General features: G+C 55.9%; 55 protein-coding genes (2 of these 55 cut by a window edge). 34 read left to right on the top strand and 21 right to left on the bottom strand.

The window, feature by feature from the left end; genetic code table 11:
* The 5 genes from urtA to urtE all read left to right on the top strand — a co-directional run.
* A protein-coding gene (gene urtA, locus BWI76_RS15340) for an urea ABC transporter substrate-binding protein (RefSeq protein WP_004136305.1) crosses the window boundary here: on the top strand, positions 1-666 show its 3' portion. 606 nt of this gene lie to the left of the window's left edge; 666 of the gene's 1,272 nt are visible here — the last part of the coding sequence; the start codon falls outside the window, past its left edge; its stop codon occupies positions 664-666.
* Between the two features lie 84 nt (positions 667-750).
* A complete protein-coding gene (gene urtB, locus BWI76_RS15335; protein WP_004136307.1) occupies positions 751-2,325 on the top strand; it encodes an urea ABC transporter permease subunit UrtB in 1,575 nt (524 codons plus the stop codon).
* Positions 2,325-3,398 carry an urea ABC transporter permease subunit UrtC gene (urtC, locus tag BWI76_RS15330; protein ID WP_024358055.1) on the top strand — a complete coding sequence of 358 codons (1,074 nt, stop codon included), beginning with the start codon at positions 2,325-2,327 and terminating at the stop codon, positions 3,396-3,398. Before urtB ends, urtC begins: the two co-directional genes overlap by 1 nt.
* Positions 3,398-4,195, top strand: coding sequence for an urea ABC transporter ATP-binding protein UrtD (gene urtD, locus BWI76_RS15325; RefSeq protein ID WP_004136315.1), 798 nt, complete (start codon positions 3,398-3,400; stop codon positions 4,193-4,195). Before urtC ends, urtD begins: the two co-directional genes overlap by 1 nt.
* 9 nt (positions 4,196-4,204) lie before the next feature.
* Entirely contained in the window at positions 4,205-4,903 is a 699-nt protein-coding gene (gene urtE, locus BWI76_RS15320) for an urea ABC transporter ATP-binding subunit UrtE (RefSeq protein WP_014229495.1), read from the top strand.
* Between the two features lie 115 nt (positions 4,904-5,018).
* Here urtE and BWI76_RS15315 read toward each other — a convergent pair whose 3' ends face one another.
* Together BWI76_RS15315 and ydeE are read right to left on the bottom strand one after the other, a co-directional pair.
* Positions 5,019-5,489 (bottom strand): helix-turn-helix domain-containing protein, encoded by a 471-nt coding sequence (locus tag BWI76_RS15315; RefSeq protein WP_024358057.1) that lies wholly within the window; start codon positions 5,487-5,489, stop codon positions 5,019-5,021.
* A 117-nt stretch (positions 5,490-5,606) separates the two neighbouring features.
* Positions 5,607-6,800: an efflux MFS transporter YdeE gene (ydeE, locus tag BWI76_RS15310; protein ID WP_024358058.1), complete on the bottom strand. Its 1,194-nt coding sequence runs from the start codon at positions 6,798-6,800 to the stop codon at positions 5,607-5,609.
* A 192-nt stretch (positions 6,801-6,992) separates the two neighbouring features.
* Between ydeE and eamA the strand changes: the two genes are divergently transcribed.
* The gene (eamA, locus tag BWI76_RS15305; RefSeq protein ID WP_024358059.1) at positions 6,993-7,892 is read left to right on the top strand and encodes an O-acetylserine/cysteine exporter; all 900 of its coding nucleotides are present in this window, start codon (positions 6,993-6,995) and stop codon (positions 7,890-7,892) included.
* Between the two features lie 31 nt (positions 7,893-7,923).
* On the opposite strand, the gene marB is transcribed toward eamA, so the two are convergent.
* The 3 genes from marB to marR are packed head-to-tail and all read right to left on the bottom strand — an operon-like array spanning position 7,924 to position 9,005.
* Positions 7,924-8,142: a multiple antibiotic resistance protein MarB gene (gene marB / locus BWI76_RS15300; protein WP_004119836.1), complete on the bottom strand. Its 219-nt coding sequence runs from the start codon at positions 8,140-8,142 to the stop codon at positions 7,924-7,926.
* 30 nt (positions 8,143-8,172) lie between these two features.
* Positions 8,173-8,553: an MDR efflux pump AcrAB transcriptional activator MarA gene (gene marA, locus BWI76_RS15295; protein WP_004102351.1), complete on the bottom strand. Its 381-nt coding sequence runs from the start codon at positions 8,551-8,553 to the stop codon at positions 8,173-8,175.
* 17 nt (positions 8,554-8,570) lie between these two features.
* On the bottom strand, positions 8,571-9,005 hold the full coding sequence (marR, locus tag BWI76_RS15290) for a multiple antibiotic resistance transcriptional regulator MarR (protein ID WP_004102349.1): 435 nt from the start codon (positions 9,003-9,005) through the stop codon (positions 8,571-8,573).
* Between the two features lie 261 nt (positions 9,006-9,266).
* On the opposite strand from marR, the gene BWI76_RS15285 reads away from it, so the two are divergent.
* Positions 9,267-9,935 carry a MarC family NAAT transporter gene (locus tag BWI76_RS15285; protein WP_004132764.1) on the top strand — a complete coding sequence of 223 codons (669 nt, stop codon included), beginning with the start codon at positions 9,267-9,269 and terminating at the stop codon, positions 9,933-9,935.
* Between the two features lie 73 nt (positions 9,936-10,008).
* Here BWI76_RS15285 and BWI76_RS15280 read toward each other — a convergent pair whose 3' ends face one another.
* Positions 10,009-11,208, bottom strand: a complete 1,200-nt coding sequence (locus BWI76_RS15280; RefSeq protein ID WP_024358060.1) for a sugar transporter — start codon at positions 11,206-11,208, stop codon at positions 10,009-10,011.
* A 204-nt stretch (positions 11,209-11,412) separates the two neighbouring features.
* Between BWI76_RS15280 and BWI76_RS15275 the strand changes: the two genes are divergently transcribed.
* The gene (locus BWI76_RS15275) at positions 11,413-12,204 is read left to right on the top strand and encodes a PhzF family phenazine biosynthesis protein (protein WP_049089024.1); all 792 of its coding nucleotides are present in this window, start codon (positions 11,413-11,415) and stop codon (positions 12,202-12,204) included.
* Positions 12,205-12,213: 9 nt separating this feature from the next.
* Positions 12,214-13,002, top strand: a complete 789-nt coding sequence (locus BWI76_RS15270; protein ID WP_004132759.1) for a PhzF family phenazine biosynthesis protein — start codon at positions 12,214-12,216, stop codon at positions 13,000-13,002.
* Between the two features lie 142 nt (positions 13,003-13,144).
* On the opposite strand, the gene BWI76_RS15265 is transcribed toward BWI76_RS15270, so the two are convergent.
* From BWI76_RS15265 to BWI76_RS15240, 6 genes are all read right to left on the bottom strand, one after another.
* Positions 13,145-14,425, bottom strand: coding sequence for an SLC13 family permease (locus BWI76_RS15265; protein WP_004132757.1), 1,281 nt, complete (start codon positions 14,423-14,425; stop codon positions 13,145-13,147).
* 19 nt (positions 14,426-14,444) lie between these two features.
* Positions 14,445-14,915 carry a YhcH/YjgK/YiaL family protein gene (locus BWI76_RS15260; RefSeq protein WP_004132756.1) on the bottom strand — a complete coding sequence of 157 codons (471 nt, stop codon included), beginning with the start codon at positions 14,913-14,915 and terminating at the stop codon, positions 14,445-14,447.
* A complete protein-coding gene (locus BWI76_RS15255) occupies positions 14,912-16,084 on the bottom strand; it encodes a sialidase family protein (protein WP_004132754.1) in 1,173 nt (390 codons plus the stop codon). The genes BWI76_RS15260 and BWI76_RS15255 overlap by 4 nt, the downstream gene beginning before the upstream one ends.
* Positions 16,085-16,112: 28 nt before the next feature.
* Complete coding sequence (locus tag BWI76_RS15250; protein ID WP_004132752.1) at positions 16,113-16,874, bottom strand: TerC family protein; 762 nt, start codon at positions 16,872-16,874, stop codon at positions 16,113-16,115.
* Between the two features lie 111 nt (positions 16,875-16,985).
* A complete protein-coding gene (locus tag BWI76_RS15245) occupies positions 16,986-17,870 on the bottom strand; it encodes a dihydrodipicolinate synthase family protein (protein WP_004132750.1) in 885 nt (294 codons plus the stop codon).
* Positions 17,871-17,888: 18 nt separating this feature from the next.
* Complete coding sequence (locus BWI76_RS15240) at positions 17,889-19,034, bottom strand: iron-containing alcohol dehydrogenase (RefSeq protein WP_004132747.1); 1,146 nt, start codon at positions 19,032-19,034, stop codon at positions 17,889-17,891.
* A 176-nt stretch (positions 19,035-19,210) separates the two neighbouring features.
* Between BWI76_RS15240 and dtnK the strand changes: the two genes are divergently transcribed.
* The 3 genes from dtnK to BWI76_RS15225 are packed head-to-tail and all read left to right on the top strand — an operon-like array spanning position 19,211 to position 22,191.
* A complete protein-coding gene (gene dtnK / locus BWI76_RS15235; RefSeq protein ID WP_004135487.1) occupies positions 19,211-20,449 on the top strand; it encodes a D-threonate kinase in 1,239 nt (412 codons plus the stop codon).
* The gene (locus BWI76_RS15230) at positions 20,442-21,428 is read left to right on the top strand and encodes a D-threonate 4-phosphate dehydrogenase (protein WP_024358065.1); all 987 of its coding nucleotides are present in this window, start codon (positions 20,442-20,444) and stop codon (positions 21,426-21,428) included. Before dtnK ends, BWI76_RS15230 begins: the two co-directional genes overlap by 8 nt.
* 1 nt (position 21,429) lies before the next feature.
* Positions 21,430-22,191 (top strand): DeoR/GlpR family DNA-binding transcription regulator, encoded by a 762-nt coding sequence (locus BWI76_RS15225; protein ID WP_004135491.1) that lies wholly within the window; start codon positions 21,430-21,432, stop codon positions 22,189-22,191.
* A 12-nt stretch (positions 22,192-22,203) separates the two neighbouring features.
* Here BWI76_RS15225 and BWI76_RS15220 read toward each other — a convergent pair whose 3' ends face one another.
* Positions 22,204-23,148 (bottom strand): L-lactate dehydrogenase, encoded by a 945-nt coding sequence (locus BWI76_RS15220; RefSeq protein ID WP_049085886.1) that lies wholly within the window; start codon positions 23,146-23,148, stop codon positions 22,204-22,206.
* Between the two features lie 145 nt (positions 23,149-23,293).
* On the opposite strand from BWI76_RS15220, the gene BWI76_RS15215 reads away from it, so the two are divergent.
* On the top strand, positions 23,294-23,776 hold the full coding sequence (locus tag BWI76_RS15215) for a GNAT family N-acetyltransferase (RefSeq protein WP_004135498.1): 483 nt from the start codon (positions 23,294-23,296) through the stop codon (positions 23,774-23,776).
* On the opposite strand, the gene ptrR is transcribed toward BWI76_RS15215, so the two are convergent.
* On the bottom strand, positions 23,730-24,608 hold the full coding sequence (gene ptrR, locus BWI76_RS15210; protein ID WP_004135506.1) for a putrescine utilization regulator PtrR: 879 nt from the start codon (positions 24,606-24,608) through the stop codon (positions 23,730-23,732). The two genes, BWI76_RS15215 and ptrR, sit on opposite strands and share 47 nt — an antisense overlap.
* Before the next feature lie 102 nt (positions 24,609-24,710).
* Between ptrR and sad the strand changes: the two genes are divergently transcribed.
* From sad to BWI76_RS15175, 7 genes are all read left to right on the top strand, one after another.
* Positions 24,711-26,099: a succinate-semialdehyde dehydrogenase gene (gene sad, locus BWI76_RS15205; RefSeq protein WP_171840894.1), complete on the top strand. Its 1,389-nt coding sequence runs from the start codon at positions 24,711-24,713 to the stop codon at positions 26,097-26,099.
* 204 nt (positions 26,100-26,303) lie between these two features.
* On the top strand, positions 26,304-27,230 hold the full coding sequence (glsB, locus tag BWI76_RS15200; RefSeq protein WP_004135510.1) for a glutaminase B: 927 nt from the start codon (positions 26,304-26,306) through the stop codon (positions 27,228-27,230).
* Positions 27,230-27,604 (top strand): DUF4186 domain-containing protein, encoded by a 375-nt coding sequence (locus BWI76_RS15195; RefSeq protein WP_049086297.1) that lies wholly within the window; start codon positions 27,230-27,232, stop codon positions 27,602-27,604. Before glsB ends, BWI76_RS15195 begins: the two co-directional genes overlap by 1 nt.
* Positions 27,605-27,711: 107 nt before the next feature.
* Positions 27,712-29,124: a GGDEF domain-containing protein gene (locus BWI76_RS15190; RefSeq protein ID WP_024358070.1), complete on the top strand. Its 1,413-nt coding sequence runs from the start codon at positions 27,712-27,714 to the stop codon at positions 29,122-29,124.
* A 90-nt stretch (positions 29,125-29,214) separates the two neighbouring features.
* Positions 29,215-29,745 (top strand): GNAT family N-acetyltransferase, encoded by a 531-nt coding sequence (locus BWI76_RS15185; protein ID WP_004135516.1) that lies wholly within the window; start codon positions 29,215-29,217, stop codon positions 29,743-29,745.
* A gap of 111 nt (positions 29,746-29,856) precedes the next feature.
* Positions 29,857-31,308 (top strand): tagaturonate reductase, encoded by a 1,452-nt coding sequence (locus BWI76_RS15180; protein ID WP_004135518.1) that lies wholly within the window; start codon positions 29,857-29,859, stop codon positions 31,306-31,308.
* A 305-nt stretch (positions 31,309-31,613) separates the two neighbouring features.
* Positions 31,614-32,054 (top strand): GNAT family N-acetyltransferase, encoded by a 441-nt coding sequence (locus BWI76_RS15175; RefSeq protein ID WP_024358072.1) that lies wholly within the window; start codon positions 31,614-31,616, stop codon positions 32,052-32,054.
* A gap of 244 nt (positions 32,055-32,298) precedes the next feature.
* On the opposite strand, the gene tam is transcribed toward BWI76_RS15175, so the two are convergent.
* Entirely contained in the window at positions 32,299-33,051 is a 753-nt protein-coding gene (tam, locus tag BWI76_RS15170) for a trans-aconitate 2-methyltransferase (protein WP_004135522.1), read from the bottom strand.
* 184 nt (positions 33,052-33,235) lie between these two features.
* Between tam and BWI76_RS15165 the strand changes: the two genes are divergently transcribed.
* From BWI76_RS15165 to BWI76_RS15140, 6 genes are all read left to right on the top strand, one after another.
* On the top strand, positions 33,236-34,036 hold the full coding sequence (locus tag BWI76_RS15165; protein ID WP_004135525.1) for an MBL fold metallo-hydrolase: 801 nt from the start codon (positions 33,236-33,238) through the stop codon (positions 34,034-34,036).
* Between the two features lie 240 nt (positions 34,037-34,276).
* The gene (locus tag BWI76_RS15160) at positions 34,277-34,696 is read left to right on the top strand and encodes a hypothetical protein (RefSeq protein ID WP_004135527.1); all 420 of its coding nucleotides are present in this window, start codon (positions 34,277-34,279) and stop codon (positions 34,694-34,696) included.
* 72 nt (positions 34,697-34,768) lie between these two features.
* Positions 34,769-35,137, top strand: a complete 369-nt coding sequence (locus BWI76_RS15155; protein ID WP_004135529.1) for a copper-binding protein — start codon at positions 34,769-34,771, stop codon at positions 35,135-35,137.
* Between the two features lie 13 nt (positions 35,138-35,150).
* A complete protein-coding gene (locus BWI76_RS15150) occupies positions 35,151-36,398 on the top strand; it encodes a TolC family protein (RefSeq protein WP_004135531.1) in 1,248 nt (415 codons plus the stop codon).
* Entirely contained in the window at positions 36,398-37,867 is a 1,470-nt protein-coding gene (locus BWI76_RS15145; RefSeq protein ID WP_064371779.1) for an efflux RND transporter periplasmic adaptor subunit, read from the top strand. The genes BWI76_RS15150 and BWI76_RS15145 overlap by 1 nt, the downstream gene beginning before the upstream one ends.
* Positions 37,864-40,977, top strand: coding sequence for an efflux RND transporter permease subunit (locus BWI76_RS15140; RefSeq protein WP_064342736.1), 3,114 nt, complete (start codon positions 37,864-37,866; stop codon positions 40,975-40,977). Before BWI76_RS15145 ends, BWI76_RS15140 begins: the two co-directional genes overlap by 4 nt.
* Positions 40,978-41,012: 35 nt before the next feature.
* On the opposite strand, the gene BWI76_RS15135 is transcribed toward BWI76_RS15140, so the two are convergent.
* Entirely contained in the window at positions 41,013-41,303 is a 291-nt protein-coding gene (locus BWI76_RS15135) for a hypothetical protein (RefSeq protein ID WP_004119983.1), read from the bottom strand.
* Between the two features lie 300 nt (positions 41,304-41,603).
* Here BWI76_RS15135 and BWI76_RS15130 point away from each other — a divergent pair, with 300 nt between their 5' ends.
* From BWI76_RS15130 to BWI76_RS15110, 5 genes are all read left to right on the top strand, one after another.
* Positions 41,604-42,050, top strand: coding sequence for a VOC family protein (locus BWI76_RS15130; protein ID WP_004135534.1), 447 nt, complete (start codon positions 41,604-41,606; stop codon positions 42,048-42,050).
* Positions 42,047-42,625 (top strand): GNAT family N-acetyltransferase, encoded by a 579-nt coding sequence (locus BWI76_RS15125; protein ID WP_064371778.1) that lies wholly within the window; start codon positions 42,047-42,049, stop codon positions 42,623-42,625. Before BWI76_RS15130 ends, BWI76_RS15125 begins: the two co-directional genes overlap by 4 nt.
* The gene (locus tag BWI76_RS15120; RefSeq protein ID WP_004135538.1) at positions 42,619-42,837 is read left to right on the top strand and encodes a hypothetical protein; all 219 of its coding nucleotides are present in this window, start codon (positions 42,619-42,621) and stop codon (positions 42,835-42,837) included. Before BWI76_RS15125 ends, BWI76_RS15120 begins: the two co-directional genes overlap by 7 nt.
* A gap of 668 nt (positions 42,838-43,505) precedes the next feature.
* Positions 43,506-44,747 carry a multidrug effflux MFS transporter gene (locus BWI76_RS15115; protein ID WP_004135540.1) on the top strand — a complete coding sequence of 414 codons (1,242 nt, stop codon included), beginning with the start codon at positions 43,506-43,508 and terminating at the stop codon, positions 44,745-44,747.
* Between the two features lie 4 nt (positions 44,748-44,751).
* Complete coding sequence (locus BWI76_RS15110; RefSeq protein WP_004135542.1) at positions 44,752-47,013, top strand: ATP-binding cassette domain-containing protein; 2,262 nt, start codon at positions 44,752-44,754, stop codon at positions 47,011-47,013.
* Positions 47,014-47,100: 87 nt separating this feature from the next.
* Here BWI76_RS15110 and BWI76_RS15105 read toward each other — a convergent pair whose 3' ends face one another.
* Genes BWI76_RS15105 through BWI76_RS15085 form a run of 5 tightly spaced genes read right to left on the bottom strand, consistent with a single transcriptional unit; the run spans position 47,101 to position 53,228 of the window.
* Entirely contained in the window at positions 47,101-48,615 is a 1,515-nt protein-coding gene (locus BWI76_RS15105) for a 4-hydroxyphenylacetate 3-hydroxylase family protein (protein ID WP_004135545.1), read from the bottom strand.
* A gap of 38 nt (positions 48,616-48,653) precedes the next feature.
* Complete coding sequence (locus tag BWI76_RS15100; RefSeq protein ID WP_227493321.1) at positions 48,654-50,609, bottom strand: anthranilate synthase family protein; 1,956 nt, start codon at positions 50,607-50,609, stop codon at positions 48,654-48,656.
* Between the two features lie 23 nt (positions 50,610-50,632).
* On the bottom strand, positions 50,633-51,265 hold the full coding sequence (locus BWI76_RS15095; protein ID WP_004135549.1) for an isochorismatase family protein: 633 nt from the start codon (positions 51,263-51,265) through the stop codon (positions 50,633-50,635).
* A gap of 18 nt (positions 51,266-51,283) precedes the next feature.
* A complete protein-coding gene (locus BWI76_RS15090; RefSeq protein WP_004135551.1) occupies positions 51,284-52,069 on the bottom strand; it encodes a 2,3-dihydro-2,3-dihydroxybenzoate dehydrogenase in 786 nt (261 codons plus the stop codon).
* Positions 52,059-53,228 carry a 3-deoxy-7-phosphoheptulonate synthase gene (locus BWI76_RS15085; RefSeq protein WP_071830660.1) on the bottom strand — a complete coding sequence of 390 codons (1,170 nt, stop codon included), beginning with the start codon at positions 53,226-53,228 and terminating at the stop codon, positions 52,059-52,061. Before BWI76_RS15085 ends, BWI76_RS15090 begins: the two co-directional genes overlap by 11 nt.
* Before the next feature lie 458 nt (positions 53,229-53,686).
* On the opposite strand from BWI76_RS15085, the gene BWI76_RS15080 reads away from it, so the two are divergent.
* From BWI76_RS15080 to BWI76_RS15070, 3 genes are all read left to right on the top strand, one after another.
* Entirely contained in the window at positions 53,687-55,207 is a 1,521-nt protein-coding gene (locus BWI76_RS15080) for an amino acid adenylation domain-containing protein (RefSeq protein WP_004135553.1), read from the top strand.
* A gap of 2 nt (positions 55,208-55,209) precedes the next feature.
* Positions 55,210-55,440: an acyl carrier protein gene (locus BWI76_RS15075; RefSeq protein WP_004135554.1), complete on the top strand. Its 231-nt coding sequence runs from the start codon at positions 55,210-55,212 to the stop codon at positions 55,438-55,440.
* A 65-nt stretch (positions 55,441-55,505) separates the two neighbouring features.
* Positions 55,506-57,341: the start of a non-ribosomal peptide synthetase gene (locus tag BWI76_RS15070; protein WP_084402793.1), read on the top strand. Its footprint extends 2,535 nt past the window's final position; only the first 1,836 of its 4,371 coding nucleotides appear in the window; the start codon lies at positions 55,506-55,508; the stop codon falls past the right edge of the window.

The following is a 57,341-nucleotide window of genomic DNA, read 5'->3' as shown; positions in this document are numbered from 1 at the left end:
GTCTATACCCCGTTCGGCTACAGCGACTATCAGACTATCGTCGCCAACATCAAGAAATTTTCCGCCGGCGGCAAAACGGCGGTGGTTTCTACCATCAACGGCGATTCCAACGTCCCGTTCTATAAAGAGCTGGCCAACCAGGGCCTGAAAGCGACAGACGTGCCGGTGGTGGCTTTTTCCGTGGGCGAGGAGGAGCTACGCGGCATTGATACCAAACCGCTGGTGGGCAACCTCGCGGCGTGGAACTACTTTGAATCCGTTGATAACCCAACCAACAAACAGTTTGTCGCCGATTATCGCGCGTACGCCAAAGCCCACAAGCTGCCGAACGCTGATACCGTCGTAACCAATGATCCGATGGAAGCGACGTGGGTTGGCCTGCACATGTGGGCGCAGGCGGTGACCAAAGCGGGCACCACCGATGTGGACAAAGTGCGCGAAGCGATGGCCGGGCAAACCTTTAAGGCGCCGTCAGGCTTTACCCTGACCATGGATGCCACCAACCACCATCTGCATAAACCGGTGATGATCGGCGAAATCGAAAGCAACGGCCAGTTTAACGTGGTCTGGCAGACCGAAGAACCGGTACGCGCCCAGCCGTGGAGCCCGTGGATTGCCGGTAATGACAAAAAGCCGGATCACCCGGTGAAAACCGCCAGCAACTAAGCGCCAGACCCCGGCGCTGCGCCGGGGTGATTGACTCAGTCCTCCGGGCCCAAAGCCCGGATTTCCCCGAAAAGGAGAACGACCATGAACGCATTGCGCCTCATGTGTTACTTCGCGCTGCTCATGGTATTGCTACCGTGGCGGGCGCAGGCAGCGGACGCCGACGATTTTGTGGCGGCCAATCGCAGCCAGCAGGCTCAGCTGCTTGAACGGTGGGCCGCCGCGCCCGAAGCCTCGCGTTTACCGCTGCTGCGGGCGCTGAAGAGCGAAACATTACAATCGGACAGCGGCGGTCATGCGTTCAGCAAGCAGGGGGAAACGCTGCTGGCGCTGGGCGCGGTTGCGGCGCCCGAGGGGGCGACAAAACCGGTACGCCTGACCAACCGCCTGCGTAACCTGGCGGCAGGCGCGCTGGCGACGCATTTACTGGTAAGTGACAACGTCACTGAAAGGGCGGCGGCGGTGAAAACCCTGCAGCGCGAAGCGACGCCCGAGATGGCGGGTCTGCTTCAGCAGCGTCTGACGGCGGAAAGCGACGGCGCGGTGAAATCGCAGCTGGAAATTGCGCTGGCCCGTTTACAGCTTGCCAGCCCGCAGCCCGCGCAGAGGCTGGCGGCCATCGCGCTGCTCGGCCACTCCGGCGACCCGGAAACCCAGGCGCTGTTGACGCCGTATACCGATGCGCAACATGAGCCAGACCCGGCGATTCGCGCGGCGGCCCAGGAGAGCCTGAGCAAAATCCAGCATCGCCTGCTGCTGGGCGATCTTCTCGGCCAGGCTTTTATGGGCCTGTCCCTCGGCTCGGTCCTGCTGCTCGCCGCGCTCGGCCTGGCCATCACCTACGGTCTGCTGGGGGTGATCAATATGGCCCACGGTGAGATGCTGATGATTGGCGCCTACAGCTGCTGGCTGGTGCAGCAGGCGCTGGCCCAGCTGGCTCCGCAGTGGCTGGCCTTCTATCCGCTGATTGCGCTGCCGGTGGCATTCCTGATCACCGGTGGTATTGGTATGGCGCTGGAACGCACCGTGATCCGCCATCTCTACGGGCGCCCGCTGGAGACGCTACTCGCCACGTGGGGCATCAGCCTGATGCTCATCCAACTGGTGCGAATGCTGTTCGGCGCGCAGAACGTTGAAGTCGCCAATCCGGCGTGGCTCTCCGGCGGCGTGCAGGTTCTGCCGAATCTCATCCTGCCGTGGAACCGTCTGGCGGTGCTGGCCTTTGTGCTACTGGTGCTGCTCTTCACCTGGCTGACGCTGAACAAGACCCGGCTGGGGATGAACGTGCGGGCGGTGACGCAAAACCGCGCGATGGCGGCCTGCTGCGGCGTGCCGACCGGGCGCGTCGATATGCTGGCGTTTGGCCTCGGCTCGGGGATTGCCGGGCTGGGCGGCGTCGCGCTGTCGCAGCTCGGCAACGTTGGGCCGGAGCTGGGCCAGGGCTATATTATCGACTCCTTCCTCGTGGTGGTGCTCGGCGGCGTTGGGCAGCTGGCCGGCAGCGTGGCAGCGGCATTCGGTCTTGGCATCTTTAACAAAATCCTTGAACCGCAGATGGGGGCCGTGCTGGGCAAAATCCTGATCCTGGTCTTGATTATCCTGTTTATCCAGAAACGTCCCCAGGGACTGTTCGCCCTCAAAGGGAGGGTTATTGACTGATGAGCCAACCTATTACCTTAACGCTGGCGCGTAAAGCGCCGCGCCCGCTACGCTGGCTCGGCGTCGTGCTGCTGCTGGGGCTGTTGAGTATGCCGTTTCTGGCGCTGCTGCCGGCCACGCATCCGCTGGCGGTCTCCACCTGGCTGCTGACGCTGACCGGCAAGATCCTCTGCTACGCCATTGTCGCCGTGGCGCTGGATTTGGTCTGGGGCTATGCCGGGATGCTCTCGCTCGGCCACGGGATCTTTTTTGCCCTCGGCGGCTACGCCATGGGCATGTACCTGATGCGCCAGGCGGCGGGCGACGGATTACCGGCCTTTATGTCGTTTTTATCGTGGAGCGAACTGCCGTGGTTCTGGTGGGGCACCCAGCATTTCGCCTGGGCCATGCTGCTGGTGGTGCTGGTGCCCGGTCTGCTGGCCCTGGTGTTCGGCTGGTTTGCCTTTCGCTCAAAAATCAAAGGCGTCTATTTTTCGATCATGACCCAGGCGCTGACCTACGCCGGGATGCTGCTGTTTTTCCGTAACGAAACCGGCTTTGGCGGGAACAACGGTTTTACCGGCTTTACCACGCTGCTCGGTTTCTCCGTCACCGCCATCAGCACCCGGGCGACGTTGTTTATGGCGACGGTGTTGCTGCTGCTGCTCACCCTGTGGATTGGCTATCTGCTGGCGCAGAGTAAATTTGGCCGCGTGCTGACGGCGGTGCGGGATGCGGAAAACCGCCTGATGTTCTGCGGTTACGATCCGCGCGGCTTTAAGCTGCTGGTATGGACGCTTTCAGCCGTACTGTGCGGCCTGGCGGGGGCGCTGTACGTGCCGCAGGTCGGGATCATCAACCCCAGCGAAATGTCGCCAACTAACTCTATTGAAGCGGCAATCTGGGTGGCGCTCGGCGGGCGCGGAACCTTAATCGGTCCGGTGCTCGGCGCAGGTCTGGTCAACGGCGCGAAAAGCTACTTTACCGTGGCGATGCCGGAGTACTGGCAGCTCTTTCTCGGGCTGATTTTTATTATCGTGACGCTATTTTTACCGCGTGGGGTCATTGGCCTGCTGCGTAGAGGAGATCGCTGATGCAACCGGATGAGGAGCTCTTCACCCGCCAGCTTCCGACGGACCGTTTTCGCGAGCAGACCGATCCGGTGCTGCAGCTGGAAGAGATTAACGTCAACTTTGACGGTTTTCAGGCGCTGACCAACCTGTCGCTGCAGATTGGCGTCGGCGAGCTACGCTGCGTGATCGGGCCGAACGGCGCCGGGAAAACTACCTTGATGGACGTGATCACCGGTAAAACCCGGCCGCAGAGCGGCAGGGCGCTTTACGATCAGTCGGTGGACTTAACGACCCTCGATCCCATCGCGATCGCTCGCCAGGGCATCGGGCGCAAGTTTCAGAAACCGACGGTTTTTGAGGCGCTGACGGTGGCAGAGAATCTCGAACTGGCAATGAAAGGCGATAAGTCGGTGTGGGCCAGCCTGCGGGCGCGTCTGAACAGCGAGCAGGCTGACCGAATCAGCGAAACCCTGCGCCTGCTGCGGCTGGAGGGCGAACGCTATCGACCGGCGGGCTTGTTGTCGCACGGGCAAAAGCAGTTCCTTGAAATCGGCATGCTGCTGGTGCAGGAGCCGCATCTGCTGCTGCTGGACGAACCCGCCGCCGGGATGACCGATGCGGAGACAGAATATACCGCCGAGCTGTTCCGCACCCTGGCCGGGCAGCATTCGCTGATGGTGGTTGAGCATGATATGGGCTTTGTCGAGACTATCGCCGACCGGGTGACGGTGCTGCATCAGGGGCAGGTGCTGGCGGAAGGATCGCTGCGGGAAGTGAAGGCCAACGAACAGGTGATTGAAGTTTATCTCGGACGCTAAGGAGCGCGGATGCTACAGGTTAATCAACTACACCAATACTATGGCGGCAGCCACATTCTGCGCGGGGTGGATTTTGCCGCCCGCCAGGGCGAGATCACCTGTCTGCTCGGGCGCAACGGGGTGGGGAAAACCACTTTGCTGAAGTGTCTGATGGGGCTGATCCCGGCGCGCAGCGGGGAGGTGCTGTGGCAGGAGAAGAATATCACCCACCGTAAACCGCACCAGCGGGTACAGTCAGGAATCGCCTACGTGCCCCAGGGGCGGGAGATTTTTCCGCGCCTGACGGTCGAGGAGAATCTGCTGATGGGGCTGTCCCGCTTTCCCGCCCGCGACGCGCGCGCGGTGCCGGAAGAGATTTATCAGCTGTTTCCGGTGCTCAAAACCATGAAGCAGCGGCGCGGGGGCGACCTCTCCGGCGGCCAACAGCAGCAGCTGGCGATTGGCCGGGCGCTGGCCAGCCGTCCGCAGCTGTTGATTCTTGATGAACCGACGGAGGGTATTCAGCCGTCGGTGATTAAGGAGATTGGCGAGGTTATTCGCCAGCTGGCGAACCGCGGGGATATGGCGATTCTGCTGGTGGAGCAGTTCTATGATTTCGCCGCTGGTTTAGCGGATCGCTATCTGGTGATGTCGCGCGGCGCGATTATTCAACAGGGCAACGGCGGCGATATGGAAGCCGAAGGGGTCCGCGGGATGGTCACCATTTAACCCTTCCCGGATGGCGGCTGGCGCCTTATCCGGGCTACGGGTCCCCAGCAGTCTGCAGTCCTGTAGCCCGGGCAAGGCGCGTTAAGCGCCGCCCCCGGGAAAAACGCTCAGAGGGCTATTTGCGCAGCAGCCGCTGCAGACGCGCCTGACGCCAGCTGTTGATCCATTCGCCAAAAACAAACAGGCGCAACCCTTTAACCGCCAGCAGCGTCCCCCAGATGATGGCCACCCATGCGGACCAGTAGCTGTCTGCGCCAGTCAGCCAGTTCAGCAGCGCCAGCAGAACGCACACGACCACGGCTACCGTCAGAGAACGGAAAAAACGGCTCTCGCGTTCGACGCGGGCTTTAGCTTCCTCAATGCGCAAATCCAGCGACTCCTCATGACCCTCCGGCGACTCGCCGCTAATCTCGGCGACGTTGACTTCAAACACCGCCGCAAGCGCGCTGAGCGTCTCAAGGCCGGGACGGTCGCCGTTCTCGATGCGCTGAATGGTGCGCACGCTCAGGCCGGCCAGTTCGGCAAGCTGCTCCTGTGACCAGGCGCGCTGCAAACGTAATTGTTTAACCTGATTGCTGTTGTTCATTGTTTCTATCTCCGGGTGAAAACCTGAGATGGAGTATTATCGAGCGGGCTGTCGGGCACCACGATCGGAACCCGACAGGGACGCGACAGCAACCTGACAGCCGCACGGCGCCTGACCTCAGGCGCTGGCGACCGCGTTGCCGTTCCACGGACGAACGTTCATCCCACGGAAAATCATCAGCCATGCGGCGATAATAGCCAGCATCAATATCGCAAACAGCGACCAGTGCGGTAAATGAGTCAAAATCGTCCCGGTTAACATCGGGTTAAAGGCCGCTCCCAGCCAGCCCAGCGACTGGGCGGAAAAGTAGCTGGCTTTCATGCCCGGCGGCGCAATGTTATCGATCAGCATATATTCACCCGGCGCGTAGATAACCTCCCCGAGGGTAAAAATGGCGGCGGAGACGCCCCACAGCAGCAGGCTATTATCGGAAATGACAAAACCGCCCAGTCCGATCACAAAACAGACCGTCCCAAAGGTCATCAGCGGGCGAATATTGCGAGCGGTCAGGCGACGGCCGACGGCATACTGCAGCGCCACCACCACGGCGGCGTTGACCGGCAGCACCACGGCAACCACTTTTTCGGCAAAGTCGCTATCGGCAACCACCAGCACATACTGGGAAATACAGGAGGCGAACGAACCGCCGACAAAAGAGGCCAGCAGGCCGGAGAGGGTAAACCATAGCAGAGCGCGATCGCGCAGCAGCACCGACGGCGACCACTGGACCGCGTTATCCTGAGCAACTGCGGCGCTGGTGCGCTGAACAAACAGCTGAATAAATACCAGCGGTAGGGCGGCGCAGCCGGCGGCCAGCCAGAACGGCAGGTTAATGCTGTGCATCACCAGCAGGGTGCCGATCGGCGGCCCGACGGTCCAGCCAATATTGAGGAAGGTGTAGTTGAGGGAAAATATTTGCGCTTTCTTCTCCGGCGAGAGTACGTCGGCGAACCACGCTTTCAGCACGGTTGAGAATACGGAGTAGGCGCAGTTAATCAGCGCGAAGAAAAAGACCACCAGCGCGACGCTGTTAACCAGCGGAATCGCGATAAAACCGCCAATAAACGCCAGCACGGCCAGGGTCATATAGCGCTTTTTATCGAACTTATCGGCGAGAATGCCAAAACCCATGCTGAACAGCACCCCAACGATCAGCGCACTCGACAGCGCATAGCCGATTTTATCCACCTCCAGCTGATATTGACGGGTGAGGTAGATCGTCATAAAAGGCAACGTTGCGCCACGGCCAATGGTTAACAGCAACGACGAAGCCAGCAGCGCTGCGGTTGAGCGCCTGAGTGTCGGTATCATTTTTTCCTTGCCTGATGTGATGTTATTTTTGTTGTCACGATCACAAATAGCATGCTAACCGAGGCTTGTATAGTTCCCATCGGTAATGAAAAGCACGCCAGCGCCCTACCGAAAATAATGATCTATGCGGCGGGCGAATTATTCGTTACTTTGATTTTGTTCACAAAAATTCCAATAACAACCGAGGCGGGTATGACGCGTAAAGACGGGCTGCTGGCATTGCTGGTGGTGGTGGTATGGGGGCTGAATTTCGTGGTGATCAAGATGGGGCTGCATAATATGCCGCCGCTGATGCTTGCCGGGCTGCGCTTTTTACTGGTGGCTTTCCCGGCGCTGTTCTTCGTCGCGCGGCCAAAAATTCCGCTAACCCTGCTGCTGGGCTACGGCCTGACGATTAGCTTCGGTCAGTTTGCGTTTCTGTTCTGCGCAATTAGTCTCGGCATGCCAGCCGGGCTGGCATCGCTGGTGCTGCAGGCCCAGGCCTTTTTCACCATCATTCTCGGGGCGTTTATTTTCGGCGAACGTTTGCAGGGGAAACAGCTGGCGGGGATCGCGCTGGCGATTTTCGGCGTGCTGGTGCTGGTCGAAGCCAGCCTCGGCGGCCAGCACGTGCCGCTGGTGGGCTTTATGCTAACGCTGGCCGCGGCGCTGAGCTGGGCCTGCGGCAATATCTTCAACAAGAAAATTATGTCGCATGCGAGCCGGCCGCCAATTATGTCTTTGGTGGTATGGAGCGCGCTGATCCCGGTGCTGCCGTTTATGCTGGCGTCGTGGATCCTCGACGGTCCGCAGGTCATGGCGGCAAGTCTGCTGGATATTGACCTGCTGACGATCCTGTCGCTGCTGTATCTGGCGTTTATCGCCACGATTGTCGGCTACGGGATCTGGGGAGCGCTGCTCGGCCGCTATGAAACCTGGCGCGTGGCGCCGCTGTCGCTGCTGGTGCCGGTGGTCGGGATGGCCAGCGCCGCCTTATTGCTCGGCGAGACGCTGAATAGCCTGCAGCTGCTGGGGGCGGTACTGATTCTGGCCGGGCTGTATATCAACGTGTTTGGCCTGCGGATCGCGCGTCCGGGCGCGGCGCGGGGGTAAAAAAAGCCCCGGTAACGGGGCTAAAGGGATTTTACAGGCCTTGCTGGTTGTAATACGGTACGCCCAGTTCATCTGATTTATCACTGCCCGAAGCCATGTGATTAAAATCAAAAGGCGAATCATTATGTTCGGAAGGAATAATCATCGCATCCCGGTTGTTGTGACGAACAGGAGTGCTGGTTTGCTCCGCGTAACTTTGGCCTGAGGCCAGCGCCAATAGCACGATGGCGGCGGAAGCGAATAGTTTCATGATTTCCTCAATACGTCTTTTTGCAGGCGGTTAACAACAGTTGTTTAGTGGGAGCAGGTAGCGCGACTCGCCCGGTACGTTGGTAATACGGTACTGGTGCGGCGGAACATCGAAATAGTTTTTGAAAGTTCGCGTCAGCGTTTGCTGCGATTCAAAACCGTAGCGCTCGGCCAGGTATAAGATAGGCTCGTTGCTCTGCTTCAGCTTCTGCGCGATCTCGGTCAGCTTACGGCTGCGGATGTACTGTCCCAGCGAGTGACCGGTCTCTTTCTTAAACATTCTTTGCAGGTGCCACTTGGAGTAACCTGAGCGCTCTGAAACCTTCTCCAGCGACAGGGGCGATTCCAGGTTATCCTCGATCCACGACAAAATACTATGGATAGTGATGGCGTCGTTATTGCGTCTGGACATCATCTTACCTCTTCTTATTACGACAGAACTTTTTTGAGTAAACACTCAAGAGTGGCCACTTCATCCGTCGACAGATTTTTTGTTAGTTCCTGGTGCAATTTCTGACCCACAACCTGATGACATTGCTCACAAAGGGCTGCGCCGTCTGGCGTCAACTGCACCAGCACCCCGCGCTTGTCAGTCGGGTTGGGTAACCGTTCAATCCAGCCTTTACAGACCAGGCGGTCGAGCATGCGCGTCATCGCGCCTGGATCGACCGAAAGCACGGTTTTCAGCTCAACGGGGGTAATACACACTTCGCAACGAATGGAACAGAGCACCCGGAACTGGGTGGAAGTAATATCCATCGGCGAGAGATAGTCGTTGAGCAGGCGATCTTTTTTCTGGTTAACCATCTGGATCAAGCGACCAAGGGGGATCATTTCGTTAAACAGGTCGCTTGTACTTTTCACAATGGTTGCCCAGGCAATGACTTAGTTGCGGGAGATATTATTGCCTAGGCAAATATAAGTCAACCTGATGAATTGCCCGATGCCACGATTTGCTAAAACGAAATGATGTGATGCAGGTCACTCTATTTCGCGTTGTTGTCTTATGATTTGACTGAATGATGAATGCGTACTGCGGAGAACGGGTACAATCTGGCCGCAAACGATATACTCAGCGCGCGTCATTTTTTGCTAATCCAAATATTTACAGGACCTTAATTCTCTATGATGGATCTTTTTAAAGCGATAGGCCTGGGGCTGGTAGTGATTCTACCGCTGGCGAACCCGCTGACTACCGTGGCGCTGTTCCTGGGCCTGGCCGGGAATATGAACAACGCCGAGCGTAACCGTCAGTCGCTGATGGCCTCGGTTTATGTGTTCGCCATCCTGATGGTCGCCTGGTATGCCGGCCAGGTGGTGATGAACACCTTCGGCATATCGATTCCCGGTCTGCGTATTGCCGGCGGCCTGATTGTCGCCTTTATCGGCTTCCGCATGCTGTTTCCGCAGCAAAAAGCCCACGATTCGATGGAAGCCAAGCTGAAATCGGAAGAGCTTGAGGATGAACCGACCGCCAATATCGCGTTCGTTCCGCTGGCGATGCCGAGCACCGCCGGGCCAGGGACTATCGCGATGATCATCAGCTCGGCGTCGACGGTAAAGCACGGCGCCAGCTTCCCGGAGTGGGTGGTGCTGGTGGCGCCGCCGATTACTTTTGCCCTGGTCGGGATTATCCTCTGGGGCTGCCTGCGCAGTTCCGGCGCGATTATGCGTCTGGTCGGGAAGGGCGGCATTGAGGCGATTTCGCGCCTGATGGGCTTCCTGCTGGTCTGCATGGGCGTGCAGTTTATTATCAACGGCGTGCTGGAGATTATTTCGACTTATCACGCCTGACGACTTTGCGTCGCCAGAAAAATAAAAAAGCCTGCCGATTTTGCAACCGGCAGGCTTTTTTTACGCCGAACTATCAGGAGTGATGCGGCTGGTGGTCTTCCAGCGACACCGGCCAGCGGCGGAAAATCATCACCGCCCAGATTAACGCGACGACGGCAGGGATCGCGCCGACGTAGCCAATAGACGCCATCGACAGATGGCTGCTGACCTGGCTGCCGACCAGCGCGCCCGCGCCGATGCCGATATTAAATATCCCCGAGAACAACGACATCGCCACGTCGGTGGCGTCCGGCGCCAGCGCCAGCACTTTCACCTGCATACCGAGCCCGATAATCATGATCGCCACGCCCCAGAAGACGCTCAGCAGCATCAGGTGATTAGCGTTGTGCGAAGCGGGCAGCAGCAGCAGCAAACACGCCAGCAGCAGGCCGATCGCGGCGTTAATCAACCCTGAAGCGTGCAGGTTGCCGAGTTTACCAAACAGGATGCTGCCGACGATCCCCGCGCCGCCCAGGGTCAGCAGCAGCAGAGTGGCGAAGTTGCCGCTCAGCCCGGCCACCGTCTGAACGAACGGTTCAATATAGCTGTAGGCGGTATAGTGCGCGGTCACCACGATGACCGTCAGCAAATAGATGCTCAGCAGCGCAGGGCGGCGGAACAGCACCGGCAGGCTTTTCAGCGATCCTGAGTGTTCGCTCGGTAGCTTAGGCAGCAGCTTGATCAGGCAAACCATGGTGACCAGCGCACCCAGGCCGATGACCAGGAAGGTGGTGCGCCAGCCAAAATACTGCCCGACGATACGGCCGATTGGGATGCCGAAGACCATCGCCAGCGCGGTACCGGTGGCAATCAGGCTCAGCGCCTGCGCCCGTTTACCGGCAGGCGCCATACGAATCGCCAGCGCTGAAGTAATCGACCAGAACACCGCGTGGGCAAAAGCGATACCGATACGGCTGATCACCAGCACGTTAAAGTTCCAGGCCAGGAACGACAGCACGTGGCTGGCGATAAACAGGATAAACAGGCCAACCAGCAGGCGACGGCGCTCCATCTTACTGGTCAGCAGCATAAAGGGCAGCGACATCAGCGCGACAACCCAGGCGTAGATCGTCAGCATGATCCCTACCTGCGCCGTTTCCATGCCAAAGCTGTCGGCGATGTCCGACAGCAGGCCCACGGGCGCAAATTCGGTGGTATTAAAGATAAATGCCGCAATCGCAAGCGTGACTACGCGAAGCCACGCGACCTTGCGTGAAACCGTATTTGTCATCATAAGTTCAGGGCTGGTTACAAAGAGGAAAGAAGTGGGACGATCTTAAAACGATTGCTGCTGAAAATACAATCATTTTGTGATCTGTGTCTCATTTTTGTTGAGGGGAGGTTTCTGCGACTAACGGATTAATTTTTCTATTAAACGTGTGGATTTCTCGCGTTTATGTCATGTTATCGATAAGTAAAAAAACAGAGGGACAGAACAATGCAGGAAATTAGCTTTTATCTGGTTGATGCCTTCAGCGATCGCAACTTTGGCGGTAACGCGGCGGCGGTATGCCCGCTCACCGAATGGCTGCCGGACGAAACGCTGCTGAAAATGGCCCAGCAGCATAATCAGTCGGAGACCGCGTTTTTCGTCCGTACGGATGAGGGGTATGAGCTACGTTGGTTTACGACGCTGGACGAAATCAACCTTTGCGGCCACGCGACCCTGGCGGCCTCGCACGTCATTTTTGAATATTTCGACCACCCCTCGTCGACAATCGTGTTTAGCACCCGCTTTGTCGGCGAGCTTCGCGTAACGCGCAGCGGCGACTGGCTGACGCTGGATTTCCCGGCCTGGGCGACGACGGTCGTTGAACAGCCGCCAACTGAACTTTTGGCGGGGCTCGGGCTGAGCGACGCGGTGGACGTTCGCGTGGCGCGCGATTATCTGGTGATTTTAGCCGACCGCCAGCAGGTGGAGGCTGTGCGTCCGGACATGCCTATGCTCCAGCGCCTCGGCAAAATGATCTGTGTCAGCGCCGCGGATGAAGAGTATGACTTTGTTAGCCGTTTCTTCTGCCCGGGCGAGTCGGTGGCGGAAGACCCGGTCACCGGGTCCGCGCACAGCATGCTGATTCCCTACTGGGGTGAGAAGCTCGGCAAAACGGAGATGCAGGCGCGGCAGGGGGCGGCCCGCGGCGGCGACCTGCGCTGTCAATGGCGGGGCGATCGGGTCCTGATCGGAGGTCAGGCAACGACCTACCTCATCGGCACCATAACATTACGCTAAGGAGACCCGGTGACTGACGTTCCTGTCTATCTGGTGGCGGCTTTCAGCGAGCAGCCTTTTGCCGGTAATCCGGCGGCGGTATGTCTGCTCAGGGAGTGGCTGCCGGATGAGCTGCTGCTCAAAATGGCCCAACAGCACAACCAGTCGGAAACCGCGTTTGTGGTCCCTGAGAGCGATGGTTTTGCGCTGCGCTGGTTTACCACCCGTAACGAGGTCAATCTCTGCGGCCACGCCACGCTTGCCAGCGCGCACGTGATTTTTCATCACCTGGATTTTCCGGATGCGGTGATTCACTTCGCGACCGCTTCCGGTCGGCTGACCGTAAGCCGTGAAGGCGACTGGCTGACCCTGGATTTTCCTGCGGGTGAAAGCGAAGAGCGAGAACCGCCTGCGGTGATGCTCTCCGCGCTGGGGATCGACAGCTACCTCCACGCCCGCAAGGGGCGCGCGTGGATTATCGAACTCGCCTCTCGTGACCAGGTCGAAGCCCTGCGGCCCAATATTGCGGCGATGACGCCTGGCGAACATAAAGTGACCGTGACTGCGGCAGGCAGCGGCGAATATGACTTCGTCAGTCGCTTTTTCTCCCCCGGCGAAGCGGTGTGGGAAGATCCGGTAACCGGTTCGGCGCATACCATGCTGATCCCTTACTGGAGCGCGAAGCTGGGCAAAACCCAGCTGCTGGCGCGTCAGGTTTCCGCGCGCGGCGGCGATATTCGCTGCCAGCTGAAGGGAGAAAGAGTCTTGATGAGCGGCCAGGCGGTGACCTATTTAAACGGCGTCATCACGCTGCGCTAACCAGGCCGTAATAATAAGACGGGATCGGCGACAGGCCAGCCGATCCCGAGCCTGAGTGGGTGACCAGGCGGAAGTATCCTGCGTACGCGACGAAAAGCCAGCGCCGCGAGCGGGTAAAACGACGATGGGGCTTATCCGTTAATTACATTGGGAATATAACGATCGCGCCGACGCACAATGCCAGAATACGAATTAAGTACATCGGTACCGAGAATAGCCAGAATTCCGGCAGTTTATATTTACCCATTCCCAGAATCATTGCCGGCATGCCGTCAATTGGCATATAGCCGCCGTTCCAGCCTGAAATCACTACGGCAATAGCGGCCGCGGTTGGGTTAAGGCCGAGGCTGGTGCAGGCGGCGATCGCAATCGGCGCGAAGATATAGACCGAACCCATGTTCGAGCCGGTAAAGGTGGCGCAGGTACTGGTCAGCAGCGCAAAGATAAAAATAAACACGAACGGCGAGACGCTGGAGCCGAGCACGCCCGCAACCGCATCGCCCACCATTGCCGTAAACCCGGTGCCCGCCAGCGCGTCGGCGACGCCGATAACCCCGGCCATCATCAGGATAACCGGCGCGCCCATATGATCGCGCACCTCTTTGAAGTCGACGACATTAATCATCATGACGAACGCGGCGGCAAGACCCGGTACCACATAGGCGATATTGCCTAACTGATTCATCAGCATCATGCCGACCACGCTGACGGCAAACGCCCCGACGGTGCAGTACTCTTTCCACGCGGGCAGAGTGACGGTTTCCTCTTCGCGTACCGCCATTGCTTCCTCGGAGGCGTCGGCGATCGGGTGATCGGGTAAAAAGCGATACGAAATCAGGCACCAGGCCAAAAACGCCAGCGACATCACCAGATTGACCAGCGCAAATTTCACCATCGAAATTTCTTCGTTGAAACCGGCGGTTTGCAGCACCGTTGCGGTGACGCCGAACAGCAGCGCGACGTTAACCGGCAACAGCGGATGGTTGGTGGCGAATCCCAGCGGCATCATCAGCTTCGAGGTCGGCAGCTTCTTGCTGTAGGGAATGGTCGAAACCAGCGACAGAATCAGCACGTAGTAGCCGGTTGAACCGGTACCCGCCAGGCTGGCGCCGAGCATCACAATCAACAGCAGCAAAGCATAGCTTTTGTAGCTGCCTCTGTTCACCAGACTCACCATCGCGGACTTGACGTTGCCTATCAGCCGCGTTTTCTGCAGCGCCGCCATCACCACCATAAACCCGGCGATCATGATGACGCTGGAGTTGACAAACCCGGCGAAAGCCTGTTGAACGTTGGCGAGCCCTGTCACAACCAATAGCAGACAGGCGAGCAGTGGCGGTGCGCCAAAGGCCATTTTGTCTGACATAATAAGAACTATCATTAGCACCAGAATGCCCAGCGCCAGAATCATTTCCATTGTCATTGTTATTGCTCCTTCTTATTTACCCTTCCAGCATGTCGCCCGGCACTTTAAATACGGCTTTGCGTACCGTTGCCGGCGCGTCTACCGCGCACAGCGCCTGGTGGGGTTCGCCGGGCAGAAATATCGCAAAATCACCGGCATGCAGGGTGATGGCCACCGGCAGTCGGCAATCGCGGGCGATAAACAGATCCGGCTTGCGCTCTTCATCGTCATCCTGCGCGACGCAGAGCATACCGGCGTTAATCACCTCGCAGCCCGCCAGCATCACCTGAATATCGGCCCACTGCTGGTGATATTCGGCGTGGCGCTGGGCGGTCGGCTGGGTATGCGCTTCGCCAATATTGCAAAACCAGCGGCAGCCCTCCGGCTGCCAGCGCCCGTCCTGCCTGGCGCTTAGCGCCGCTAGCGTGGCCTGCGGAAGGGCGAGAATTTGCCGCAGCGCTGGGGGAAGCCCTGCCAGCGGCAGAGCGTTAAGGTTGCCGACGATCATCGCGCGGACTCCTTCACCCATTCGGGCGTGATATGCACGTATTTAATCGCCTGACGGAACCAGGTGTAGGCAATGTGCAGCGTGCCGTCCGCCCCTTGTTTGATGCTCGGATAGGAGAATTCGCGGTTGCGCTTATCCAGCGAGTTGTTGGTCATGCAGTAGCCATCGCCTTCGTCGAGATTGCGCTGCCACGGCCAGGTTTTGCCGCCATCCGCAGAGATGGCTACGGTCATCGGCGCGCGCGGCGCGCCCCAGAACGCCGAGCGGCCGCTGGTGACTTCCGGCTCTTTACGGCTGTTATCGCCATCGTCGATTTCATCATAAAGCGACGCGCGGCGTTCCAGCGCGCCGGCGGCGCTCATGTGGTTAAATACCAGCGCCAGTTCGCCGCTGGCGAGGGTGGTGACCTGAATGGATGAGTTGTTATTGGGCAGCTCGGTCGGTTCCGGCACTGACCAGCTTTCGCCGTTATCTACGGACTGGCTGTAGTAGATGTTGTCGGCCCAGCGGCTGCGGAACAGCGCGACCAGCGTGCCGCCTGGCAGGGCGGTGATATTCATATGCACGCAGCCGAGGCTTTGCGGTACTTCAACGTCGCGCCAGGTTTTGCCCTTATCGGCGGAGATTTTGACGGCGCTGATATCGTCGTTGCCGACCCACTTTTCGCCCGGCTGCGTGCGGCAGTAGAAGACCGGCAGCAGCCAGTTGCCGTTGTCCAGAACGGTCACCGGTTGGCGAATAAAGGTACCCGGTTTATCGAGCAGGGTAGCAATGTCGCCCCAGGTCTGGCCCAGATCCGTTGACTGGCGATAGCGCACGATGGCGGTATCCTGGTTGCCGGAGATCTGCGCGGTCCACAGCAGCCACAGCACATTATCCGGCGCCAGAAACAGCACCGGGTTTTGCTCGGAGCGGCTGGCGTCGTTGGACAATTTGACCGCCTCGCTCCACTGGCGACTCCCGGGCAGCAGGCGCGATCCCCAAACGGAGATATCGGCCACGCCTTCCTGGGTGCCGCCGAACCACACGCACATCAGCGAGCCGTCCGGCAGCGGCAGCAGGTTCGCCGCGTGATTTTGCGGGCAAGATGAGGGGAGCATGGCGGTTTCCACGCGCTCATCCCGCGGGTGCTGAGATATAATTCCGTCACGAACTGCTGTTACAGACATATTCACTCTCCGTTATTTCAGTAGGGTTCTATTTATTGATCGGTAATGAGGCGTAAGCGTCTTGCTGTTGTGAAACTTTAATGATTTTTCTGCTGCGAATAATATTGAGCGTTTCTACCGCCAGCGAAAAGAAAATGGCAAAATAGAGATAACCTTTCGCAATATGTATTTCCAGGCTGTCGGCCACCAGTAATAACCCGACTAATAGCAGGAAAGTTAAAGCGAGCATTTTCATCGTTGGCGTGTTATTGACAAAATCGCCGATGGTTTTTGCCGCGAACATCATAATGCCAACAGCGATAATGACTGCCGTAATCATAATGAAAATATGTTGCGACAAACCGACTGCGGTAATAACAGAATCAAGGCTGAAGACGATATCCAGCAACATAATCTGGATGATGGCCCCGGCCAGCGAAAGCTGACGCTGGCCGCCGCCGTGCGACTCTTCTGCCAGCTGGAGTTCACCGCGTATCTCCTGCAGTGACTTGTAAATAAGGAAACAACCACCGACAAATAAAATGATGGTGCGCACCGATACGACAAAATGCGCAATAGTAAACAGCGGCAACGTTATATGCGCCAGCCAGGCAATAGATACCAGCAATAGCACGCGCATAACCATTGCGCCGCTTAATCCCAACTTACGCGCAACATTTTGCTGATGCGGCGGGAGCTTGGCCACCACCAGCGAGAGAAAGATAATATTATCGACCCCGAGAATAATCTCCAGAAAGGTGAGCGTTACCAGCGTCAACCATATTTCAGGATCAAGCATCCATATAAACATTGAAACATCCCTTACGCTACGTAAGACGTTATATACAAAACATTAAATATTGCCAGCACTGATTTTTGTTTAAACCAGCGCCGGGAATTTAATTAAATATTTCCGCTATCTTCAGGAAATATATTTGGCAATAATATGATTAATTTCCTCGCACTGCGCCGAGGTGAAGCTCACCGCATAGCGGCTGTCGCCAACATCGTGGCCCATCAGCTGCAGCGCCTTTTTTACCGCCGCCGGCGAGAACGCAACTTTATAAAGATCGGTGCGCAGGCCGGTGACGCTCTCCTGAGCCTGGCGGGAGCCCTCAACATTGCCCGCTTTAAAATTTGCCCAGATGGCGTTGATCTCTTTTGGCGCGACGTTGGCCAGCCCGGAAATACAGGCGGAGCAGCCATCAACAAAACCCTGGTGTATCAGCGAATCAGGGCCGTTCAGCACGTCAAAATCGGCGATATCCCGGACCGCATCGAGGAAACCCTTCAGGCTTTCGTAGCTGCCGGCGCTGTCTTTGACGCCGATAATGTTCGGATGCTGCGCCAGCGCACGCGCGGTTTGCGGTTCAATGGTGTTGCCGGTACGCGCCGGGATGTTGTAGAGAAATACTGGTACGCTCAGGGCGTCAGCAATGGCGGTATAGTGGGCGATCAGCTCATCCTGTTTTAGCGGCACAAACCAGGGGGTGATGACCGAGACCGCGTCAACGCCCAGTTGTTCGATCTGTTTACCCAGGCGGATCGTTTCGCGAGTCGACACTTCACCGATATGCGCCACCACCGGCGCGCGACCGGCGACTTCTTCCACGCAGGCTTTAGCGACAGCGACTTTTTCCGCTTCATTGAGCACAAAAAACTCGCCGTTGGTCCCGCCGCAGAAAATACCGTTGCCCGCGGCGAGCTGGCGCTGCACCTGCTGCTTCAGCGCCGGAATATTTACGGCTCCCTCGGCGGTAAAAGGCGTGACGATGGCGGTCAGAACGCCGGTAATTGAATTGCTCATTTCATCTCTTCCCTGGTGTTATTGTGCTGGGAACAGGGTGCGGTAAACCGCCTCAACCTGCTCCTGGTTAACGCTGCATGGCGCATTATTCAGTAAACGTTTGACGTTCAGCGCCGCTTCGCTCAGTTCGCCAATACTCTCCTGCGGCACGCCCAGCGCGGCGAGGTTGTCGGGCAGCTGCAGGCGTTTCACCAGCGCGGCCAGCCAGGCGACCAGCGCATGAGATTTTTGTTCTTCGCTAAGCGTCAGATCGGCGTCAGGGATCAAATCCCATACTTGCGCGAATTTCGCCACCGCGTGCGGGCGCACCACCTTCATACAAGGCGCCAGCAGGATGGCGTTAGCCACGCCGTGCGGCAGGTGATATTTGCCGCCTAACGGATAGGAAAGGGCATGAACCAGATGAGTGCCCGCATGGTTAATGGCCACTCCGCCATAATAAGAGGCCCACAGCATCTCCAGCTTCGCCGCCAGATTGTGCGGCTCGCTCACCGACAGCTCGATGTTGCGCACCAGCTTGCGCAGGCCAATCAGCGCCGCGTTATCGCTAACCGGATTGGCAACGGTCGAAGTAAAGCACTCAATCAGGTGGCACAGCGCGTCGATGCCGGTAGAGGAGGCGATGTGCGCGGGCATGCTGGTGGTCAATTCCGGCAGCAGGGCAACGTAGTCCGGCAGCAGAACCGGGGAGATAATCCCCACCTTCGTATTCTGTTCCGGGATCGCCAGGATCGCGTTCGGCGTGGCTTCGGAACCGGTGCCGGCGGTGGCGGGAATTAATAACGAGGTCACCTTTTGCTGCGGCTTTTCGCCGGCCAGCAGCGCATCCAGCCCCGGCGAGCGGGGATGCAGCAGAACGGAGAGCAGCTTGGTCACATCCAGAACGCTACCGCCGCCGATCCCGACAATAAGCTCCGCTTGGTTAGCGCTGACGAGGCGCAGAATTTGCGCCATATCATGCTGGCTCGGCTCAGCCGGTACGGAATCCATCACCTGCAGCTGACGCCCCTCATCTTCCAGAAGCGCGCGGATCTGCTGCGCGGCATCGAGTTTGCCCACGTTGGCGTCGGTGACCAGCAAAATGCGCCTTTTGCCCGCTAGCAGCGGCAGCAGGGCGGTAAAGGCGCCCGCGCCGCTAATCAGAGTGCTGTTAATGGTTGCCACTTTTTTCTCCTCTGTAATGAATGATTAAATTTAATCATTTTTTCTGCGTGCCACTCACATTGTGGGATGAAGTTATAATTTATAGCGAGATTTAATAACTTGAGCTTGCTCACATTTAATCAATTGTGATTGAATATAATCATTATCAATGTCGAACAGCTTGAAAAGGGAAAACGATGGGCAGCGGCGATAACAAGGTGCTGGTTCTGGCTGATGACTTTACCGGCGCAAATGACGCGGGAGTCAGCCTGGCGGAGACGGGGATGCGGGCGGAAGTGGCGTTTACCGCCAGCTATCAGGGGGAGGCGCAGGCGCTGATCCTCAATAGCGACAGCCGCGCGCAGCCCGCCGCAGAGGCGGCACGGCGCATCACGCATCTTTTACAGGCGGTGTTGCCGCGTTTTCAGCCGCGCTGGATGGTGAAAAAAATCGACTCCACGCTGCGTGGCAATCTCGGCGCCGAGCTGGAAGCAACGATGCGCGCGCTGAACTGCGCCGTAGCGGTTCTGGCGCCCGCCTTTCCGGCGGCAGGCCGGGTGACGCGCCGGGGCCTGTGCTATGTGCACGGCGTGCCGGTGAATGAAACCGAGTTCGCGACCGACCCGAAAACGCCGGTCAGCAGCGCGGATATCGCCGTCGTGGTCGCTCAACAAAGCGATGTGCTGTGCCGCGGGACAACGGTCGCCGGGCTGGCGGCAGAGCTGGAACAAACGGTTGAGACGCCGCGGGTGCTGATCGTGGATGCCGAAGAAAACCAGCAGCTGGACGCCATTATCGCCACGGTCGCTGTGTGCGAGCAGCGGGTGCTGCTGGTGGGGGCTGCGGGGCTATGTGACGCCCTGGCGCGTCGGCTGGCCGCCGTACCGCGCGGACCGCTGTTGGCGATTGTCGGTTCAATGAGCGAGATTGCGCAACAGCAGGTCGCCCGGCTTGAGGCGCATTCGCGCGTTGTTCGCGTAGAAATTGATGTCGCGAGGGCGTTTGGCGGCGATGCCAACGCTGACGCCCGATGCATCGCCGCGGTATTGAGTGAAAATAATCATTGCGTCGTCACCACGCGTCCCGATAGCGAGGCGCGAAAGGGTATTGAAGCCCTGTGCCGGCAGCACGGGGTCGATCGCACCGCGCTTGGCGAGCGGATCTGCGCGTATCTGGCGCGCGTGAGCGAGCTGGCCATCGCGCAAAGCCAGCCGGGGGCGCTCTATTTATCCGGCGGCGACGTGGCTATCGCCGTGGCGCAGGCGCTGGGCGCCAGCGGATTTCATATTACAGGCCGGGTGGCGCAATGCGTGCCGTACGGCAATTTTCTGGGTAGTAGCTGGCAGCGGCCGGTAATGACCAAGGCAGGCGGATTCGGAACGGAAACCACCCTGCTGGAGGTCGTGAACTTTATTGAGGAGAAAATGAGTGACTAACATCATAGCGGTAACGATGGGAGATCCGGCAGGCATTGGCCCGGAAATTATTATTAAATCGCTGGTTGAGGGGAAACTCAACGGCGCGCCGGTAGTCGTGGTGGGCTGTGCGCAGACGCTGCGGCGGATCCTGGCGCTGGGGATCACCCCGCGCGCCGAACTGCGAATCATTGAGAACCCGGGGCAGGCGCAGTTCAGCGCGGGCACGATTAACGTGATCGACGAACCGCTGGCCGATCCGCAGGGGCTGCGCCCGGGCGAAGTACAGGCACAGGCGGGGGATTTAGCATACCGCTGCATCAAGCGGGCGACCGACCTGGCGATGGCCGGAGAGGTGTTCGCGCTCGCCACCGCGCCGTTAAATAAAGAAGCGCTGCATCTGGCCGGGCACAACTTCCCGGGGCATACCGAAATGCTCGCCCATCTGACGCAGACCAAAGATTTCGCGATGGTGCTGTATACCGATAAGCTCAAGGTTATCCATATCTCCACCCACGTGGCGCTGCGTAACTTCCTCGATAACCTGAACCAGCCGCGGGTGGAGACGGTGATTGGTATTGCCGATAGCTTCCTGCGCCGGGTGGGTTATAGCCAGCCGCGTATTGCCGTCGCCGGGGTTAATCCTCACGCCGGTGAAAACGGCCTGTTTGGCGATGAAGAGATCCGTATCGTCGGGCCGGCGGTAGAAGCGATGAAAGCCAAAGGTCTTAACGTCACCGGACCGTGCCCGCCGGATACGGTGTTTATGCAGTGCCACGAAGGCCTGTTTGATATGGTCGTGGCGATGTATCACGATCAGGGACATATTCCGCTAAAATTGCTTGGGTTTTATGATGGGGTGAATATTACCGCCGGACTGCCGTTTATTCGCACTTCCGCCGACCACGGCACGGCGTTTGATATTGCCTGGACAGGTAAAGCTAAGTCTGACAGCATGACTACCTCTATTGAGCTCGCCATGCAAATCGCACAGGAATAACATGAAGGGATATAACCGGTTAGAGCAGATTATGGATTATCTCAAGAGCCATAATCTGGTGACAGTGGAGCAGCTGGTGGCGGTGACCGACGCCTCGCCCGCGACCATTCGCCGCGACCTGATTAAGCTCGATCAGGAAGGGGTGATCAGCCGAACGCACGGCGGCGTGACCCTCAACCGGTTTATTCCAGCACAACCGACCACGCAGGAGAAATCCCAGCGTAGCCAGCAGGAAAAATATGCCATCGCCAGCGCGGCGGCGGCGTTGGTCAAGGCCGGGGACGCCATTGTCCTCGATGCCGGGACCACCATGATTGAACTGGCCCGGCAAATTACCCATCTGCCGCTGCGGGTGATCACCAGCGACCTGCATATCGCCCTGTTCCTGTCGGAGTTTAAGCAAATTGAAGTGACGATCATCGGCGGGCGCATCGACGACAGCAGCCAGTCCTGCATCGGCGATCACGGGCGCCGCCTGCTGCAGAATATCTGGCCCGATCTGGCATTTGTCAGCTGCAACGGCTGGGACCTGGAGAAGGGCGTCACCTCGCCAACGGAAGAAAAAGCGGCGCTGAAGCGCGACTTAATCGCCAACGCCCGGCGGCGCATACTGCTGGCGGACAGCTCTAAATACGGCGCCTGGTCGCTGTTTAATATCACGCATCTCGACTCACTCACCGATATCATTACCGACAGTCATCTGCCGGAAGCGACGCGCGAAGCGTTAACGCATATTCATCCCCGGCTGATCGTGGCCGGCTAACCGGGAAGCGGCTTACGGCAGACGGGCGATACTGGCTTTAATCACCTCGATAGCGTGGCGAAACTTCTCCGCTTCATCATCGGCCAGCTGCAGCTCAATAATTTGCTGCACGCCGCTTTGCGTGAGCACCGCCGGAACGCCGGCCGCCGCGCCGGTTACCCCGTACTCGCCATCAAGAATGCACGATACCGCCAGCGCACGATGGCTGCCGGTGAAAATATTGCGACAGATTTCGGCGATGGTCCCAGCGACGCCGTACTCCGTGCAGCCTTTGCCGGCGTAAATCTCAAACCCCAGCTTACGCACCTTGTCGGCAATCAGATCCCGGTCGAGGGCTTTACCGGTATGTTTCTGGTAAACATCGGCGATGGCGGAGCCGTAAACCGCCGAGTGCGACCATACCGGAAACTGGGCATCGCCATGCTCGCCCAGAATAAAGGCGTCGATGCTTTGCGCGCCGATATCCAGCGCCTGGGCCAGCACCCTGCGTAAGCGGGTGGTATCTAACCAGACGCCGGTTCCCAGCACTTGGCCGCGCGGCAGGCCAGAAAGCTGCCACACCTGCCAGGTGATGATGTCGCAGGGATTGGTGGCAACCAAAAAGATGCCGTTGAAGCCGCCGTTCATCATCTGCGGGACAAGGCTTTTGACGATTTTCGCCGTGTTGGTCAATTCATCCAATCGGGTCTGGCCCGGCTTGAGCGCGCCGCCGGAAACGGTGATCACCGCGATATCGACATCGGCGCAGTCGCTGGCTTCGCGGGTGGAAATGGTCATCATTCCCGGCATATAGGCGGCCGCGTCGCTCAGGTCCTGAGCGTGCGCTTCGGCGCGTGGTTTATTGAGATCGACAAGGATCAACTCCTCGCAAACCGACTGGTTTAACAGGGCGTAGGCCGCAGAGGCGCCGACGTTTCCGGCCCCGATAATCATCACCTTGCGCGCTTTGGTATTCATCGTTTTATCCTGATAAAAGACATCATGCCGCAAAATTACTGCCTCCCAAGGGGTTAGCGCAAGCGGGGCCGGAAGCTATAAGTTAATGCTATGGCGGCGCTGCGGACGCTGCGCGCTACAGTACGCTCAAAAAAGGAGCTTATTTATGTACACCATCGCCGCGACCCCGCTAAACCACCCGGACCTCACCGCTTTAATTGCCGAACTGGACGCCTACCAGCAGACGCTCTATCCGGCGGAAAGCAACCATCTGATCGACCTGAGCGCGCTTCCGGCGGAGTCGGTTATCGCGCTAATTATCCGCGATACCCGGCAGCAGGCCGTTGGCTGCGGGGCGGTCGTGCTCGGCGAAGAGGGGTTTGGCGAGATGAAACGGGTGTTCATTAACCCGGCCCATCGCGGCCAGCAGCTGGGAGAAAAACTGCTGGCGGCGCTGGAGAAAGAGGCGATAAATCGTGAATGCCATACCCTGCGCCTGGAAACCGGCATCCATCAGCACGCCGCCGTTGCGCTATATACGCGCAATGGGTATCAGACCCGCAGCGCCTTCGCGCCGTATCAGCCGGATCCGTTAAGCATCTTTATGGAGAAACTGCTGCTTGTCGATCTTCGTTCAGCAGCGCTATAAACGCTTCGAGCTGGCGAGTTTTCGCCCCGCGCCGCCAGACCAGCCAGGTCGTTAACCAGCGCCACTCTTCGGCCAGCGGCCAGGCGGAAACCTGCTGGTGGCCCGGCATGCTCTCGAGCATGCTGCGCGGGATCAGCGCCAGCCCGGCGCCGGCAATGACGCAGGCCAGCATTCCGTGGTAGGACTCCATCTCATGGATCCGCCCCGGGGTGGCGCGATCGGCGTGGAACCAGCTCTCAAAATGACGGCGGTAGGAGCAGTTGGCGCGAAACGCGTAGACGCTGGCGCCGTTCACTTCGCTGGCCCGGGCGATGGGCGGATGGCCAAATGGCGCGACGATCATCATCTCTTCCGGGAACACCGGTAACCCTTCAAGCCCCGGATGCACCAGCGGGCCGTCGACGAACGCCGCGCTCAGGTTGCCCTCGAGTACGCCGTCGATCATGGTGCCGGACGGGCCGGTGGAGAGGGCCAGATGGATCTTCGGATAGCGCTGATTAAAGTGCGCCAGGGTCGGGGAAATACGCACGGCGGCGGTACTCTCCAGCGAGCCGAGCGAAAACAGTCCCTGAGGCTCGTCCCCCGCGACCACCATCCGCGCCTCATCAACCAGCGCCAGGATCTGCTGGCTATAGCGTAAAAAGCTGTGTCCGGCGGGCGACAGGCGCAGGCGCTGGTTTTCGCGAATAAACAGTTCGACGCCGAGATCCGCCTCCAGCTGGCGAATGCGCGTGGTCAGGTTCGACGGCACGCGATGCACCTTCTGCGCGGCCTGGGTAATGCTGCCTGTGCTGGCGACGGCGTTAAACATCTCAAGCTGGGTCAGATCCATAGCGTTCTTCTTTTGTGAAAGGGTTGCTCAATATTATTCATTTTTAATGAAGGGAAGGGTAAGCCAGAATAAGGTCACTTCGCAATCAACACAGAGAGAAAAATGATGAATTTATCTGCCACTCATGCGGTTTCCGTGAACCCAACGACAGGTGAAACGCTGTCGTCTCTGCCATGGGCCAGCGAACAACAGGTTGATTCAGCCATTGCCCTTGCGGAACAAGGCTATCGCCAATGGCGCAAGGTCAGCGTGGCGCAGCGCGCGACGACGCTGCGTAACGTCGGCGCCGCGATGCGCGCCCGGAGCGAAGCGCTGGCGCAAATGATTAGCCTTGAGATGGGCAAACCGATTGCCCAGGCGCGCGGCGAAGTCGCTAAATCCGCCAATCTTTGTGACTGGTATGCCGAACACGGCCCGGCGATGTTGAATACCGAAGCGACGCTGGTTGAAGACAATAAAGCGGTAATTGAGTACCGTCCGATGGGCGCTATCCTCGCGATCATGCCGTGGAACTTCCCGGTGTGGCAGGTGCTGCGCGGCGCGGTGCCGATTCTGCTGGCGGGCAACAGCTATCTGCTTAAGCATGCGCCAAACGTGCTGGGCAGCGCGGCGATGATTGGCGAAATTTTTGCCGCAGCGGGCGTGCCGGAAGGCGTGTTTGGCTGGGTGAACGCCACCAACGACGGCGTTTCGCAAATGATTAACGACCCGCGCATCGCCGCGGTGACCGTCACCGGCAGCGTGCGCGCCGGGAAGGCGATTGGTGCTCAGGCCGGCGCGGCGTTGAAAAAATGCGTGCTGGAGCTGGGCGGTTCCGATCCTTTTATCGTCCTTAACGACGCCGACCTTGATGAGGCGGTGAAGGCGGCGGTGATTGGCCGCTACCAGAATACCGGGCAGGTCTGCGCAGCCGCGAAGCGTTTCATCGTCGAGGCGGGTATTGCTGAAGCCTTTACGCAGAAATTTGTCGCCGCCGTCGCCGCGCTGAAAATGGGCGATCCGCGCGATGAGCAGAATTATATTGGACCGATGGCGCGTTTCGACCTGCGCGATGAGCTGCACGAGCAGGTGCGGGCAACCCTAAAAGAGGGGGCGACCCTGTTACTGGGCGCGGAAAAAATCGAAGGCGCAGGCAACTACTATGCGCCAACGGTGCTGGGGAACGTCACCGCTGAGATGACCGGCTTTCGCGAGGAACTGTTTGGGCCGGTGGCGACGATTACCGAAGCCCGCGATGCCGATCATGCGCTGGCGCTGGCTAACGAGAGCGAATTTGGCCTTTCAGCAACGGTTTATACCACCAGTGAAACGCAGGCCCGGCGCTTTGCCGATGAGCTGGAGTGCGGCGGGGTGTTTATCAACGGCTACTGCGCCAGCGATGCCCGCGTGGCGTTCGGCGGCGTGAAGAAAAGCGGTTTTGGCCGCGAGCTCTCCCATTTTGGCCTGCATGAATTCTGCAACGTGCAGACTGTCTGGAGAGATCGCCGCTAACCCTACAAACTGCCCCCGGAGGCGGCGCAATGCCCCTGCCCGGGCTACGGGTCACAGCCATCTGCGATCGCGTAGCCCGGGAAAAAAGCCCCGATATGATTAAGCTATTCACTTAGCGGCACCGAAGCGAGAAAGAGGCTGTTTCTTCGCGCCGCGTGCGCCTATAATTACCGCCCGAATTTTGTTGTTGGCAAGGAGCCGCGCGTGGCGACGGTAATAAATAACGCAATGCTCGATGCCATTTTGGCTGAAGTCAGGCCGCTGATTGGACGCGGTAAAGTGGCGGACTATATTCCGGCGCTGGCCAGCGTCAGCGGCGATAAGCTCGGCGTGGCCATCTGTACGGTCGACGGTCAGCACTACAGCGCCGGCGACGCGCACGAGCGTTTCTCCATTCAATCGATCTCGAAAGTCCTGAGCCTGGTGGTGGCGATGAATCACTATCAGGAAGAGGAGATCTGGCAGCGGGTGGGGAAAGATCCCTCCGGCCAGCCTTTTAACTCGCTGTTGCAGCTGGAAATTGAGCAAGGCAAACCGCGCAACCCGTTTATTAACGCCGGGGCGCTGGTGGTCTGCGATATGCTGCAAAGCCGTCTTAGCGCGCCCCGCCAGCGAATGCTGGAAATCGTTCGTCGTCTGAGCGGGGTGGGCGATATCGCCTATGATCCGGTGGTTGCCCGCTCGGAGTTCGATCATTCGGCGCGCAATGCCGCTATCGCCTGGCTAATGAAATCCTTCGGCAATTTCCATAACGATGTCGCCACGGTACTGCAAAACTATTTCCACTACTGTTCGCTGGAGATGAGCTGCGTGGAGCTGGCGCGCACCTTTCTGTTTCTTGCCGACCGAGGTATCGCCCCGCACCTTGAGACGCCGGTGATTGCGCCGATTCAGTCGCGGCAGGTCAACGCCCTGATGATGACCAGCGGCATGTATCAGAACGCCGGTGAATTTGCGTGGCGCGTCGGTTTGCCGGCGAAATCCGGCGTCGGCGGCGGGATTGTGGCTATTGTCCCGCAGGAGATGGCGATCGCGGTGTGGAGCCCGGAGCTCGATGAGGCGGGGAACTCGCTGGCCGGGATTGCTTTACTGGAAAAACTCACCCAAAAGCTGGGGAGGTCGGTGTTCTGATGGTGCCAATCGAAAGCCTGTTTGCCCGCCTGCAGCGTTCCACTTTTCGCTCCCGTTTTCGCCTCGGCGTGAAAGAACGGCAGTACTGTTATGATAAGGGCGCGGAAGTTATCGACCAGCACGCGGCGGACTTTATCGCCCGGCGGCTGGCGCCCGCGCGCATTCCTAACGACGGCAAGCAGACCCCGATGCGCGGACATCCGGTGTTTATCGCCCAGCATGCCACCGCGACCTGCTGTCGCGGCTGTCTGGAGAAGTGGCACGCCATCCCGCGCGGGCGCGGGCTCAGCGATGAAGAGCAGCGCTACGTGGTGCAGGTTATTCACCACTGGCTGGTGATCCAGATGAATTCGCCGGATCGCGGCAGACCGTAATTCATCGGGCGGCGGTATATGCCTGATAATTATTCTCATGATATGATGAACCGCTTACTCATTATTAACATAATAATTGCCTGAAACATTTAGACGGATAATCATGAATGTCTCCACTGTCGATTCGGTCATTCACGCTGTTTCGTGAGGAACAGCCCGTGCGTGATGCGCTGGTGTTGTTCACTTTAACGCTACTGCTGCATTTCTTCGGCGCGATGCTGCGTCTGGTACAAGAATTGTCGTTCTTCTGGCCGCTTAACGCGGTGATGGCGGGGATTTTCGCGCGTTATATCTGGCTAAATCGCAGCTATTTTTACGCCATCTGTTTTGCCGCCATGCTGGTATATGACGGTTTAACTTCGCGTTGGGGGATGGGGCTCGCCTCCTTTCTGATCAATTTCTCCAATATCGTATTTATCGTTACCCTGGCGCAGCTCATTTTGTGGGATAAGCGGCGGGCGGATTCGATGCCGGGACCGATCAACGCGCTAAGCCTGTTTTGCTATTGCCTGCTGGCGGCGCTGCTGTGCGCGGCCGTTGGGGCGCTGGGTTCGGTAGATGTGGAACGCGCCACGTTTATTCCCCAACTGGCGGACTGGTTTAGCGAACAGTTTTCCACTGCCGTACTGATCCTGCCGTTCATTTTAACCCTCACGCTCCCTTCGGCGTTCGGGCGTTTTCGCCTGCGTCAGCTGTTACCGGCGATTGCGCTGGTGCTGTCAATTGTGCTCGGCGTGGCGGTGGGCGGGGCCGGGAGCATCACCTTCCCGCTACCGGCGCTGATCTGGTGCGCGATTCGCTACCCGCTGCCGCTGACCTGCCTGCTGACCTTTATTACCGGGATTAGCGAAATTCTGCTGGTGGCGAACTCGCTGATTCACCTCACGCCCGACACCCGAATGCAGCCGTGGCAGCTGTTTTCGACGCGTCTGGGTATCGCGGCGATGCTGATCAGCCCGATTATCGTCGCTTCCAGCGTCGAGGCGATAAATAATCTTGTCAAACAGCTGGCCCTGCGCGCTGACTTTGACTTTCAGACCCGGGTCTATTCTCGCTCGGGGTTAAGCGAAGCGCTGAAACGTCAGCCGCTGTCGGAAGATAAGCGGTTAACGGTCATGGTGCTGGATATCGACGGCTTCAAGCAGGTCAACGATCGCTGGGGCCATGAGTGCGGCGACTGCGTGCTGGCCCAGTTTGCGCAGCAGGTAAGGCTACTGGTGGGCGAAGAGGGCATGGTGGCGCGCATTGGCGGGGAAGAGTTTGCCGTCGCGGCGCTGACCTCATCAGAACGGGACGGACAGGTGCTGGCGGAAAAAATTCGTCAGGGAATCGAATCGCAGACCTTCACCTGGGGGCAATACAAAATCCAGCTGACCGTCAGCATGGGGCTGGAGAGCCAACCGCTCGCTACCGCCAGGGTTACGGATCTGTTCAACCAGCTGCTGATGGAAGCCGATGATTCGATGATTCGGGCGAAACGTGCCGGGCGCAACCGGATTTTTACGCACGAAATGGCCTGAATAACCCCATAAGAAAACGCGATGATAATTTTGCTTGTGTTAAATATAAGTTAAAAACATAGTGATGTGGTCAATTTCAAGGAGTTACCTATGACCACATCTTTCACTCTGCGCACGCTGTCGCGTGACGATATTCTCGAACACCTTTCTGAATTAACCGATATCCTCGTCAGCTGCGTCAACGGCGGGGCCTCGGTGAGCTTTATGCTACCTTTCGCCCCGGAAACCGCGACGGCGTTCTGGCTGCGAATGGCGCAAAGCGTTGCCGCCGGGGAACGCGTTGTCCTCGCCGCGGCGGATGCAGAGCAGCGGCTCGTTGGTACGGTACAGCTGATTACCGACCAGCCGGAAAACCAACCGCACCGCGCCGATGTTGCCAAGCTCCTGGTTCACCAAAATGCGCGTCGTCAGGGGCTGGCGAATGCGCTGATGACCCGGCTGGAAGCGATCGCGCGCGAGCAGGGCAAAAGCGTTCTGGTGCTGGATACCGCAACCGGCAGTGGGGCAGAAAACTTTTACGTGCAGTGCGGCTGGGAAAAAGCCGGGGAAATCCCCCGCTATGCGCTGATGCCGGACGGCGAGCTGACGGCAACGTCGCTGTTCTATAAATTTCTGTCTTAAATTTGATATTGCATACAGCTTTGATCAAAACGGGGTTTCACTTAGCTAAAAACCTGATAACTTATTGGACCAATTACTCAGGTTGTATGACTACTCTATGAGGGAACCCTTGTGAAAACACTAAACCGTCGCGATTTCCCGGGCGCGCAGTACCCTGAACGTATCATTCAGTTTGGCGAAGGCAACTTCCTGCGCGCGTTTATCGACTGGCAGATCGATCTACTAAACGAGCATACCGACCTGAATGCCGGGGTGGTGATTGTGCGTCCGATTGAGAGTACGTTCCCGCCGTCGCTCAGCGTCCAGGACGGTCTCTACACCACGATAATTCGCGGCCTGAATGAGAAGGGTGAAGCGGTCAGCGATGCGCGCCTGATTCGCTCGGTCAACCGCGAAATTAGCGCCTATGCGGATTACGATGAACTGCTGCGGCTGGCGCATAACCCGGATATGCGCTTTGTGTTTTCCAATACCACCGAAGCGGGAATTAGCTACCATGCGGGCGACCGTTTTGACGATGCGCCCGCGGTAAGCTATCCGGCTAAACTGACCCGTCTGCTGTTTGAACGCTACAGCCATTTCTCCGGCGCGGCGGATAAAGGCTGGGTCATCGTTCCCTGCGAGCTGATTGACTATAACGGCGAAGCGCTGCGTGAACTGGTGCTACGCTATGCTCAGGAGTGGGCGCTGCCGGAAGCCTTTGTGACATGGCTGGATGAAGCCAACGCTTTTTGTTCTACGCTGGTAGACCGCATTGTGACCGGCTATCCGCGTGATGAAGCCGCGCAGATTGAAGAGCAGCTGGGATATAAAGACGCTTTCCTCGATACCGCCGAACACTTCTACCTGTTTGTCATTCAGGGGCCGAAATCTCTGGCCGCCGAGCTGCGACTCGATAAACTGCCGCTTAACGTCCTGATCGTGGACGATATTAAGCCGTACAAAGAGCGTAAAGTGGCCATTCTTAACGGCGCGCACACCGCGCTGGTGCCGGTCGCCTTCCAGGCAGGGCTGGATACCGTGGGCGATGCGATGAACGATGCGGAAATTTGCGCTTTCGTCGAGAAGGCGATTTACCAGGAGATCATTCCGGTTCTCGATCTGCCGCGCGATGAGCTGGAGTCTTTTGCCAGCGCGGTAACCGGTCGCTTCCGTAACCCCTATATCAAGCATCAGCTGCTGTCTATCGCGCTTAACGGGATGACTAAATACCGTACCCGTATTCTGCCGCAGCTGCTGGCGGGACAGAAGAAAGCGGGGAAACTCCCGGCGCGTCTGACCTTTGCGCTGGCGGCGCTGATCGCATTTTATCGCGGCGAGCGTCACGGCGAGAGCTATCCGGTACAGGACGACTCCGAATGGATAGAGAGCTATCAGGCGCTGTGGGCCCAGCATCGGGATCGTCAAATCAGCACCCGCGAGCTGGTAAACGCGGTGCTTTGCGTTGAGTCCCACTGGGAGCAGGACCTGACGAAAGTTTCCGGCCTGGCCGAGCAGGTGGCGCAGGATCTGGATGCTATTTTGCGCGACGGTATGCGCGCCGCCGTTAAGCCGCTGTGCTGATATCCTGAAACGACCGGATTGCGGCCGGGTAAGGCGCCAGCCGCTACCCGGCAAGAATCCCGGCACCGTGCCGAACGCGATTGGTTATCGAACGCAACCCGGCCGCTGCCGGGTTATTTTTTTCCCTTCATTAGTTACAACATCCTTTTTGCTTTTTTGACTGGCGCAGGTCTGTAAGAACGCGCCAATTTCGTCCAGCAGCGATCATCAGGGCAAATAAGAGAAAAAGATGAATTGTGTCCCTGACGCTTGATCAAATTATCCGGCAGGAAAATAATGCCTTATCCAAACGAGAGGTTAGACCAATGGTCATCGAAATTCGTGAAGTGGGCCAGCAGGATAAAGCGCAGTGGCTACGGCTATGGGAAGGCTATACCCGTTTCTACGGTAGCCCGCAGCCGCCGGACGTCACGGAATACACCTGGCAGCGCATGCTGGATCCCGCTTCTCCCATGTTGGGGCGCGTGGCCCTGGCGGATGGCAACGTCGCTGGATTTGCGATTTGTGTCCTTCACGAAGGCACCTGGGTAAAGATGCCTGTTTGCTATCTGGAAGATCTGTTCGTTGCCCCGCCGATGCGCGGAAAAGGCATCGCCAGGGCATTGATGCAGGCGCTGCAAGCGGAAGGGAAAGAGAAAGGGTGGTCGCGTCTGTACTGGCACACTCGTACTGATAATCCGGCCCGGCGTCTGTATGATGAATTTACGCCAGCCGATGACTATGTTCGTTACCGCGTGACGCTCTGAAAATCTGAGATTAAGAAGTTATTAAGATTTCCCCTGTAAAACAGGGGAAACGACTCAGGAGTAACAAAATGGAAAAACGCATAGAGACGGTTGTGAACCTCATCATGTTTCTTTCGCTGCTGGCCACCGCGTGGGATCTCTCCCTGGTCCATCACCTGTCCTGGTAAACCTGAACGTACGGCGCCAGAGCCTGGCGCCGCAACGTTAGTTCCTACTTTAACATCAATACGTTATGCCAACCACGCTAGCGGCGCGCGACGATAAACAGGCGCGGAAATAGCAGTAGCACCTTTCCGTTACACTGTAACGGATAGTGCTGTTTCAGACGTGCCAGATAGCGTTCGAGAAAAGCCTGGCGCTGCGGTTCATCAAGAGGCTGTAAAAACGGGCGTAGGCCCGTTGACTGCAGCCATTCAATAATGGCCTGGTGCGATGCCAGCGGGTGAAAGTAGGTGGTGCGCCAGATATCCACCTCGCAGCCGCAGGCGGTCAGCATATCGTAATACTCCGGCACATCCGGCAGCGGCGGCCGCCCGCTGGCTGGATATCCCAGCTCTTCCGCGACCTCACGCATCAGCGCGTGCGAGGGTTCCTGCCAGTTAACCGGCATTTGCACCGCCAGTACGCCGTTTTCCGCAAGATTGCTGACCAGATGGGGAAAAAGCCGCTGATGATCCGTTAGCCATTGCAGCGAAGCATTGGCGTAAATAACGTCCGCCGGGCGCTCGGGGCGAAACCCGGCGATATCTCCTTCGACAAAGCGGCAGTCCGGGAGCCGCTGAGCGGCTTCTTCCAGCATGGCCGGTGAATTATCGACGCCAATAATTGTTGCTTCTGGCCAGGCATGCCGTAGCAGAGCGGTACTGTTGCCTGGCCCGCAGCCCAAATCAACGGCCAGCGCTACGGGATGGTGGGCGATGCGGGCGAGAAGCTCGGCGGCGGGCCGCGTGCGCTCCGCGCCGAATTGCAAATACAATGAAGGATTCCAGTCAGCCATAGCACGCTCCGGTTAAGAGAAACTCGTTCATCAGCATAGACGGCAATGCTTAACTGGCAAATAAACAACAGCTATATGCTAATGAAATGTGACGGTGTCACTTAACTTATGCCGGGTTCGTCACGGTAGACCCGGCGGAGGTTGGCTAGAGTAGGCGTCGCAAAAAAGGGGGGATGGTCATTAAATGGCGTTAATCATTAAGGTGTTACTTGAAAACCGGCTCGGCGAGGGGCAGGACAGCCTGTTGCAGGCGAAACCCGGATTAAGCCTGCTTGTGGAAGATGAAACCAGCCGGGTGCTGTTTGATACCGGGCCAGACGGCAGTTTTCTTCATAATGCGCAGCGGATGGGCGTCTCTTTATCTGACTTGACCGCCACGGTGCTCTCCCACGGTCATTACGACCACTGCGGCGGCGTGCCGTGGCTGCCGGATAACAGCCGTATCATTTGCCATCCGCTGATCGCGCAACAGCGCTACTCGGCGTTATCCCTTGCTGGACGTCACTGGAAAGTCAAAAAACTGTCGCGAGAAATTGACTACTCCCGCCACCGCATGGAGTACAGCCGCGAACCGCTGGCGATCGGCGAACGACTGTTGTGGTCCGGCGAGATTGCGGTCGCGCGTCCGCGAGCCTATGGCGTCCTCGCGGGTCAATCGCCGGGGGAAGATTACCTTGCCGACGAAGGCGTGCTGATCTACCGCTCGACGCGGGGGTTAGTCATTATTTGCGGCTGCGGGCATCGCGGATTGATCGATACGATTCGCCACTGTCAGAAGATCACCGGCGTCCAGCAGATACGCGCCATCATCGGCGGCCTTCACCTGCGCAGCGCGCCGCCGTGGGTGATACGTCGGCTAAAGCAGTTCTTGCGCCAGCAGAAGGTCGAGGAGGTGATGGCCTGCCACTGCACCGGTTCATGGGGGCGCTGGTGGCTTGCCGCGGATAGCGCCCCGGCCACCGGCGATACGTTGGTGCTGGAATAACAATCGCATTCACTTTTGCTAATTACATATAAATAACATTTTTGCTATTTATTAAATACATTAACCGTCGGCTATACACCTTCCCCCAGGGGGAAGGTCAAATACTGATATCCCTTTTTGGTGTAAATATTTATAGAGAAACTTCATTCTATTTAACGTGGGTTTTTCTCTTTGAAATATCATTTAATTCTGCCGATGAGTGTGATTTAATTCAGCGGTCTTCTTATTGCGAATATCTCTATGATTGCGTCACTGCAGGCATTATTAAAACAAGCAACCCGGCGTCGGCTTCGTATCCGCGCGGGGCTTGTTATTGCCTGTTGGCTACTGCTCAACCTTCAGCTGACCGTCGCGGCGCACCACGGCGGCCAACAGCAGCCGGTGGCGCCGCAGGCGCAGATTCACCATATTGTCGATGGCGTGATGAGCATGCCCGGCATGGAAAGCGTCGGTCAGAAAGCCATCTGCGAGAAGCACTGCGACCCCGATACCGCGCAGCCAAACTCATTAACCTCTTTACAGCTGAACGCGCTTCCCTCCGAAACCGCGCTATTAGTGGTTTCCCCGCAGCAGGAGACCTGCGCTGAACGTATGGACTGGCGGACGCCGCCGGTCACCGGTCCGCCGGCTGAAATACGCTTCTGCCGTTTCAGGGAATAAAACGCCGTTAAAAACATCCATCAGATCTGCCCGGTCTGCGGGCGACTTTATGTTTTTTTCGGAGACTTTATTATGCGTTCGACCTCTATTTTTCTGCTTATTACCAGCGTTCTGACCTTTTCCCTCACTTCATTTTCCGCCAGCGCGGAAGACGGCGCGATGCATCACCATAATATGTCCGCGATGGCGGAGATGCCGGGGATGAATAAGCCGGATGATTCCGCCCCCCTTTATTCAACGAACGGGGTCATTAAAGCCTGGCGCGACAATGCCGTGGTGATTGCCCACGCTCCGGTTGCCGAGCTGAACTGGCCAGCGATGACCATGAGCTTTGCGCTCGGCGATAACCACGATAAAAAGCTGGCGGTGGGACAAAAGGTTGATTTCACCTTCCGTCAGACGGACTCCGGCTACGCGCTCGTTTCGATGACCGCGCACTAATTCCGGAGTCATTATGTCCATCTTAAATAAGGCGGCCCGCGGGCTGCCGCTTTTACTGTCGCTGATTTCCGCCAACGGCTGGGCGACGACGCTGGCTGAGGCCCTGTCGGCGGCGGAAAGCTACTCCGCCGAGCTCTCCGCCAACGATCATCAGGTGAATGCGTTAAAAAACAGGGCGGATTCCGCCATGCAGCTTCCCGATCCGAAGCTGAAGTTCGGCATTGAAAACGTTCCGCTGGGCGGCAACAACGCCAGCCGACTGACCCGCGAGGGGATGACCATGCAAAGGGTCGGCGTGATGCAGGACTACGTCAGCAGCACCAAGCGCGAACGAAAGGCCGACTCGATAACCGCCGAAGCGCGCCAGGCCGCCGCCAATGCCGATGTGATCCGCGCCCGGCTGCAGCGGGAAACCGCGCAGGCGTGGCTGGCGCTGGCGGTGGCGCAGAAATCACTGCGTTCAGTACAGGCGTTGATCAGCGAAACCTCCCGGCAAATCAACGTACAAAAGGCCGGCGTAAGCAGCGCCAGCGCCAGTCCCGGCAGCGTGCTCGACGTTCAGCTGGCGCTGAATGCCATGAAAAATGAGCAAGATAACGCCCGCCGCGATGTGCAGATTGCCCGGGCGCGCCTGTTGCAGCTTACCGGCAAAGAGGTCCGCGATATCTCCGGCCCGCTGCCGCGCATTGAACGCCTACCGGCCGATGAAGCCGCGTTAATGGCGGGGATTAAGCTACATCCTGAGGTGATTCAGGCCGCGCGCGAGGCCGATTTGGCGAAAGCGAAATCAGGTCAGTCGGAAGTCGCGGCGATCCCTGACGTTGGCGTCGAGGTCTATTACGCCCGGCGCGGGGACGATTACGACGATATGGTGGGCGTCATGTTTACCGTCGATATGCCTATTTTTCAGGGCAAACGCCAGGACAAAGAGCACGCCGCCGACGTCTCCCGTACCTATGAAGCCAACGATCGGCTGACGTTATTGATGCGCGAGCATCAGGCCCAGCAGTATCAGCTGATCTCGCAATATAACGCCGCGAAAGCCATTTACGATCGTCAGCAAAGCGAGGTGCTGCCGCTGCTGCGCAAGAAGGTGAGCCTCGTCAATGCCCAGTATCGGGGCGGCAGCTCGGCGCTGGCGGAACTGCTCGCCGCCCGTCGCGATCTGCTGAGCGGAGAAATTGCCAGCAACGACGCGGAGAAAGCGCTCGCTGATGCGTGGGCCGCCATTCGTTACCTTATTCCTCAGGATGTTAAATAATGAAGCCAAAATCTGTTATTACCCTTGTGGCGCTGGCCATCGCCCTGGCCGCCGCGGGCGGATACTGGCTCGGTTCGCGAAACGCGCCGACGCTTTCCGCGGACGGGGCTCAGACCGAAACGGGCCGCAAAGTGTTGTACTGGTACGATCCGATGACCCCCGGCACCCGCTTCGATAAACCGGGAAAGTCACCGTTTATGGATATGGATCTGGTGCCGCGCTACGCCGACGAAGGGGCGGGAGAGGAGGCCGGGAGCGTGCAGATTAGCGCCCGCCAGCAGCAAAACCTCGGCGTACGCACGGCTGATGTTGCCCGGCGGACGCTGGCGCAGAAGCTCAGCGCTTTCGGTACCGTCGCGATTGACGAGCGCAGCGTTGAAACGGTTCCGGCGCTGGCCAGCGGCCTGATCGAGAAACTTTACGTCAACGCCTCCCAGCAGTTTGTGAAAAAGAACGAGGCGCTGGCCGAGCTGTGGATCCCGCAGTGGGCGGCGGCGCAGCAGGAGTATCTGGCGGTGAGGCTGCTGGGCGATAGCGGTTTAACCGTCGCCGCGCGCGGCCGTTTGCAGCTGCAGTTTATGCCGGAAGCGATTATCCGCAGCGTTGAGCGCAGCGGTAAACCGCAAACCCGCATAACGGTACGCGCGCCGCACGATGGCTACGTCAGCAAGCTTGACGTGCGCACCGGCGCGCAGGTCACGGCAACCCAGCCGCTGTTCGAGCTGGCCAGCCTCGACCCGGTCTGGATCGTGATTGATTATCCGCAAAGCCAGGCCAGCCTGCTGCGCGTAGGTAGTCAGGTAACGGCCGCCACCAGCAGCTGGCCCGGCACAACGTTTCAGGGAACCGTCAGCGAGCTGCTTCCCGACCTCGAAGCGACCACCCGTACTCTGAAAGCCCGCGTAGTGCTCAATAATCCGCAGCATCAGCTCAAACCGGGCATGTATTTGAACGTTGAGCTGGCTGAGGCGCAGCAGGGGCGCGAGGTGCTGACGATCCCGGAAGAGGCATTAATTGCAACAGGCACCAGCAACCGGGTGCTGATCGCCGACGGCGAGGGGTATTTCCGTCCGGTCGAGGTGACCGCGGGACGAACGCAGGATGGTCTGGTTGAGGTAACTTCCGGCCTTGAAGAGGGGCAAAAGGTGGTCACCTCTGGACAGTTCCTGATTGACTCCGAAGCCAGCCTGCGCAGCGCGCTGCCGCAAATGGCCGGGCAGAATGAAGAGATACAAAGCTACTCGGCGCAGGGCGTCATCAAGGCGGTGAGCGATGAGGCGGTAACGATCGCGCACCAGCCGGTCCCGGCGCTGAAGTGGCCGGCGATGATCATGGACTTTGCCATTACGCCGCCGCTGCGGGAGCAGGTGCGTCCCGGCGAGTCGGTGATGTTTCATTTCGTGCTGACCGATGAAGGGGCGCGGGTGACCTCAGTGATGCCGATGAGCGGCGCTAAGGAGCAGCCATGATTGCCGCCGTTATCCGCTGGTCGTTGCGCAACCGCCTGCTGGTACTGCTGGCGACGCTGATTATGGCCGCCTGGGGCGTCTGGTCGATACAGCAGGCGCCGCTGGACGCGCTGCCGGATCTTTCCGATACCCAGGTGATCATTCGCGTCAGCTATCCGGGCAAAGCGCCGCAAATTGTCGAAGATCAGGTGACCTATCCGCTGACCACTACCATGCTGTCGGTGCCGGGGGCGAAAACCGTGCGCGGTTTTTCCATGTTCGGCGATGCTTACGTTTACGTACTGTTTGAGGACGGTACCGACCCGTACTGGGCGCGCTCCCGCGTGCTGGAGTACCTGAGCCAAATCCAGAGCAGCCTGCCGCCGGAAACCAAAGCGTCGCTGGGGCCGGATGCCACCGGCGTCGGCTGGGTATTTGAATATGTGCTCACCGACAAAAGCGGCCAGCATAGCCTCGGCGACCTGCGGGCGATTCAGGACTGGATCCTTAAATATGAACTGAAAACCGTACCGGATGTTTCGGAGGTGGCCAGCGTCGGCGGGATGGTGAAAGAGTATCAGGTGGTTCTTAACCCAGACCGGCTGCGGGCGCTGAACGTCACTCACCAGCAGGTGATTAGCGCGATCCAGAGCGCCAACCAGGAAGGCGGCGGCTCGGTACTGGAACTGGGTGAAGCGGAATATATGGTACGCACCACCGGCTACCTGAAATCCATCGACGATTTTAACCAGGTCGTTATCGCCGCGCGCGGCGGCGTGCCGGTGCTGCTCTCCGACGTCGCCAGCGTGCGCCGGGGTCCGGCGATTCGGCGCGGCGTCGCCGAGCTCAACGGCGAAGGCGAGGTGGCGGGCGGCATTATCATCATGCGTTCGGGCAAAAACGCGCTGACCACCATTGACGCGGTGAAGGCCAAACTGGCGGAAGTGCAAAAAAGCCTGCCCGCAGGGGTAGAGATTGTCCCGGTGTACGACCGCTCGCAGCTGATTAAAAACTCGGTCGAAACCCTGACCCATAAGCTTATCGAAGAGTTTATCGTCGTGGCGGTGGTCTGCTCGCTGTTTCTGTTCCACTTCCGCAGCGCGCTGGTGGCGATGATCACGCTGCCGCTGGGGATCCTCGGCGCGTTTATCGTGATGCACTATCAGGGCGTCAGCGCCAATATGATGTCGCTCGGGGGGATTGCGATCGCTATCGGGGCCATGGTCGATGCGGCAATCGTGATGATTGAAAATATGCATAAGGTGCTGGAGCAGTGGCGGCACGAGCATCCCGAACGCCAGCCGTCTTCCGCCGACTACTGGCAGATTGCCCAGCACGCGGCGTCGGAAGTGGGGCCTGCGCTGTTTTGCAGCCTGCTGATTATCACCCTGTCGTTTATTCCGGTGTTCACCCTCGAGGCGCAGGAGGGCAAGATGTTCTCGCCGCTGGCCTTCACCAAAACCTGGTCGATGGCGGTGGCCGCCGGGTTGGGGATAACTCTGGTGCCGGTGCTGATGGGCTACTTTATTCGCGGCAAAATCCCTGATGAAACCGCCAATCCGCTCAACCGCTGGCTGATCCGCGCCTATGAACCGCTGCTGGATAAAGTTCTGCAGTGGCCGAAGGCGACGCTGGCGGCGGCGGGGCTGCTGCTGGTCGCCACGCTGTGGCCGCTGGCGCAGCTCGGCAGCGAATTCCTGCCGCAGATTGACGAGGGCGACCTGCTGTACATGCCCTCCACGCTGCCGGGGATCTCCAGCCGCGAAGCCGGACGTCTGCTGCAGCAAACCGACCGCCTGATCAAGACCATCCCTGAAGTGCAAAGCGTATTCGGTAAGGCCGGACGGGCGGATAGCGCCACCGACCCGGCGCCGCTGACCATGCTGGAAACCACCATTCAGTTCAAGCCGAAAAGCGAATGGCGGCCCGGCATGACCATGGATAAGCTCATTAGCGAGCTGGACAATACGGTGAAGGTGCCGGGCATCGCCAACGTCTGGGTGCCGCCGATTCGTAACCGCCTGGATATGCTGGCGACCGGTATTAAAAGCCCGGTCGGCATCAAAGTGAACGGCAACAATCTGGCGGAGATCGAAAAAACCGCCGAGGAGATTGAGCGTATCGTACGTAACGTACCGGGGGTGACCTCGGCGCTGGCGGAGCGTCTCGACGGCGGTCGCTATATCGATATCACTATCGACCGGGTGAAAGCCGCCCGCTACGGCGTGTCGGTGAAGGAGCTGCAGTCGATCGTCGCCAGCGTGGTCGGCGGCGATAACATCGGTGAAACCATCGAGGGGCGAGAACGTTACCCGATCAGCGTCCGCTATCCGCGCGACGTGCGCGACTCGCTGCAAAAGCTGCGCGATCTGCCGGTGGTGACCAGCGGCGGGGCGCAGGTGGCGCTTTCCGAACTGGCGGATATCGCCATCACCGACGGCCCGCCGATGCTGAAAAGCGAAAACGCCCGCCTGTCGGACTGGATCTACGTCGATATTCGCGGGCGTGACCTGAAATCCGCCGTGGACCAGATGCAGCGTGAGGTCAGCGAACAGGTCAAGCTGCCGGAAGGCATCTCGCTGACCTGGTCCGGGCAGTATGAGTATCTGGAGCGCGCGACGGCAAAGCTAAAAATCGTGCTGCCGTTTACCCTGATGATTATCTTTATTCTGCTTTACGTCACCTTCGGTCAGGTCAAAGACGCGCTGCTGATTATGGGTACCTTACCGTTTTCGCTGGTAGGCGGCGTCTGGCTGCTTTGGCTGCTGGGCTATAATCTGTCGGTGGCGGCCGCCGTGGGCTTTATCGCGCTGGCCGGCGTGGCGGCGGAGTTCGGGGTGATTATGGTGCTCTATTTAAACCAGGCGATCGCCAAACGCCGCGGACGGCTTGATGACCAGACGCTCAACGAGGCGATTCATGAAGGGGCGGTGCTGCGCGTGCGCCCGAAAGTGATGACCGTGGCGACGATTATGGCCGGGCTGCTGCCGATTATGTGGGGAGGCGGCACCGGATCGGAGGTGATGCAGCGTATCGCCGCGCCGATGATCGGCGGGATGATCACCGCGCCGCTGCTGTCGATGCTGGTGATCCCGGCAGTCTATCACCTGACGCACCGTAACAAACGCTAAAGTACAACGCCCGGGCCAGGCGGCTCGGGCGTGAATCAGTCGGCGTTCTTAAGATCTTCCGCGCGTTTGGCGGTTGCGTAAACAAAGTCCAGCATCGGCTCAAGGTCGGTATCGTAGCCGGCCTGAATGATTTTACCGCGCAGCCATTCGATCTCGCTGGTGATATCCGGGTGGAATATATTGTTGTCCTGCGCTTTGCGCAGCCATTTGAGCAGGAAATTATTTTTCCCGCGAACTCCGCCCGATTTCTTTGATTTTGCGTGCATTTTCAGCGCCACCAGAATGCAGTAATAGAAATGAACGCGCTGATTAAAACTTTGGTGCATGTCTTTATTTCCCGCCAGAATCAGGTTGCGGACGGGCATGGACCTTAAGCATGCGGTCTCTGATATTCACCCGTACCACCTACGCGCCGCTTGCCGGGCGCCGAGGCGATGGTGGCACGGAAGCCGAATTACAGTCAAATATTGATTAGTTTTATAGCAAAATTTATTTGCGTCGATCGCCGCCTGACGGTCAGATTTATGCCCCGATGTGCAGCCGTAGTGAACACAGAAGGCTGGGCAAGTCGCGCGCGGCAGAGTATAAAATTTGTTAACGCATCACGGACAACGACGGGAGAGGGTATGGAATACGATTTAGACGGAATGGATGTACTTTTTGTCGCCGGCTTTGGGCCGATAACGCAGTCGGCCGCAGCCAGCCGTGACTTCTATGTCGCCGCGCTGGGGCTACCGCTCAAACCGATGCCCGGTAACGAAGCCTATCTGCTGACCGAACATGATGCCCTCGGCGGGGTAAAACATTTTGCCCTCTGGCCGCTGGCGCAGGCGGCGCGCTCCTGTTTTGACGCCGATAGCTGGCCAGACTATCTGCCAGTGCCTCAGGCGTGGATCGAGTTTGAAGTACGCGATATCGATTCGGCAACCGACGCGCTGAAGGCCAGAGGCTATCGGCTGCTGGTGGACAACCGCATTGAGCCGTGGGGGCAAACCGTCACGCGTCTGCTTAGCCCGGAAGGGCTGCTGGCGGGGATCACCGTGACGCCGTGGCTGCGCGAGGGCAAAGCATGATGGCGGCGGAATTGATGACTGAAAGACTCCTGCTGATCCCCTTAACCGCAGACGATGCGCCGCAAATTCAGGTTCTCTTTCCACAGTGGGAAATCGTGCGTTATCTTGCCGCCGGTTTTCCATGGCCGTTCCCGGAGGATGGCGCGTCGCGCTATGTCAATAATGTGGCTTTACCTGCCGCAGCTAACGGCACCGCCTGGTTTTGGACCATTCGCCTTAAAACGGCGCCGGAGAGGGTAATTGGCCTGATTACGCTCTCTGATGAAGTGGATAACAACCGCGGGTTTTGGCTGGATCCGCGCTGGCACCGCCAGGGATTGATGACCGAAGCCTGCCACCGGGTGACCGATTTTTGGTTTAACACGCTTAACCGGGAGGTGCTGCGCGCGCCGAAAGCCTGCGGCAATAGCGGGTCGAAAAAGATTTCGCACCGTAGCGGTATGCGGCTGATTCGTGTTGAGAAAAAGCAGTTCATCTGCGGTCTGCTGGAAGCCGAACTGTGGGAAATAACCAAAGCGGAATGGAATGCATTGGCTGCCCAAGCTCCCGCGTCACATAGGGTGACAGGATGCTGATTTATAACGTATTCGGGCGTCATATTGGCGTCCAGCGTCAGGGCGAACGCTGGCAGCTTTTCCGCGTCGATCTTAACGAGGGGAAATTTTCGCCGCTGGCCGGGGTTATCATCCCGGACGATCTTACGGAGGCGGAAATTCCCGGCTGGCTGGGGGATATTTTTCACGAAGCGGCAAGCCCGCGCCATCCTGACGTCCGTCTTGTGGTTTAGGACTTAGGTCGCTACAAAGTGCGTCTTTTTTATAAATACCTTCTTTAACGAGTTAGATTTGTGTCGAAATTATTCCGGCAAGATATCCGACTCGTTGTTTTAGGATAGTTGAGGAGAGTGATTCAGGAAATTCGATGGTAAATGTTGAAAACAAAGCATCATTATATTCTGCAATATCAAACTCAAGCTTACAGACACATTATTAATGCTTCTTGTATAACATCCCCCGTTTTGAAAGAGCGGATGAATATCCCTGGGAAACATTTTTGTCAAACATTAACATAATGCTGCACCCCTTTAAAAGCGCCTTTTTCTAGTACCCGGGCATAGACTCAATACGCTTCAAGTTGCATGTTCTGGCAACAGTGCAGCCCAAACCTTATGGGCATAAAGCAACACGCGCAACATGCGACGCCTGGTATGGCGAGTATTGGGTTTTCTGGCATAGATTATTGATATTACAACTTTATTTAGGATATCCATGGAAGTGAGTAATCAGTTTTGTAATGCCCTTAAAGAAATTAAAACACAATAAAATTTTATTCAATATTTTGTATGCTATTGATTTTTATTGATTTATTATATTGTTGTTATTTTAATTGATTTCGTTTTTGCAATTACTTTGGCTGGTGGTATAGTTATTACAGACCACAGAAGGTAAAGGGATTATGCTCATCATGCGACCAAAAGAAGTTCCAGCACCGACAGCCAGTACGATGTACAGAGATGAAAGTAGAGGTTTGCTTTCCCGTAAAGTCGTTATTGTTCTGGGTTTGCTTAGCGCCGTTGCTGCATTATCCACTGATATGTACTTGCCCTTATTTCCAGCTATCGCCAGTGATTTGCATACGACGCCTGACAAAGTTCAGCTTAGTATCACCGCTTTTATGGTGGGTTTAGGAATTGGGCAGTTGTTCATTGGCCCATTGTCCGATCATTACGGCAGACGTAAATTATTGCTAGGCGGGATGACTCTATTAACCATCGCTTCATTAGCTGGCGCTATATCTACGAACATTCAGCTGCTTATTGTTACGCGATTCTTTCAGGGATTGGGAGGCGCGGCTGGTATCGTTCTTTCCCGGGCAATTATTTCCGATCTGTGCCCGGGGACTAAAGCCGCTCGATATTTTAATCTGGTGTTAGCGATACAGGGGATTGCCCCTGTTATTGCACCATTACTTGGCGGCGTGGCTGCATGGTTTATCTGGCCGGTGGTTTTTGTTTTTATGGCTGCAATATCATTAGTCTCCACCTTGCTCAGCAGTCATTTTATTAGCGAAACCTTACCCCGCCATCAGCGATTACCTTTCAACCTCAACGAGTTTATCAGTCAGTTTATCGAGCTGCTTAGTCATAAGAAATATATTGGTTATACTTTAATTTTTGCAATCCAGTTCGGGGCGCTATTTGCTTATATATCAGCATCGCCGTTTATCTATCAATCGGCGTTTGATTTATCCTCAGGGGAATTCGCTGTAATATTCTCTATCAACGCCGCAGTGATGATGTTTGGTAGTATTGTCAGCGCTCGCTATGTTACGAAATTTGGCGAAGATAACCTCATAATAGTGGGGGTAATAAGCACGCTGGTGATATCTATATTACTTTGCATTGTTAATTATATTTCTCATTTCCAGTTTGAGATTGCGGCGGTACTACTGTTAATAATGATGTTTACTATGGCTTTGACATTTGGTAATGCCGCGAGTATGGCCATGGCGGCATCTTCACATTTAAAAGGAACGGGTTCTGCTATTTTAGGTGTTTTTCAGTTTGGTATCGCTGCGATAACCCCATTACTGCTTGGATTTGGCGACCCGTTGTCATTACTGCCGATGTCGCTGATTATAGCGGGATGCTGTTTAATAGCCATCATGGCATTATTATTGACAGGTAAAAAAGGATAGTGTGATGAATACACATGACGCTATAAAAATTATTGGCGCAAGACAAAATAATCTGCAGGATATTGATTTAGAGGTGCCTAAAAATAAAATAACAGTTTTCACCGGGGTTTCCGGGTCGGGAAAAAGTTCTTTGGTATTCGGAACTATCGCGGCAGAATCTCAGCGTCAGCTAAATGACACGTTTCCTCCTTTTATTCGACACCGTTTACCGCATTATGGTAATCCTGAAGTTGATGACATTGAAAACCTGTCGGTGGCCATTATTATTGACCAAAAACGTATTGGTGGCAACGCACGTTCAACGGTGGGCACCGCATCAGATATTTATACCCTGCTACGGCTACTCTTTTCTCGTGTCGGCGAACCTTTCGTAGGTTATTCGAATGTTTTTTCATTCAATCATCCTGCGGGGATGTGTGCGACATGCGACGGGTTGGGGATTGCCAGTACCATTGATATCGACCAACTGATTGATTCAAATCTGTCATTAAATGCAGGTGCTATTCGTTATCCTTCTTTTGCACCGGGTTCATGGCGCTGGAAACGTTATGTTTATTCAGGGCTTTTTGATGCTGATAAAAAAATCGCGGATTATTCAAAAGAGGAACGAGAGTTATTACTTTATGCAGATAATCTCACTCCTGAAGCGCCGTTAGCCGGTTGGCCTAAGAGTGCAAAGTTTGAAGGCGTCATTACACGCTTTACGCGAAGTTATTTGAAACAAGAAACTAAAGATACTAAAACTGAGGAATTTCAGCGAGTCGTTAGTTTGCAGGTTTGCCCTTCTTGTCAGGGCATGAGGCTCAACGAGAAAATACTTTCCTGCAGAATTAGAGGGAAAAATATTGGCGAATGCGCAACGCTGCCTGTCACAGAGTTAAAGCTGTTTGTAGAAAAGCTCGATTATCCTGAAGTCAGGCCGCTGCTCGAAGCATTGCTGGAAAGGTTAGATGCAATGTGTGCAGTAGGCTTGGGATATCTGGATTTGAACCGGACGACTCCTAGCTTATCGGGCGGTGAATCCCAGCGATTAAAAATGGTCCGGCATCTGGGAAGTAGTCTGACCGGGATCGTTTATATCATTGATGAACCCAGTACCGGGCTTCATCCAGCAGATATTGTGAAACTGAATGTTTTAATTGGCAAACTACGTGACAAAGGCAATACCATTCTGATGGTGGAGCACGATCCCGACATGATAGCGATAGCCGAGCATGTTATTGATTTAGGGCCGGGAGCGGGTAAGCAAGGCGGGAATATTGTCTTTGAGGGCGACCTGTCGGCACTTAAGCAGTCCCAAACCTTGACGGGAAGATATTTCTCTTCACGGGCAGAGATAAATAACAGACCGAGATGTGCCAAAGGTTATATTTCGGTAAGAAACGCCACATTGCATAATCTACATAACTTATCGGTAGACGTGCCTTTGAGCGTTATGGTCGCTGTGACGGGGGTCGCTGGGTCGGGCAAAAGTTCATTCGTCATGGGAGCCCTGGCGCCACAATGTCCGGACGCGATCGTTATCGATCAAAAACCGATACATACTTCGATTCGATCGCATATTGCTTCCTGGTGCGGTGCATTTGATACGATCCGTTTACTGTTTGCCGAAAAAAACCATGTGTCAGCGTCGTGGTTCAGCGCCAATGCCAAAGGCGCCTGTCCGGAATGTCATGGGCTAGGAGTAATACAAACCGATCTGGCATTTATGGATACGGTTACGTTGCCCTGTGAGGCCTGCCAGGGGCAGCGCTATAGCCCACAGGCGCTAAAATATCGTTATCAGGGGAAAAATATTGCGGAGGTATTATCCCTGTCGATTAACGATGCTGGCGATTTTTTCCTGAATGAGCCACAGCTCAGGCCAATTTTTCGTAGTCTGGTCGAAGTCGGGTTGGGATATTTGCGCTTGGGGGAATCGTTAAATCATCTTTCAGGCGGTGAATGCCAGCGGCTGAAGTTAGCCTCACAATTAAATCATGATAGTGACATGTATATTTTCGATGAGCCAACCACCGGACTTCATCCCAGTGATGTTGCCTCGCTGCTGAAACTCTTTAACCGACTGGTAGATCGCGGAAACACCGTCATTATTATTGAACATAATATGGAGTTGATCGCTCAGGCTGACTGGATTATTGATATTGGACCCTATGCCGGGCAAGAAGGGGGAAAATTACTGTTTAGCGGTACACCTGAATCGATGCTGGCCTGTCGCCATTCTTTAACCGCGGAGTGGTTGCGCAAACATTGCCTGGTGGAGTGAGAAAGGGTGGTCGGGACAGCCAGAAGAGACTGGCAATAATGTGATGCATACCCATTATTATACGGATGTATTGTCCCGATAATCTTATTAGTCTACAGGCCAGTGGTAATCGCGATCCAGCCAGCCATCCAGGTCATAATCCATCATACATTGTTCGGCAAAACCTTTATATTCTTGTACCTGCCCCGACATCTGTGCGGCGAGCAACAGTTCGATACGAACATTTTCATGACTGCCGGTATAATTTCGTTCATAGAGTTCGTGTCTGCTGGCGAATTCTGTTCCTACCGAGTCCCAAATTAGCTTCATGAGCTTGACCCGTTCCACGGCATCCATACCGTTGGAACCGCGCATATATTTTTTCAGATAAGGCTCCAGTTCCGGCGCGGCAAAATCTTTGGCATGCGAATTGATATAAATAAGCGCGCTGCCAAGATCTTGCTCAATAATTTCTCTGATCCGTGGATAGCCGAGACTCATAAACCAACGGTAGGCTAAACCATAATCCAGATTAGGCAGGAGGGCGCCGTTGTGCCAGGGATTCGGCGATTTAGCCATTGCATCGCTTATGGCCCAGAAGAGGTTGCGCCAGGCCAGCATTTCCCCAACGCGGGTCTGTATACCGCGGAAATCGGCTACGCCGGTGGCCTCCACGCCTTTAATGAATAAACCACAGATAAAATCGATTTTTACCGCCAGACGCGTCACACCGTGGAACGTAGAGCGGTGCAGGAAGCCTGAACTGGGTAAAAACGTGGCCGCTTTAGCGGTATCGCCATAAATAAAAATGTTTTCCCAGGGAATCTTCACCTTATCCAGAATGAAGATCATGTCATTCTCGTCGTAGCGTGAGGAGAGTGGATAGTCAAAAGGACTGCCGATCTTTTCGGCGGCTAAGGAGTAAGAGGGGCGGCAAACCAGCTTCAGCCCTGGGGCATTCATGGGTAATGTGCATACCAGGGCAAATTCTCTTTTTTTGACAGGTAAACCGTAATGCGCGATGAAATTGTAATGCGTCAAGGCAGAGCCGGTAGCAACCACCTTGGCACCGCTAACAATCACGCCATCATCACACTCTTTTTCGACATGAATGCAGATATCTTCAATCTGGTCGGGCGGGAGATTGCGGTCAATAGGCGGGTTAATGATGGCATGATTCCAGTAAAGTAGCTCCTCTTGCGAGCGTTTGTACCAGTGTCTGGCGTTATCCGCATATTCGCCGTAGGCCTCGGGATTGGCGCCGAGAGTCGTAAGAAACGACGCTTTAAAATCAGGGCTTCTTCCCAACCAGCCGTAGCTAAGCCTTGCCCACTGGGCGATTGCGTCGCGATCGCGTATCAGGTCGTCAACAGAATGCGGAACGCGGAAGAACGGATGGGTGACACCACCGCTACCGGTATCACACGGCGTGGTTAAAATAGCCTGATACTTTTCGTCATGGAGCGCGTCGTATAATTTAGCTATCGACAGTGCTGAATTGCGAAACGCTGGATGTGTAATAACATTGTCGACCTTTTCACCATAAGCCCATATTTCTCGTCCATCATTCAGACCCGCCAAAAAGTCATTACCGGTAGGTAACGATACTGATTTATTTCCCATGTCAGCTCTCTCCGAATATCGGTTTTCAACGCTTCCTTTTAAACGGCATCTTGTTGACTAAGAGTTACCGTTGTTGTTAAGGCGTTCTGTATCAGCCATTGATAAATAGAAAATGCGTCTTGCGTCAGGAATGACTCGTTATGAAATTGTATGGAGGCAACGTTACCTGACGATAATGCAACAATTTCACCGGAAGGGAGTCGCTCCAGCTGGACTGTTTTGTCATGCTCCGGGCTGTACCAACATGGCCGCTGATGTAGCGCGGAGAAACTGTTATAGAAGCCAACGGTATGAGATTTTCCCTGAATGGATATCTGATGTTGGCTACCCTGACGGTTATTGATCAGCCGCTCGATCGGAATGCCTAATTCGGCGCAAATTAACTGATGTCCCAGACAAGTCCCGATTAGCGGACGCTGCTCCCGCAGCCGTTGCGCAATAATTTTTCGGCCCACGCGTATTTTTTCGAGTTGTATATTGGTTGGATCGCCAGGCCCGGGCCCAATGAATACGATGTCGCGATCGGTGAGCTGCGTTAGCTTGCTCAGGCAGTCATACCAGGGAATGAGGGTAACGGCGCAACCTGCGCTGCGTAACTGATAGGCAATCATGGCGGTGAAGTTGTCCTCCATGTCGATCAGTATGATGGTATGACGAGAGAGTAAAGCGCACGGGCCCAATTGCGAGTTATCCAGCCAAAAGGCGGAGGCGCATGCATTCCGTTTTGCGAGTATCTGGTCAGCCCGATGGCGAAGTTCTGCAGACAATCCTGTTCGGTTTGGCGTCCCGGCGCTTGTGTCAGAGAAGAACGAATGCATTAGCCCTTGCAATTTGGCGCGTGTCTCACCGGCTTCATTTTGCGCGATCGAACTTCTGACGATGGTTGAACCCGCCGTAAGCCGAAAATGTCCCTGAGCGGTAATATCGGCCGTGCGGATCATTATGGCCGAGTCCAGATAACGTTTACCTTCTTGCGCACCCGTTATAGCAACGATGCCGCTGTAATAGCCGCGTCCGCGGCGTTCTCGCCGGGCGATAACTTTACAGGCGCTTTCTATTGGGCTGCCGGTCACTGTTGGCGCAAAGAGCGATTGCCTGATGATCTCTTTCAGACTGCGATCTGAGCTGCCATGGATAAAATATTCGGTATGCGCGATGTGCGACATAGCTTTGAGCTTCGGCCCGGTTACCTGAATATCATGCTGACAGATGCTACTCATCATTTTGAGTTCTTCATCCACCACCATAAATAGTTCGTCGCGCTCTTTTTTATCCTGCAGAAAATCATCCAGCACGTGCGCCATATTCCCGGAGTCGGGGTATTTTAACGTGCCGCTGATAGGATTCATCGCCACGTTCTGCTCATCAACCTGGATATGCTGTTCAGGCGAACTACCTATGAAATAGCGGCTGCCGGTGAAGATCATCCATGTCCAGTAAGACCCGCATTCAGATTGCAGTAACCGTTTGTACAGCGTCAACGCGTGGCGGATGCTGAAGTCGGTTATATCGCCTTCCAGGCTGCGTGAAATCACAAAGTTGCTCCCTTCTCCGGAGCTGATTTCCTGATCAATGACGGTATCAACAATGTCGCCATACGTTTGGTCATCAAGATCGAAGTGCAGGTTTCGCGGCTTGATATCATAGTCATTAATGGCTGCGATAAACGAATCTATAGGGTAATAATCTTGCCGCTCAATGTGCATGACGATCGTCTGTTCACCATCGTCAATGCAGGCATAACCTTTTTCTTTTAGCTGATTAAATGGCAATAAAATCAATTTGTTAAATGAGTTTTTTCCCTTCCCGTCCAGGGGAGGATCCAGCGCTAATTCTGAAAGGGATTGGTTTAGCTCAATATCCCCTTCAAGAAATAATACTGCCTTGATAGGTTCGCATTGGGGGCGGTAAATACAGGCAAAGGGGCTATCAAGATTGGCCAGATGAGCCGAAAGCTCGTCGGGCTTTGCTGTGCCTTTAGATAACATCATCATCTCCTGGAGTGCCGTGAGGATCTTTAATGTTCCAAAGCGTCGATAGCTTGTCGGGTTGACAGCACGACTGAGCTGGTTTCCGCAGCTATCTCAAGCGCCAGACGATGCTTTTCTTCAGAGAAATCGGCTAGCGCATCGGCAATAAAAAATGTCTCGATATCATTGGAATAGGCCTCTTGCGCTGTGCATAAACAACCGATATGGGCGTAAACGCCGCAGACGATCAGCTGATCGCATTTGAGTTCGTGCAACGTACTCAGAAGGGGGGAGTTAAAGAAGGCGCTGTATCGCCACTTCGTTAATACCCACTCATTTTCCAGAGGCGTCAACGGCGGAACAATCTGTTTATGTTCCTGGCTGCCGTTCATGCCTGAACCCCATAGACTGTGCAGTAAGCCGCGCTGTTGTGGCGTCATGTCGCCGGGTTGGGCAGTATAAAATACGGGTACATGCAGACGTCGGGCGACGCTAAGCAAGCGGTAAATGTTGTCGATAACCTGCGCTATCGGCGGGGCGTCAGCAGTGTAAAAATCGAGAAAATAACGCTGCATATCATGTATGAGTAACGCCGCTCTTGAACTGTTGGGTCGCCAGTCTGCCATTGATTTGGGTAATTGACGTTCTGTCGGCAACGGATAGGGCTGTATCTTTTCCATGTTATTCTCCTTGTACGCTTAGCAGCTGCCGAGTGCGGCGCCACCGTCGACCAATAACGTTGAAAGCGTGGTTTGCCCTGATTCTTCGCACAGGTAAAAGCAGACCGCGGCAGCAATTTCTTCCGCCGTGGCGACTTTGTTGAGTGGGATACCGATGCGAAATTGTTGTGGATTACCGTTAAGCGTGTTTTGCCTGTCACTTTCGCTATGCCACATGCCGCGCAGCATCGGCGTATCGGTTGAGCCGGGAGCGACAACATTACAACGGATCCCGTACGGAGCGACCTCCAGCCCCAGAGCATAGGTAAATGCCTGGGCAGCGGCTTTTGAGGCGCAGTAGGCGGCCATCGTCGCCCGCGGCACGCGCGCTGCGTTTGAGGCGATAGTTACGATGCTGCCTTTACGCTGAGCCATCATCAGATTGGCTGCATGGCGGCTGGTGTTAAATACGCCAGTCGCGTTGACGGCAAATGTTTTCGTCCAATCTTGCGGCTGTGTTTCGGCCACGCTGGCGTGGCACAGTACGCCGGCGCCGTTGACCAGATAACCCACCGGACCCAGTTGGCGACCGATTGCGGTAAAGGCTTCTGCTACGCTGCGGTCGTCGGCAACGTCCACATTAAAGCCTGCAATGGGCTGCGGATGGTTATTTTGTAGTGTGGCTACAAGGGTTGCCAGCTGAGAGGCGTTATTATCAAGAAGCGCTAGTGAAACCCCTTCTTTCGCAAGCGCGTGGGCAACGGATTCGCCAATGCCACCGCAGGCGCCGGTAATAACGGCAATGTAGTCTTTATCAAAGGTCATTTTGTCTCTCTTTCCAGTGAGTTAATAACATCTGCGTTTGCGCGACGTTCAGGCGCGGGTCGCAGAGAATTTGCTTAAGTTCATGTTCTTCAGGGTGATTATTTTCACAGAAGCATTCGATGACCGGGTTCGGCGTCGCTTCCAGATGGAGTCCAGCGGCGCAGGCGTTATGTGATTTCACCTGCCTCAGGAAACCGGAGATTTCAGCCATCATGTCGCTAAGCTCGCGGCGTTTATTGCCCGCCTGCGTTTTCCCGGTATTCCCATGCATTGGATCGCACATCCATAACACCGGCGTTTCGGTTGCCTGTGCGGCCTGAATCAACGCGCCCAACCGATGAATATGTGAACGGCCAAAACGCGAAATAAAAGTCAGACGTCCAGGAATACGCTGAGGATTGAGTTGTCGGCAAAGTGTCGCGATGAACGACGGCGTTACGGTGGCGTCAATCTTGCAGGCAACAGGGTTGGCGATATTCGCCAGCATGGCGATATGTGGGCTGTCAGGCGCAAGAGTACGAATGCCGATCCAGGGCCAATGAGTGCTGGCTAAATAGGATTCTCCATGGGGATTAGTGCGGATTTGAGTGGTTTCATAGTCCAGCAACAGCGCTTCATGGCTGGTCCAGATGGGATGAACATCGCGAGGATATTCCCGTTCGTAACGTTTAATTTCGGCCAGCGTTTCCGCTGCAGCATGGTAGCTCAGCAGCATCCGTTGCGGATCGTTACGCCTGGCTTCTGGAGTCGCTTCGGGCCTGTTGACGGAATCACCGCGCCACACGGGAAGTACCCTGTCGCCATCGACTTCGTTGTGTTGTGAGCGTGGTTTAGCATATTGACCGGCAATTCTACCGACCGTCAATATCGGCAGCCCCATCAGGGTTGAGAGTTCGCGGGACATTTGCTCCAGGAAGGTCAATTTTTTCCGTACATGTAACGCGTCAGATTCGCAAATTCTTTCAGCGCAGTCGCCAGCCTGAAATATCATTGCCTTCCCTGCATAAACGGCGGCTAATGCTTTATTGAATTCGCTTATTTCTTCAAAACTTAATAACTCTGGAAGAGTGTCTAATTCACTTATGACCAGGGCAAGCATGTCCTTATCGCTCCAGAACGGCTGTTGCCAGTTGGACTTATTGCCAGGAAATGATGTCATTTCTAATCTCTCACTCGAAATTCAACAGGTTTTCCATTTGTTTTGTAACAAAAAAGCGATGAGAAAGTACTATTCCTTGTCTGTTTACCGGACATGAAAGACGATACGTTTTGCACAAAGATTGCACGCCAATGAGTTCCTTATGTCAATCAAAAAAGTTGATTTTTTATTGTTGTTTTTTTAATTATTTGAATTTATTGGTTATTGTTTTTGTTTGTTTTTGGATTTTTTCTATATGATTTTTTTTTGGAAATCAAATTGACTGGGGGTCAGGTTCGAAGATAGACTATTGAAAACAACGCTTGGTTATGCTTGTGTTGCTTATATGTTGCTTGCCCTGCTGCGCTTTTTTTTGAGGCGTCTCACGGTAAGCTGGCGGCATTTCTTTAGATCTTTAATTTCTTCTTCAAGAGAAGATTTTATGCGTGTGAACGTTCCTAATTCTCCAGGAGAGAGTGATGACGCATTCAGCATATGTCAATCAGCTAAAGGCTGTTCCTGATATATTTGATGAGATTTCGCAACGTTTTCCGGACAGGGTTGCGTTAATTTTCGATCAAAGACAAATAACCTATCGAGAACTTGCTGAGCAATGTTCAGCGCTGGCTGCAGTATTGCAAAATAATTGCCTGATAAAAGGCGATATCGTTGCAATAAAAATAGAACGTAGCCCGGAGTTATATATTTTTATGCTGGCGCTCATGAAAATAGGCGCTGTTATGGTTCCCGTGAACTCGAATAGTCCTGAGCGCTATATTGGTGAGGTTTTAAGTGCGGCGGGAGCCAGATACCTGATTAGCGATGATGTAACAAGCGTGCCCGGCGGGTCATGGCAGGTGTTGTCGAGCAGGACGTTGATACAAAACTGCGCTCAACAAAGAAGCGGGAATTATCCGGTATTAAGCGCTGATGATCCGGCGCTCATCTTGATGACCTCTGGATCAACAGGAAAACCGAAGAGCGTGCTGATCGCTCATCGCGGGATTGCCAGACTGAGTTTGCCGGTACCCGCGTTGGGGAATAGCGAGCGGGACTGCTATTTGCAAATTGCAGATGTTTCTTTCGCCGCCTCAGCGAATGAAATCTGGATGGCTTTATTGACCGGCGCGTGTCTGACGATTGCGCCGCCTGGCTTGCCGGATTTGATGGCCCTGGTACGGCAGATCGAATCGGATAACGTGACGATGCTATTCCTCTCTGGCGGGTTGTTCCGGCTATTTGTCGAGGTTTCGCTCGAAACGCTGCATATACCTGCTTGTGTGGTGGTGTCGGGCGATTTTGTCAACCCTCGTCTATTTAGCGTGGCGGCGCAGGCCGGTAAAGCAAAAATATTTAATGGATTAGGATGCACGGAAAATTCAGCGATCTCGTCTCTCTATCATGTTCAGTCGGAGGGGCAATTATCCAGTGATTCTCCTGTGCCTGTTGGTACTGCGCTCCCTTTGGTTGAGATGGTGGTGTTCAATGAACGGTTGCAACCCTGTGCCTGCGGTGAATATGGGGAATTGTTTATCGCAGGAGCTGGAGTGGCTCTGGGGTATTCCGATCCGCAACTGACGGCGGAAAGGTTTATCTCCATACCGTATCAAGGCACAGACGTGCTTTTTTATCGTACCGACGATCGCGCAACGTGCGACCAGGATAGCAATATCGTCCTGGTCGGAAGAGGCAACCATATTTGTAAAATTCGTGGCTTCCGCGTCAATCTCGCCGGTATTGAGCACCTGTTGCGCTTACATCACGCTGTGGAAGATGTGCTGATTGTGGTAGAGGAGACGCCGGATGAACCACGATTACATGCTTGTTATGTCACGCAGGATGACGCGCTATCCGTAGCGGATTTAAAGAATCACCTCGCTATGCATGCTCCTGCCTGGATGATACCTGAAAAATTTAGCCGTCTGGCGGTACTGCCAATGACCGCTAACGGCAAAAAAGATCGTTTACGGTTAAAAAATATTTTACTGGAGCAGGTGTAAATATGGACAACGTTGAGCAACAGCTACTCTCGATTTGGCAGGAGATTATTCATTCAGAGGCGATTAACCCGCAAGATAATTTATTAGACCAGGGTGGTAACTCATTACATTTCATAAAGTTGGCTTCAATGGTAAGCAAGACATTTCATTTGGCTGTCTCGCCGGCGGACATTTTCACTGCCGGAACTATTGCCGCGCTGGCTCAGACCATTCGGCAACGGCAACAGCTCTAATACCTGGAGCTGGGACAGCCGGCAAACAGGAAGGGTTTTACAGGGAATTTTAAGAGGGGGATAAAATGCCATCATTTAATAGCGACGAGTCAAATAAGGGCTGTTTGAACAAGGCGTGTGGAGAAAGTGCGGTAACGTATCTGGCAGCGACGCCCGGCCAGCAGGCAATGTGGTGGCTGGATAATACGCTGGATCAGCCCCAATGCTATAACGTGCCGGTGCTGCTGACCGTTAATGCGACACTGGACGCTGAGATTATGCAGCGCGCTGTGGCTGAGCTGACCTTGCGCCATGAAATATTCAGAACGCGTTTTGTTTATCTTGACGGTAAATTACAACAGCGTATCGGCGCTGATGGCTATCTCTCTTTTTCCCATCGACAACCAGAGCAGACGGAAACCCCTGAATCGGTGACTGCACAACTGGCGGCTAGCCGTTTATCATTAGCTGAGGGTCCGTTGAGTATCATTAATATGCTCAGTTCAGACTCGGGTACAACCTGGTTAGCATGCTGTTTCCACCACATCATTATTGATGCCCCCTCAGTACGTATTGTCTTGCATGATTTGCTGCGCATATATTGTGAGCTTGACGAGAAGCGCGCTCTGCCAGCGTTTAACGACACGGGAAGCTATCAGGAATTTACTCGTTGGCAGGCCGCATCCCTTGCGGCGGCGGAGTGCGAAGATATGCGGGATTACTGGCGGCAGGCACTGCATCCGGCTCCGCCACTGTCGGACCTCCCGGTCGATTTTCCCCGTCGTCTTCGGGAAGATACCAAAGCCGCCTATACCATGCTGGCGCTGAACGAACAGGAAGCGGACTCACTGCAGCGGCACGCGAGATCGTTGTCAATGACTCCATTTATGTATATGTCGATGTGCTGGCAATTTTTCCTCAGCCGCATGAGTGGGCAGAACGATATTACCGTTGGCGTACCTTTTACTCTGCGGGATCGCAGCGAGTTTGCCGAAACGCCGGGATATATGATCAATACTCTGCCGGTTCGCGTGCAGGTCAATGAAGATGACACGGTCAGGACGCTGGCTGCAAAGGTGCGTCAATCTTTTATTGGCGCGCATTTCAATAAGCTGCTCCCTTTCAATGAAATTGTCGCACTGTCGCGTGAAAACGCGGGGCAGGACAGTCCACTATTCAGAACGCTGTTGGTTATGCCCGATACCCGGGGCGATATTTTCAACGACTTGCCTTTTAAAGTCATGCTGGATGACTATTTTAGCCAGATGGCAAAATACGATCTGACGCTGTTCTTTGAAGCACAACCGCAGTGGAAGCTGACGCTGGAGTATAAGACGGCGTTGTATCATCCGCAGACCATTGACTACTGGTTGAAAATCTTTCGCCATTTATTGAGCGCGATGGGCGAGGACGGCGAGGTATTACTGTCATCCCTGAAGCTATTGGATGCACCGTTAAGTCGTGAACTGGTTGTTCGATCTAGCCTTAAGCCGTGCGCGGAGGCCTGGCGATTTGACGCTCTGGCGGCTTTCAATCAGCATGCTGTAAACCACTCTGCGGATACTGCGTTAATTACCGCTAATGGCACGCGATCGTATGGTTGGTTAGCGGAACGATCGGGGCAGATTGCCGCTTACCTGCAGCAGCAGTTTAATATCGCTCCTGGCAAACGTGTTGCGTTATTACTGGAAAGGAATGCCGAGGCGATTGCCACTCTGTTTGGCGTATTAAAAACCGGCGCGGCCTACATTCCGGTCGATCCGCAATACCCGCAAGAGCGTATCGGTTACATGTTACAGGACGCCAAGGTGGATTGCATCGCCACGACGCGATCGCTGGTAGCGAGATTTCCAGTGTCTGCCTCCGTACCTCTGTTATTAATCGATGGTATTCCCCCGGAGTACCCTGGGGAATGGTCTTAT

Origin of the sequence: Klebsiella sp. M5al (assembly GCF_002090195.1) — a bacterium.
Lineage (GTDB): Bacteria > Pseudomonadota > Gammaproteobacteria > Enterobacterales > Enterobacteriaceae > Klebsiella > Klebsiella grimontii.
Note: the sequence above shows the minus strand (reverse complement) of the source record. Positions and strands in the feature narration are given on the sequence as shown.

Coding starts and splice junctions, on each gene's coding strand:
- BWI76_RS15165 (WP_004135525.1), top strand. CDS start 33,236: ATGGCGTTAATCATTAAGGTGTTACTTGAAAACCGGCTCGGCGAGGGG.
- BWI76_RS15090 (WP_004135551.1), bottom strand. CDS start 52,069: ATGACCTTTGATAAAGACTACATTGCCGTTATTACCGGCGCCTGCGGT.
- urtB (WP_004136307.1), top strand. CDS start 751: ATGAACGCATTGCGCCTCATGTGTTACTTCGCGCTGCTCATGGTATTG.
- BWI76_RS15115 (WP_004135540.1), top strand. CDS start 43,506: ATGCTCATCATGCGACCAAAAGAAGTTCCAGCACCGACAGCCAGTACG.
- BWI76_RS15185 (WP_004135516.1), top strand. CDS start 29,215: ATGACCACATCTTTCACTCTGCGCACGCTGTCGCGTGACGATATTCTC.
- BWI76_RS15155 (WP_004135529.1), top strand. CDS start 34,769: ATGCGTTCGACCTCTATTTTTCTGCTTATTACCAGCGTTCTGACCTTT.
- dtnK (WP_004135487.1), top strand. CDS start 19,211: ATGGGCAGCGGCGATAACAAGGTGCTGGTTCTGGCTGATGACTTTACC.
- ptrR (WP_004135506.1), bottom strand. CDS start 24,608: ATGGATCTGACCCAGCTTGAGATGTTTAACGCCGTCGCCAGCACAGGC.
- BWI76_RS15190 (WP_024358070.1), top strand. CDS start 27,712: ATGTCTCCACTGTCGATTCGGTCATTCACGCTGTTTCGTGAGGAACAG.
- BWI76_RS15160 (WP_004135527.1), top strand. CDS start 34,277: ATGATTGCGTCACTGCAGGCATTATTAAAACAAGCAACCCGGCGTCGG.
- BWI76_RS15140 (WP_064342736.1), top strand. CDS start 37,864: ATGATTGCCGCCGTTATCCGCTGGTCGTTGCGCAACCGCCTGCTGGTA.
- BWI76_RS15120 (WP_004135538.1), top strand. CDS start 42,619: ATGCTGATTTATAACGTATTCGGGCGTCATATTGGCGTCCAGCGTCAG.
- eamA (WP_024358059.1), top strand. CDS start 6,993: ATGACGCGTAAAGACGGGCTGCTGGCATTGCTGGTGGTGGTGGTATGG.
- BWI76_RS15260 (WP_004132756.1), bottom strand. CDS start 14,915: ATGATCGTCGGCAACCTTAACGCTCTGCCGCTGGCAGGGCTTCCCCCA.
- BWI76_RS15275 (WP_049089024.1), top strand. CDS start 11,413: ATGCAGGAAATTAGCTTTTATCTGGTTGATGCCTTCAGCGATCGCAAC.
- BWI76_RS15110 (WP_004135542.1), top strand. CDS start 44,752: ATGAATACACATGACGCTATAAAAATTATTGGCGCAAGACAAAATAAT.
- BWI76_RS15280 (WP_024358060.1), bottom strand. CDS start 11,208: ATGATGACAAATACGGTTTCACGCAAGGTCGCGTGGCTTCGCGTAGTC.
- urtE (WP_014229495.1), top strand. CDS start 4,205: ATGCTACAGGTTAATCAACTACACCAATACTATGGCGGCAGCCACATT.
- BWI76_RS15105 (WP_004135545.1), bottom strand. CDS start 48,615: ATGGGAAATAAATCAGTATCGTTACCTACCGGTAATGACTTTTTGGCG.
- BWI76_RS15125 (WP_064371778.1), top strand. CDS start 42,047: ATGATGGCGGCGGAATTGATGACTGAAAGACTCCTGCTGATCCCCTTA.
- marB (WP_004119836.1), bottom strand. CDS start 8,142: ATGAAACTATTCGCTTCCGCCGCCATCGTGCTATTGGCGCTGGCCTCA.
- tam (WP_004135522.1), bottom strand. CDS start 33,051: ATGGCTGACTGGAATCCTTCATTGTATTTGCAATTCGGCGCGGAGCGC.
- BWI76_RS15080 (WP_004135553.1), top strand. CDS start 53,687: ATGACGCATTCAGCATATGTCAATCAGCTAAAGGCTGTTCCTGATATA.
- BWI76_RS15100 (WP_227493321.1), bottom strand. CDS start 50,609: ATGATGATGTTATCTAAAGGCACAGCAAAGCCCGACGAGCTTTCGGCT.
- marA (WP_004102351.1), bottom strand. CDS start 8,553: ATGTCCAGACGCAATAACGACGCCATCACTATCCATAGTATTTTGTCG.
- BWI76_RS15195 (WP_049086297.1), top strand. CDS start 27,230: ATGGTGCCAATCGAAAGCCTGTTTGCCCGCCTGCAGCGTTCCACTTTT.
- BWI76_RS15265 (WP_004132757.1), bottom strand. CDS start 14,425: ATGACAATGGAAATGATTCTGGCGCTGGGCATTCTGGTGCTAATGATA.
- BWI76_RS15250 (WP_004132752.1), bottom strand. CDS start 16,874: ATGTTTATATGGATGCTTGATCCTGAAATATGGTTGACGCTGGTAACG.
- ydeE (WP_024358058.1), bottom strand. CDS start 6,800: ATGATACCGACACTCAGGCGCTCAACCGCAGCGCTGCTGGCTTCGTCG.
- BWI76_RS15130 (WP_004135534.1), top strand. CDS start 41,604: ATGGAATACGATTTAGACGGAATGGATGTACTTTTTGTCGCCGGCTTT.
- urtD (WP_004136315.1), top strand. CDS start 3,398: ATGCAACCGGATGAGGAGCTCTTCACCCGCCAGCTTCCGACGGACCGT.
- BWI76_RS15220 (WP_049085886.1), bottom strand. CDS start 23,148: ATGAATACCAAAGCGCGCAAGGTGATGATTATCGGGGCCGGAAACGTC.
- BWI76_RS15135 (WP_004119983.1), bottom strand. CDS start 41,303: ATGCACCAAAGTTTTAATCAGCGCGTTCATTTCTATTACTGCATTCTG.
- BWI76_RS15175 (WP_024358072.1), top strand. CDS start 31,614: ATGGTCATCGAAATTCGTGAAGTGGGCCAGCAGGATAAAGCGCAGTGG.
- BWI76_RS15085 (WP_071830660.1), bottom strand. CDS start 53,228: ATGACATCATTTCCTGGCAATAAGTCCAACTGGCAACAGCCGTTCTGG.
- BWI76_RS15145 (WP_064371779.1), top strand. CDS start 36,398: ATGAAGCCAAAATCTGTTATTACCCTTGTGGCGCTGGCCATCGCCCTG.
- BWI76_RS15225 (WP_004135491.1), top strand. CDS start 21,430: ATGAAGGGATATAACCGGTTAGAGCAGATTATGGATTATCTCAAGAGC.
- BWI76_RS15075 (WP_004135554.1), top strand. CDS start 55,210: ATGGACAACGTTGAGCAACAGCTACTCTCGATTTGGCAGGAGATTATT.
- BWI76_RS15095 (WP_004135549.1), bottom strand. CDS start 51,265: ATGGAAAAGATACAGCCCTATCCGTTGCCGACAGAACGTCAATTACCC.
- BWI76_RS15315 (WP_024358057.1), bottom strand. CDS start 5,489: ATGAACAACAGCAATCAGGTTAAACAATTACGTTTGCAGCGCGCCTGG.
- BWI76_RS15245 (WP_004132750.1), bottom strand. CDS start 17,870: ATGAGCAATTCAATTACCGGCGTTCTGACCGCCATCGTCACGCCTTTT.
- sad (WP_171840894.1), top strand. CDS start 24,711: ATGATGAATTTATCTGCCACTCATGCGGTTTCCGTGAACCCAACGACA.
- BWI76_RS15150 (WP_004135531.1), top strand. CDS start 35,151: ATGTCCATCTTAAATAAGGCGGCCCGCGGGCTGCCGCTTTTACTGTCG.
- urtC (WP_024358055.1), top strand. CDS start 2,325: ATGAGCCAACCTATTACCTTAACGCTGGCGCGTAAAGCGCCGCGCCCG.
- BWI76_RS15285 (WP_004132764.1), top strand. CDS start 9,267: ATGATGGATCTTTTTAAAGCGATAGGCCTGGGGCTGGTAGTGATTCTA.
- BWI76_RS15215 (WP_004135498.1), top strand. CDS start 23,294: ATGTACACCATCGCCGCGACCCCGCTAAACCACCCGGACCTCACCGCT.
- BWI76_RS15255 (WP_004132754.1), bottom strand. CDS start 16,084: ATGTCTGTAACAGCAGTTCGTGACGGAATTATATCTCAGCACCCGCGG.